45 protein-coding genes and 1 tRNA gene (1 of these 46 running past the window's edge) are annotated in these 57,671 nt (G+C 59.7%); 24 read left to right on the top strand and 22 right to left on the bottom strand.

Translation table 11 applies throughout. The features are described 5' to 3' along the window. Nucleotides 1–387: 387 nt before the first annotated feature. The 12 genes from tyrA to hinT form a co-directional block, all read right to left on the bottom strand. A complete protein-coding gene (gene tyrA, locus G5149_RS18645) occupies nucleotides 388–1,515 on the bottom strand; it encodes a bifunctional chorismate mutase/prephenate dehydrogenase (RefSeq protein WP_005344616.1) in 1,128 nt (375 codons plus the stop codon). Between the two features lie 135 nt (nucleotides 1,516–1,650). Next, nucleotides 1,651–2,724 (bottom strand): 3-deoxy-7-phosphoheptulonate synthase, encoded by a 1,074-nt coding sequence (locus tag G5149_RS18650; RefSeq protein WP_005344622.1) that lies wholly within the window; start codon nucleotides 2,722–2,724, stop codon nucleotides 1,651–1,653. Nucleotides 2,725–3,132: 408 nt separating this feature from the next. Further along, nucleotides 3,133–4,434, bottom strand: coding sequence for a glucose-1-phosphate adenylyltransferase (gene glgC, locus G5149_RS18655; RefSeq protein ID WP_279505259.1), 1,302 nt, complete (start codon nucleotides 4,432–4,434; stop codon nucleotides 3,133–3,135). A gap of 283 nt (nucleotides 4,435–4,717) precedes the next feature. Continuing rightward, on the bottom strand, nucleotides 4,718–5,635 hold the full coding sequence (gene secF, locus G5149_RS18660; RefSeq protein WP_181224344.1) for a protein translocase subunit SecF: 918 nt from the start codon (nucleotides 5,633–5,635) through the stop codon (nucleotides 4,718–4,720). Between the two features lie 151 nt (nucleotides 5,636–5,786). Next, nucleotides 5,787–7,589: a protein translocase subunit SecD gene (gene secD, locus G5149_RS18665; protein WP_421213315.1), complete on the bottom strand. Its 1,803-nt coding sequence runs from the start codon at nucleotides 7,587–7,589 to the stop codon at nucleotides 5,787–5,789. A 159-nt stretch (nucleotides 7,590–7,748) separates the two neighbouring features. Further along, nucleotides 7,749–8,183 (bottom strand): hypothetical protein, encoded by a 435-nt coding sequence (locus G5149_RS18670; protein WP_005344628.1) that lies wholly within the window; start codon nucleotides 8,181–8,183, stop codon nucleotides 7,749–7,751. Nucleotides 8,184–8,278: 95 nt separating this feature from the next. Then, nucleotides 8,279–9,136: a DUF6279 family lipoprotein gene (locus tag G5149_RS18675; protein ID WP_421213317.1), complete on the bottom strand. Its 858-nt coding sequence runs from the start codon at nucleotides 9,134–9,136 to the stop codon at nucleotides 8,279–8,281. A 3-nt stretch (nucleotides 9,137–9,139) separates the two neighbouring features. Next, on the bottom strand, nucleotides 9,140–9,964 hold the full coding sequence (locus tag G5149_RS18680; RefSeq protein ID WP_421213318.1) for a phosphotransferase: 825 nt from the start codon (nucleotides 9,962–9,964) through the stop codon (nucleotides 9,140–9,142). A 10-nt stretch (nucleotides 9,965–9,974) separates the two neighbouring features. Next, complete coding sequence (gene lpoB, locus G5149_RS18685) at nucleotides 9,975–10,571, bottom strand: penicillin-binding protein activator LpoB (protein WP_421213320.1); 597 nt, start codon at nucleotides 10,569–10,571, stop codon at nucleotides 9,975–9,977. Then, a complete protein-coding gene (locus G5149_RS18690) occupies nucleotides 10,571–10,969 on the bottom strand; it encodes a YcfL family protein (protein WP_101324321.1) in 399 nt (132 codons plus the stop codon). Before G5149_RS18690 ends, lpoB begins: the two co-directional genes overlap by 1 nt. 82 nt (nucleotides 10,970–11,051) lie before the next feature. Beyond that, nucleotides 11,052–12,488 (bottom strand): COG3014 family protein, encoded by a 1,437-nt coding sequence (locus G5149_RS18695; protein ID WP_421213322.1) that lies wholly within the window; start codon nucleotides 12,486–12,488, stop codon nucleotides 11,052–11,054. Beyond that, nucleotides 12,488–12,838 (bottom strand): purine nucleoside phosphoramidase, encoded by a 351-nt coding sequence (gene hinT, locus G5149_RS18700; protein WP_005344639.1) that lies wholly within the window; start codon nucleotides 12,836–12,838, stop codon nucleotides 12,488–12,490. Before hinT ends, G5149_RS18695 begins: the two co-directional genes overlap by 1 nt. A 249-nt stretch (nucleotides 12,839–13,087) precedes the next feature. On the opposite strand from hinT, the gene G5149_RS18705 reads away from it, so the two are divergent. Beyond that, nucleotides 13,088–15,100 carry a methyl-accepting chemotaxis protein gene (locus tag G5149_RS18705; RefSeq protein ID WP_421213324.1) on the top strand — a complete coding sequence of 671 codons (2,013 nt, stop codon included), beginning with the start codon at nucleotides 13,088–13,090 and terminating at the stop codon, nucleotides 15,098–15,100. A 71-nt stretch (nucleotides 15,101–15,171) separates the two neighbouring features. Here G5149_RS18705 and G5149_RS18710 read toward each other — a convergent pair whose 3' ends face one another. Continuing rightward, nucleotides 15,172–16,047, bottom strand: coding sequence for a 6-pyruvoyl trahydropterin synthase family protein (locus G5149_RS18710; protein ID WP_180342922.1), 876 nt, complete (start codon nucleotides 16,045–16,047; stop codon nucleotides 15,172–15,174). An 80-nt stretch (nucleotides 16,048–16,127) separates the two neighbouring features. On the opposite strand from G5149_RS18710, the gene G5149_RS18715 reads away from it, so the two are divergent. The 5 genes from G5149_RS18715 (at nucleotide 16,128) to G5149_RS18735 (ending at nucleotide 21,496) form a co-directional block, all read left to right on the top strand. Next, nucleotides 16,128–17,471: a dihydroorotase gene (locus G5149_RS18715; protein WP_421213325.1), complete on the top strand. Its 1,344-nt coding sequence runs from the start codon at nucleotides 16,128–16,130 to the stop codon at nucleotides 17,469–17,471. 112 nt (nucleotides 17,472–17,583) lie between these two features. Next, a tRNA-Pro gene (locus tag G5149_RS18720) sits at nucleotides 17,584–17,660 on the top strand. Nucleotides 17,661–17,876: 216 nt separating this feature from the next. Then, nucleotides 17,877–18,308 carry a CC0125/CC1285 family lipoprotein gene (locus G5149_RS18725; protein ID WP_421213355.1) on the top strand — a complete coding sequence of 144 codons (432 nt, stop codon included), beginning with the start codon at nucleotides 17,877–17,879 and terminating at the stop codon, nucleotides 18,306–18,308. Nucleotides 18,309–18,512: 204 nt separating this feature from the next. Next, a complete protein-coding gene (locus tag G5149_RS18730; protein WP_421202613.1) occupies nucleotides 18,513–19,772 on the top strand; it encodes a dicarboxylate/amino acid:cation symporter in 1,260 nt (419 codons plus the stop codon). 104 nt (nucleotides 19,773–19,876) lie between these two features. Beyond that, nucleotides 19,877–21,496: a methyl-accepting chemotaxis protein gene (locus tag G5149_RS18735; protein ID WP_421213327.1), complete on the top strand. Its 1,620-nt coding sequence runs from the start codon at nucleotides 19,877–19,879 to the stop codon at nucleotides 21,494–21,496. A gap of 67 nt (nucleotides 21,497–21,563) precedes the next feature. On the opposite strand, the gene G5149_RS18740 is transcribed toward G5149_RS18735, so the two are convergent. Further along, nucleotides 21,564–22,166 carry a DUF924 family protein gene (locus tag G5149_RS18740; RefSeq protein ID WP_421213329.1) on the bottom strand — a complete coding sequence of 201 codons (603 nt, stop codon included), beginning with the start codon at nucleotides 22,164–22,166 and terminating at the stop codon, nucleotides 21,564–21,566. A 250-nt stretch (nucleotides 22,167–22,416) separates the two neighbouring features. On the opposite strand from G5149_RS18740, the gene G5149_RS18745 reads away from it, so the two are divergent. From G5149_RS18745 to G5149_RS18755, 3 genes are all read left to right on the top strand, one after another. Then, nucleotides 22,417–22,557 (top strand): hypothetical protein, encoded by a 141-nt coding sequence (locus G5149_RS18745; protein WP_021231002.1) that lies wholly within the window; start codon nucleotides 22,417–22,419, stop codon nucleotides 22,555–22,557. Nucleotide 22,558: 1 nt separating this feature from the next. After that, a complete protein-coding gene (locus tag G5149_RS18750; RefSeq protein WP_421213330.1) occupies nucleotides 22,559–23,479 on the top strand; it encodes a DUF808 domain-containing protein in 921 nt (306 codons plus the stop codon). A 123-nt stretch (nucleotides 23,480–23,602) separates the two neighbouring features. Continuing rightward, on the top strand, nucleotides 23,603–25,399 hold the full coding sequence (locus G5149_RS18755) for a M3 family oligoendopeptidase (protein ID WP_421213332.1): 1,797 nt from the start codon (nucleotides 23,603–23,605) through the stop codon (nucleotides 25,397–25,399). A 63-nt stretch (nucleotides 25,400–25,462) separates the two neighbouring features. On the opposite strand, the gene G5149_RS18760 is transcribed toward G5149_RS18755, so the two are convergent. Continuing rightward, complete coding sequence (locus G5149_RS18760) at nucleotides 25,463–26,869, bottom strand: nucleobase:cation symporter-2 family protein (RefSeq protein ID WP_069527695.1); 1,407 nt, start codon at nucleotides 26,867–26,869, stop codon at nucleotides 25,463–25,465. Nucleotides 26,870–27,374: 505 nt separating this feature from the next. Here G5149_RS18760 and ycfP point away from each other — a divergent pair. Both ycfP and G5149_RS18770 read left to right on the top strand, forming a co-directional pair. Continuing rightward, nucleotides 27,375–27,914 (top strand): alpha/beta hydrolase YcfP, encoded by a 540-nt coding sequence (gene ycfP / locus G5149_RS18765; RefSeq protein WP_005334000.1) that lies wholly within the window; start codon nucleotides 27,375–27,377, stop codon nucleotides 27,912–27,914. A 74-nt stretch (nucleotides 27,915–27,988) separates the two neighbouring features. Continuing rightward, nucleotides 27,989–29,281, top strand: coding sequence for an NAD(P)/FAD-dependent oxidoreductase (locus G5149_RS18770; RefSeq protein WP_421173037.1), 1,293 nt, complete (start codon nucleotides 27,989–27,991; stop codon nucleotides 29,279–29,281). Between the two features lie 84 nt (nucleotides 29,282–29,365). Here G5149_RS18770 and G5149_RS18775 read toward each other — a convergent pair whose 3' ends face one another. From G5149_RS18775 to G5149_RS18785, 3 genes are all read right to left on the bottom strand, one after another. Continuing rightward, nucleotides 29,366–30,007 carry an energy-coupling factor ABC transporter permease gene (locus tag G5149_RS18775; protein WP_257699128.1) on the bottom strand — a complete coding sequence of 214 codons (642 nt, stop codon included), beginning with the start codon at nucleotides 30,005–30,007 and terminating at the stop codon, nucleotides 29,366–29,368. 87 nt (nucleotides 30,008–30,094) lie between these two features. After that, nucleotides 30,095–30,892 carry a pyruvate formate lyase 1-activating protein gene (gene pflA, locus G5149_RS18780; RefSeq protein ID WP_005333994.1) on the bottom strand — a complete coding sequence of 266 codons (798 nt, stop codon included), beginning with the start codon at nucleotides 30,890–30,892 and terminating at the stop codon, nucleotides 30,095–30,097. 65 nt (nucleotides 30,893–30,957) lie between these two features. Continuing rightward, nucleotides 30,958–33,894 (bottom strand): EAL domain-containing protein, encoded by a 2,937-nt coding sequence (locus G5149_RS18785; RefSeq protein WP_421213334.1) that lies wholly within the window; start codon nucleotides 33,892–33,894, stop codon nucleotides 30,958–30,960. Between the two features lie 135 nt (nucleotides 33,895–34,029). Here G5149_RS18785 and G5149_RS18790 point away from each other — a divergent pair, with 135 nt between their 5' ends. From G5149_RS18790 to G5149_RS18810, 5 genes are all read left to right on the top strand, one after another. Continuing rightward, nucleotides 34,030–35,718: an FAD-dependent oxidoreductase gene (locus G5149_RS18790; RefSeq protein ID WP_005344666.1), complete on the top strand. Its 1,689-nt coding sequence runs from the start codon at nucleotides 34,030–34,032 to the stop codon at nucleotides 35,716–35,718. A 216-nt stretch (nucleotides 35,719–35,934) separates the two neighbouring features. Continuing rightward, nucleotides 35,935–36,594, top strand: coding sequence for a DedA family protein (locus tag G5149_RS18795; RefSeq protein WP_203116331.1), 660 nt, complete (start codon nucleotides 35,935–35,937; stop codon nucleotides 36,592–36,594). 165 nt (nucleotides 36,595–36,759) lie between these two features. Further along, a complete protein-coding gene (locus G5149_RS18800) occupies nucleotides 36,760–41,643 on the top strand; it encodes an alpha-2-macroglobulin family protein (RefSeq protein ID WP_421213335.1) in 4,884 nt (1,627 codons plus the stop codon). 1 nt (nucleotide 41,644) lies between these two features. Further along, complete coding sequence (pbpC, locus tag G5149_RS18805; protein WP_421213356.1) at nucleotides 41,645–44,044, top strand: penicillin-binding protein 1C; 2,400 nt, start codon at nucleotides 41,645–41,647, stop codon at nucleotides 44,042–44,044. A 130-nt stretch (nucleotides 44,045–44,174) separates the two neighbouring features. Then, nucleotides 44,175–44,426: a hypothetical protein gene (locus tag G5149_RS18810; RefSeq protein ID WP_421213337.1), complete on the top strand. Its 252-nt coding sequence runs from the start codon at nucleotides 44,175–44,177 to the stop codon at nucleotides 44,424–44,426. A gap of 55 nt (nucleotides 44,427–44,481) precedes the next feature. On the opposite strand, the gene G5149_RS18815 is transcribed toward G5149_RS18810, so the two are convergent. Beyond that, nucleotides 44,482–45,447, bottom strand: coding sequence for a hypothetical protein (locus tag G5149_RS18815; RefSeq protein WP_421213339.1), 966 nt, complete (start codon nucleotides 45,445–45,447; stop codon nucleotides 44,482–44,484). A gap of 178 nt (nucleotides 45,448–45,625) precedes the next feature. On the opposite strand from G5149_RS18815, the gene thiI reads away from it, so the two are divergent. Continuing rightward, complete coding sequence (gene thiI / locus G5149_RS18820; protein WP_421213341.1) at nucleotides 45,626–47,074, top strand: tRNA uracil 4-sulfurtransferase ThiI; 1,449 nt, start codon at nucleotides 45,626–45,628, stop codon at nucleotides 47,072–47,074. A gap of 693 nt (nucleotides 47,075–47,767) precedes the next feature. On the opposite strand, the gene ahpF is transcribed toward thiI, so the two are convergent. From ahpF to G5149_RS18835, 3 genes are all read right to left on the bottom strand, one after another. Next, entirely contained in the window at nucleotides 47,768–49,354 is a 1,587-nt protein-coding gene (gene ahpF / locus G5149_RS18825) for an alkyl hydroperoxide reductase subunit F (protein ID WP_337073025.1), read from the bottom strand. A 122-nt stretch (nucleotides 49,355–49,476) separates the two neighbouring features. After that, nucleotides 49,477–50,043, bottom strand: coding sequence for an alkyl hydroperoxide reductase subunit C (gene ahpC / locus G5149_RS18830; RefSeq protein ID WP_005344674.1), 567 nt, complete (start codon nucleotides 50,041–50,043; stop codon nucleotides 49,477–49,479). 691 nt (nucleotides 50,044–50,734) lie between these two features. Further along, the gene (locus tag G5149_RS18835) at nucleotides 50,735–51,181 is read right to left on the bottom strand and encodes a CBS domain-containing protein (protein ID WP_216979031.1); all 447 of its coding nucleotides are present in this window, start codon (nucleotides 51,179–51,181) and stop codon (nucleotides 50,735–50,737) included. Nucleotides 51,182–51,411: 230 nt separating this feature from the next. On the opposite strand from G5149_RS18835, the gene queA reads away from it, so the two are divergent. The 7 genes from queA to nlpI all read left to right on the top strand — a co-directional run. After that, nucleotides 51,412–52,464: a tRNA preQ1(34) S-adenosylmethionine ribosyltransferase-isomerase QueA gene (queA, locus tag G5149_RS18840; RefSeq protein ID WP_337073026.1), complete on the top strand. Its 1,053-nt coding sequence runs from the start codon at nucleotides 51,412–51,414 to the stop codon at nucleotides 52,462–52,464. Between the two features lie 74 nt (nucleotides 52,465–52,538). Next, nucleotides 52,539–53,675, top strand: coding sequence for a tRNA guanosine(34) transglycosylase Tgt (tgt, locus tag G5149_RS18845; RefSeq protein ID WP_005337329.1), 1,137 nt, complete (start codon nucleotides 52,539–52,541; stop codon nucleotides 53,673–53,675). 51 nt (nucleotides 53,676–53,726) lie between these two features. Beyond that, nucleotides 53,727–54,062 carry a preprotein translocase subunit YajC gene (gene yajC, locus G5149_RS18850; protein ID WP_005337327.1) on the top strand — a complete coding sequence of 112 codons (336 nt, stop codon included), beginning with the start codon at nucleotides 53,727–53,729 and terminating at the stop codon, nucleotides 54,060–54,062. A gap of 18 nt (nucleotides 54,063–54,080) precedes the next feature. Next, complete coding sequence (gene secD, locus G5149_RS18855) at nucleotides 54,081–55,934, top strand: protein translocase subunit SecD (protein WP_005344680.1); 1,854 nt, start codon at nucleotides 54,081–54,083, stop codon at nucleotides 55,932–55,934. Nucleotides 55,935–55,944: 10 nt separating this feature from the next. Then, nucleotides 55,945–56,892 carry a protein translocase subunit SecF gene (gene secF / locus G5149_RS18860; RefSeq protein WP_005344682.1) on the top strand — a complete coding sequence of 316 codons (948 nt, stop codon included), beginning with the start codon at nucleotides 55,945–55,947 and terminating at the stop codon, nucleotides 56,890–56,892. 83 nt (nucleotides 56,893–56,975) lie between these two features. Further along, on the top strand, nucleotides 56,976–57,344 hold the full coding sequence (locus G5149_RS18865; RefSeq protein WP_005344690.1) for a rhodanese-like domain-containing protein: 369 nt from the start codon (nucleotides 56,976–56,978) through the stop codon (nucleotides 57,342–57,344). A gap of 90 nt (nucleotides 57,345–57,434) precedes the next feature. Next, nucleotides 57,435–57,671, top strand: partial view of a lipoprotein NlpI gene (gene nlpI / locus G5149_RS18870; RefSeq protein ID WP_005344691.1) — the beginning only. It continues 699 nt past the right edge of the window; 237 of the gene's 936 nt are visible here — the first part of the coding sequence; its start codon is at nucleotides 57,435–57,437; its stop codon lies beyond the right edge, outside the window.

Here is a 57,671-nt window from a genome sequence, read left to right on the forward strand (position 1 = left end):
CCTGCTTCCTGCTTCCTGCTTCCTGCTTCCTGCTTCCTGCTTCCTGCTTCCTGCTTCCTGCTTCCTGCTTCCTGCTTATCTCTTTGATGGGAGGCACTGTTCTCCTTTGCGTCGTACAGCCTTGCTCGCAGCCGTTTGGTTTGACCGTTAGAATCTGGCAGCCCTTGCAAGGGGCGGTGCTATTTGCGCGGATTGCGTGGATATTGAGGAGGCATACTTGCTGGATGTGAGGCAGCGCCAGATGAGGGCATTGAGGCCAGTCAGCGGTGGGGCTCGACGTAAGGCCGAGCGTGACTGACGTCAGTGTTTAAATATGTAACAAATAAAATGGGAAGATGCCCAGGCATCTTCCCATTCTGGCGATATGAGGTAGCTGCTTTTGCAGGATCAGCCGTGTTGGCGGCGGTCGTTGGCCTGTGCCAGCAGCATGCGGCTTTCACGCAGGAACTGGTCGGCATGCTCGCCGAAGAAACCGGAGACTTGCGAGAAGGCCTCGATGAAACCGTCCCTGTCCCCCCGCTCCAAGAGCCCCAGCGCTTCGCCGAAGTTTTGGTAGTAGCGGCGGATCATCGCCAGATTCTGCGGTGACGACAAAATGATGTCGGCATAGAGGTGGGGATCCTGGGCAAACAGTCGCCCCACCATGGCGAGCTCCAGCCGGTAGATGGGGGAGCTCAAACTCAGCAGGCGATCCAGATTGGCTTGCTCCCGTGAGAGGTGCCAGCCATAGGCAAAGGTGGCGAAGTGGCGCAGCGCCTGAATGAGGGTCATCGCCTCATCGTGGGCCTTGGCTTCCACCTGTTGCAAGCGGGCGCCCCAGATGGTCATCTGATCCAGCAGCCATTGGCTGGCGGCGGGGTCACGACCTTGGCAGCAGACGATCACCTGCTTGGCGAGGCTCGCCACATCTGGCCCGAACATGGGGTGCAGTCCCAGTACCGGGCCTTGGTGCACCGCCAGCATATGTTCGAGCGGCGCCGCCTTCACGCTGGTGACATCCACCAACAGGCAGTGGGGGGGCAGGTTACCGAGGCGATCGATGATCTGGCAGGTGATATCGATGGGCACCGCCACCATCACCAGACCGGCTCCGGCGAGGATCTCGTCAGCGCGGGGCCAGTCGGCTTGTTCCAGCGTCTCGACCCGATAGCCAGAGAGACCGAACATATGACCGAACAGCCGACCAAGCTGGCCCTGACCACCGATGATGACCACCTTGCCAAGATCCGGCTTTATGCATTTGAAGCCGGTATCTTTCTCGCTGGCATACGATTCACGCATCACCCGGCGCAGCACGTCTTCGATGAGATCGCCGGGCACCCCCAACTGCTCGGCCTCGGCACGACGGCGGGCCAGCATGCTCGCTTCCCGATCCGGTGCATAGATGGGTAGGCCGTGGCGGCTCTTTACCTCACCCACTTCTCCCACCAGGGCCAGACGGGCGGCCAGCAGAGCGATCAGCTGCTTGTCCACCTCATCTATCTTGTCCCTGAGTACATTCAACTCTTCAGCCATATCCAGTCCCTGCTGGCGCCGCGAGTGGCGGCGCCCTGAAAATCAAGATGCAATAAGGTATCACGGCGTGAGCGGCTTGATGCCACCAGCGGTGATACCTCGATTGTTCAATAGGTTACGACAAGATACCACGGCTTACCGCGCAGTTCTGCCCTTGAGAGGGTCAGCCAGCTGGTTGTGGCAGCGGGCCAACAGGGTGGCGGTGGTGTCCCAGTCGATGCAGGCATCTGTGATGGAGACCCCGTAGCGCATCTGCTGCTTGGGCTGCTCGCTGGACTGGTTACCCTCAAACAGGTTGGATTCGAGCATCACCCCGATGATGGAGCGGTTGCCCTCCTGGATCTGGTGGATGACGTTGTCGGCCACCTTGGGTTGCAAACGGTGATCCTTGCTGGAGTTGCCGTGGCTGCAATCCACCACAAGGCTCGGCAGCAGGCCCGCTTTCTCCAGCGCCTCTTCCGCCAGTGACACGTTGACCGAGTCGTAGTTGGGATGTTTGCCGCCGCGCAGGATCACGTGGCCATCCGGGTTGCCCTGGGTCTGCAGCAGCGCAACCTGGCCCTGTTGGTTGATCCCCATAAAGGCGTGAGGGGAGGAGGCCGCTTGCAACGCATTGATGGCAGTCCCTAGGTTGCCGTCGGTGCCGTTCTTGAAGCCGACCGGCATGGAGAGGCCGGACGCCATCTCTCTGTGGGTCTGGGATTCGGTGGTGCGGGCGCCGATGGCTGACCAGGAGAAGAGCTCGGCCAGGTATTGCGGGCTGATGGGGTCGAGCGCTTCGGTGGCCAGCGGCAACTCCAGCTCCGCCAGCCAGCAGAGCAGCTCGCGGGCACGGTGCAGCCCCAGCTCCACATCGAAGGTGCCATCCAGATTGGGGTCGTTGATAAAGCCTTTCCAGCCGACCGTGGTGCGCGGCTTCTCAAAGTAGACCCGCATGACAATGTAGAGAGAGTCCTGATAGGCATCATGCAGCGCTTTGAGTCTGGTTGCGTACTCTTTGGCGGCGTCCATGTCGTGGATGGAGCAGGGACCACAGATCACCAGCAAGCGGTGATCGCGACGGTGGATGATGTCGGCGATGGTATTGCGGGCCCCTTGCACGAATGCCAGCGCCTTGTCGGAGATGGGTAACTTCTCCTTCAGCTGGGCAGGCGTGATCATCACTTGTTCGGACTGGATATGGATGTTGTTCAGGGGGTCTCTTTGCATGATTTCATTCTCTCTACTGTATTAAGCCAAAAGCGATTGTACCCATATGTTTACACTGGTACCTGCTCTGTTACGCAACCGCCCTCACCTTACCAAGGAAAAACAAACAATCAAGTGAAACTAGCGGATTTACCGCTAAAAAGTCAGATAAAGGAGCTGCTATATAGCGCGAACAGGAATAATACAGAGAGATTTTCGGAGGGTTAATGGTTGTTTTGTAATTTAATGTTTACGGCTTGAGGCGTGAAGGCTGCGTTGCACAGCTGTTTACCCACACTAAATGGTATCTCTGGGAGACTGCAACGCGATGGCAATGATGGTGTGAGGTGGCTATCTGGTCAGCCATAGAAAGAGGGAGCCATAATGGCTCCCTTTGCGGTAGGAAGGGGGATCCCGTCTGGCTGCGGATCAGCGCTTTTGTTTTCCCTGCAGCTCTTTGTTCAGGCGAGTGAGCATCCCCTGGGTGACCAGCACTATGCCCTGCTCGGAGCGGTGGAAGCGACGTGCATCTTCATCGGCGTTTTCACCGATCACCGTGCCTTCCGGCAGTTTGCACCCCTTGTCGATCACCACCCGGCGCAGTCGGCAACCGGCACCAATCTCCACACCCGGGAAGATTACCGCTTGATCCAGAGTGCAGAAGGAGTCGACCCGCACATTGGTAAAGAGCACCGAACTCAGGATGAAAGAGCCACTGACGATGGTGCCCCCAGCAAACATGGAGTTGATGGTCATGCCGTGCTGGCCGTTTCGGTCTTGCACGAACTTGGCGGGAGGAGTCATGTTCTGACTGGTCCAGATGGGCCAGTCCTGATCGTAGATATCCAGCTCAGGCGTGACGGAAGCGAGATCCATGTTGGCCTCCCAGAAGGAGTCCACAGTGCCCACATCGCGCCAGTAGGGGCGGCGATCCGGACAGCAGCCGACACAGGACATGCTAAACGGGTGAGCGAATGCGGTGCCCTCTTTCACCACGCGGGGGATCACGTCCATGCCGAAATCGTGATGGGACTGCTCGTTGGCAATGTCCTCTTCCAGCAACTGATAGAGATACTCGGCATCGAAGATATAGACGCCCATGGAGGCCAGCGCGGTGTCGGCCTTGCCCGGCATGGCGGGCGGGTTAGCAGGCTTTTCGACGAAGGCATTGATCTTGCGATCATCATCCACCGCCATTACCCCGAAGGCGCTTGCTTCACTGCGTGGCACCTCGATGCAGGCAACGGTCACCTTGGCACCCATATTGACGTGGTCGAGCAGCATGGCGGCGTAATCCATCTTGTAGATGTGATCGCCTGCCAGCACCACCACATATTTGGGGGCGTGATCGCGGATGATATCCAGATTCTGGTAGACCGCATCGGCGGTACCCCGATACCAGTTCACCTCATCCACCCGCTGCTGGGCAGGGAGCAGATCGATAAACTCGTTCATCTGGTAGCGCAGGAAAGACCAGCCCGATTGGAGATGGCGCAACAGGCTGTGGGATTTGTACTGGGTCACGACACCGACCCGACGAATGCCGGAGTTGATGCAGTTGGAGAGCACGAAATCGATGATGCGGAATTTGCCGCCGAAATGAACGGCAGGTTTTGCACGGTTGTCGGTTAACTGTTTGAGGCGACTACCCCGCCCTCCTGCGAGTACCAAAGCCATGGTCTCGTTCAGCAACTGTCTGGATTTTGCTGTATTGGCAGGTTGTAACAACATCTCATATCCCTTTGTAGATAAATCACTACAATGTTGCCTCCTTTGAGCCCTCAAGAAAGTGCTTTCAGTCACACTTTATGGTTTCTGACGTAATAAAATGACCTTTTTGTTATTAAAAATGACGGGTTGATCCGTCATTGCTTTCAATATGGTCAGTTGTCAATTGAGGCGAGCCGAACGACAAAATGGGCGGCGAGAGAGGAGGGATGGAAAAAGCCCCTGCCAATGGTTGGCAGGGGCCCGGTTCGTTGAGACCCGGTAAGCCGGGCCTGATTAACAAGGTTCAGGCCGCGTTGGCCAGTGGCTCCTCGCTCTTCTTCTGGTAGGCCTGAGGGGTGAGCCCAAGCAGCTCCTGCACGGTCGAGGCGACGGTAATGGAGGAGACGGTGCCCACCAGGATCCCGGCAAACAGGGTGAAGGAGAAGCCGTAGAGGGCGTCACCGCCAAACAGCAACAATGCGCCCACGGTAAACAGGGTGGTGCCCGAAGTGATCATGGTGCGACTGAAGGTCGCCTTGATGGCCACATCGGAGCACTCGTGGATGCCCATCTGGGTACGTGAGCTCAGCAGATCCCGCAACCTGTCCGAGATGACGATGCTGTCGTTGAGGGAGTAGCCGATCACCGCCATCAAGCCGGCGATGATGTTCAGATCGAATTCGATCTGAAAGAGTGACAGCAGCCCCAGCGCCACGATGGCGTCATGGACCACCGAGAGCAGGATGCCGATGGCCTGACGCCACTCGAAGCGAAACGCCAGATAGGCCGACATCGCTAGCGAAGCGACCAGCACCGCCAGCATACCCTGCTGGAACAGTTCGGCACCCACCTGAGGGCCGACGATGGTGGTGCGCAGCAACTCGACCGGCATCCCCAGCTGTTGGGTCAGCATGGTTGCGAGATCCGCCGCGGGCCAGGGCAATTCGTGGGGGGGCAGCTTGATCAGCCACTCGCCGGGAATACCGGCCGAGCTCAGCTCAACGGCTCCCGCCAGCGGGGAGACCAGCATGGTATTGAGCTCATGGGCCTCTTTCAGGGTCTGGATATGAAACTCCAGCAGGATCCCGCCGGTAAAATCGAGCCCCAGTGTCAGGCCGTTCACCAGCAAGATGGCCACGCTGGCCACGGTCAGCAGGATGGAAGCCCACAGGCCAATATAACGCCAACGGGTCAGCCCCATGGCAACGATCATTCTCAACATAATTCTCTCCTTGGCCAGCCAGCATCAGGCTGTTGGCCCATCACGACGTGTCGCGACACGCCGGGAAAATAGTGTTCTGCTTTGGCCGCTCCGGCCATATCCATGGCCGATGGCGCAGCCAAAGCCGCTCATCAGAGGGACAACTGTCCCGTTACACCTTCAGCGTGCGCTCGCTGCTGCGTCCCCACAGGGGATTGATGATGGCGCGCGTCCCCCAGATCCCGGTGATCATGCTGGAGAGCAGACCCAGAATGAGGGTGATGGAGAAGCCCTGCAGCGGCCCGGAGCCGATGGAGTAGAGCACCACAGCGCAGATGAGGGTGGTGATGTTGGCATCGAAAATGGTGTGGAAGGCCGAGCGATAGCCAAAATCGATGGCGTTGGCCAGTGAACCTCCTTCCCGCAGACGGTCCCTGATCCGCTCGAAGATCAGCACATGGGTATCCACCGCCATGCCCACCGTCAGCACCAGACCGGCGATCCCCGGCAGGGTCAGCACGGCACCCGGCAGCACTGCCAGCATGCCGACCTGCATCAACAGGTTGGCGACCAGCGCCGTGATGGCAACCCAGCCGAATTTGCGGTACCAGGCCATCATGAACAGCATCATGCCCGCCATGCCGAAGGCCAGCGCGGTGAAGCCTGCCTCTATATTCTGCATCCCCAGCGTCGGGCCAATACTGCGTTCTTCCAGGATCTTGAGAGGGGCGGTGAGGGCGCCGGCACGCAGCAGCATGGCCAGCTCTTGCGCTTCCGGCAGACTGCCAATGCCGGTGATGCGGAACTGGTTGCCAAGGGCGGTCTGGATGGTGGCAACGTTGATCACCTCGCTCTGGGCGCGCAGTTTGCCCTGGGCGTTGGTCTTGTACTCGGTGAAGACGGTCGCCATCGGCTTGCCCACATGCTGGCGGCTGAACTGGTTCATCTTGCTGCCACCCAGGGTGTCAAGCACGATATTGACCTGGGGTTGACCCATCTCGCCCATGTTGGCGCGGGCATCGACGATGTGCTCGCCGGTGAGTACCGGCTTGCGCGCCATGCCGACGGCCTGGCCGTTGCGATCGGCGATATAGAAGTGGCTGTCGGCTTTGGCCTCGTAGAAGGCCAGCGAGGCGGTCGCGCCGATCACCTCTTTCGCCTGCTTGGGGTTATGTACCCCGGGCAGTTCGATACGGATGCCATCCTGACCTTGACGCACCACCGAGGCCTCGACAATGCCGAGCTCGTTGATCCGTTTTTTCAGGATCGACAGGTTCTGGGTCACGGCGTTGTTGACCAGCAGGGTACGCTCCGCCTCGCTCAGCACCAGTTTCAGATCATTACCGGAGCGGGTCAGCTTCCACTGATCCTGACGGGTACCGGCACTCTCCTTGATGATGGCGAGCCAGCTCTCCTGTTCGGCGACCTCCGGCAGGGTGACGGCTACGGCGCCCTGTGCGCTGCGCGTGACGCTAGCGCCGCGCAGATTGGCTTCACGGAAGCGGGTGCGCAGGGTATCCACCAGATTCTTGGTCTGAGTGTCGATGACAAAGTCCACGTCCACCCCGATCAGCAGCTGGGAGCCGCCACGCAGGTCGAGCCCCAGCTTGATGGGGTCGGCGCCGAGGCGGGTGATCCAGGCCGGCGCGTTGGAGTGAAACTCCAGGGTCAGGGCGGCACTGTCGACCCCTTGCAGCTCCAGCAACTGCTTGGCGCGCTGCTGATCGCCCTGACTGGCAAAGACCAGCTCGACCCGCTCGGGTTGCTCAATGACCTTGATCGGGGTCAGGTGTTTGTCGCTCAGCAACATCTGCTGCTGAGCGGTCAGGCGCTGCTGTCCGTGCAGGCCGAGGGAGGGCTGCTCACCAAAAAAGGTGGGCAGGGAGTAAAAGGTAAAGGTCAACAGCATCAACAGCAGCAGTGCGTACTGCCACTTGCTCATGCGGTTGAGAACGGTGCGATTGCTCTTTCTCATGGCAAACAAGCCTCTGTCAGGAGAATGGTGCCCGAGCCGATAGCAACAAGGCTCGGCAAGGCGCAAAAAAATGGGATGCATCAGATGCGGATCAGGCTGCCGCCGGATCCGTCAGGAAGAGGAGATGAGCAAACAGTGGATGTGCCAGCCCCTCCGGGGTCAGGCGCTCAGATAGCTCTGGGTGAAGCGATATTGCAGATGTTGGCGCTGTAGATGGCGCCGATGGATCGCACCGAAGCGATCGCGAAAACTCTGTTTGTGATAGAGCTCGGGTGCCAGCATCAGCCAGCCGAGCAGCAACAGCAGGATGGCTTGGGCAGACCAGCTCTGGATCAGCTCGTAGACCACGCTGTTGGGCTGGTTGTCACTGCGCAGGGATTGTTCGAGACGCAGCAGGTGATTCTGATGGCTGCCGACAAATTTGATGATGCCATCATCGCTGTCGCTAAGCTGATTGAGCGCCTGACTCTGCTGCTGTTCACTCTGGGGAGATGCGGACAGCAGGGGGCCTTCCATTCGAGTGATGGAACAAAGCAGGGTGAGGGCGATAACCAGGGTTACCAGCACCAGTTTGGCTTTGTCGATAAGGCGCAAAAGTTAATTCCCGATAAATAGAAAGGGCAAACTACCACACGCGCCTGGTTTGAACAAGGCGGCCCCGAGCGCATGGCACCATTCGATGCCGCTCGTCAGCTGCCGCTCATCTGCTTGAAGTCGCGGGCATAACCCTTGAGCAGGGAGTAGAGATGGGCGCGCTGGGAGATATCTAGCGACTGGCTCATGGCGCTCAGCCAGTTGACGGTACGCTGGCGTGACTGCTCGGTATAGCCGGTAAAGCGGCCATCCATCAGCCCATCCCCCTCGGCCAGCAGGTCAGTCAGCTCGCGGGTAAAGTCGGGACTCTGGCGCTGCTTCATCAGCCTGTCCAGCTCCAGGGTCCAGGACTCCTGAAACTCGAGCCAGGGGGGCATCAGCTCGTATTGCCATTCGGCCCACTGGGCCACCAGTGGCGCCTGTGCCGGTTTCACCTCGCCAATCCAGAACTCGAGCCGCTTGTTCATCTTGTCGCGAAACTCTGCCAGCATCTGCTCTTTGGGCTCAGTGGCAAAGTCCTTTTGCCGCTCCTGTTGCCGCTTGACCCGATCGGTCATAAAGCGGGCCACCTGATCGTCGGTCAGGGTGCGCGCCAGCCTGACCGCGCGGGGGATAGTGTTTTCCAGCGTGCGGGTCAGGCTCTGCTGCACCGCATCGAGATTGGTCGAGATCTGCTCCGGCGTCATGGGGCTGGCCACCGCCTTGGCCAGTACGTCGAGATCCTTGGCGTAGCGAGGCAGCTCGTGCTGGCGGTGCCAGGCCATCAGCCCCTTCACTTCGCGGCTGAGCAGATCCTTTTGGGAGTAGGAGAGGGCGAAGTAGTCATCCAGTTGCCAGATGATGGCGGTATCGAGCCAATAGTAGATCACCCGGGTGGAGCAGCCGGTCAGCAGCAGGCCGATCAGCAGCAGACCCCAGGTTTTCGGCTTGTGCCAGCGCACCTTGTTTATCATCTGTTACTCCAGTCGTTGCCGGTTGATGGCGATCAGGGTGTCATAGTCGAGTGAGGGTTGTTGCTCTGCCATCAGCAGGGCCCAGAGCAGGCCGATATAGTCGACCCAAGGTAAAAATGCCTCGCTCTGAAAGTCGGGCCACTGGTGGCGCGGCAGGGCCTGCAGATAGTGCGCTTCCAGCTCGTCGCGCCGCTCGGCGGGCCACTCATGGGTGCGCTGGATGCTGGCGAGCTCAAAGCCGGGGTGACCTGCTGCGCCATACTCCCAGTCGATGACCCAGGGTTTGCTTCCCAACAAGTTAGCCGGATTGAGATCATGGTGGCAAGGGCGCCAGCAATCATTTGGCTCACTGCTGGTGAGCAAGCTCCGCTCCAGGGCGGGCAGCCAGGAGGGAATGTGGGCCAGTCGGGCGCGATAGCCCGCGGCGTGGGCTCGCACCGCCATCACCACCGCAGGCAGCGGCAGGCGATGGAGCTTGCGCAGCACCTCAGCCAGCAGACGGGGCTGATCGGCTGCCGGTGGCGCCGCGACCACCCAGTTTGGCTCATCGCACCATTCGAGCAGCATCAGACCGCTGGCGGGATCGCCATAGTGGCAGTGCAGCGCCAACCCTTCGGCCATCGCCCCCTGATAAAGCTGCCACTCGGTAGGACGGTCGATGCCAAGGCGCACTGGGTCGGAGTGGCCCTGACGCAAAAAGTAACTGCGCCCCGAGGGGAGGCGCAGTCGATAGTTGCAGTTGGTCAGGCCTAACCCGAGTGGTTCCAGCTGCCCCTCCCGCCAAGGGGCGGGCAGGCTGGCCAGTAGCGGATCACGGTTGCCTGTCACCAGGAGCCTGTTACCAGCCAAAGGTGGATTTCTTCGCCTGTTTGCGGATCTCTTTCTGGTCAGCCCACAGCAGTTCGCCGTTTTGCAGATCCATCAGGTTCATGGTCATCTGGTAGTAGACATCCTTCACCTTGCCATTGTCCTTGACGATGCTGCTGAGGTTGCCATAGACCATGTAGCGGGCACCAGTCTGCTTGCCCAGACGCACCATGGAGGCAGGATCCACCATGCCGCTGCCCTGCTGGTATTCGAGCTGCTGCTTGACGGCGGCCACCTTGCTCATGTCGACAAAGCGGAACTTGCCGGCCCGCAGCAACTTGGTGCGGATGGTGTCGGTGATGGCTTCGGTATCGATGTGCTCGGAGGTCTTGTTGCGGATAGAGTCCATAAACATCACCGGACGACCGCCTGCGGTGATCTCGCTGGTGGCGGGGGAGGCGAGCATGGAGTCCGCCATCTTGTCGGCGATGGCCTGCAGATCGCTTGAGCCGTAATCGACGGTGACGGTTTCGGTTTCAGTGGGATCGCCATAGCTGACGGTGGTGCTGGAGCAGCCGCCCAAGAGCAATGCAGAGGTCAATATCAGCAGGGCATGATTCATTTTCATCAGTAGGATTCCTCAATCACTTCGCGTACGTAAATCCGGTAGCCCTGCGCCGCCGGGCTGGGCGCCAGGGCCGAGAGGGTGCGGGTCTGATAGCCATGCAGCTTGATGGGGGTCCAGCCGCGGCCATCGCTGGCGACCTCCTGACCGGCCTCATCATACCAATAGAACATATATTGCAGCTTGTTATCGCCGCGCTGGGTGCTGGCGGCAGCCACATTGACCTGCAGCAGGCCGTTTTGCTGGCGGCGGCTCAGCTCGGTCAGGGTGACGTTGACGTTTTGATGCTGCTCCAGCGTGGGGGCACCGCCCGCCGGGCCATAGAGCGCAATGCCGGAGGTATTGGTGGCGCAGCCGCTGAGCAGTAGCGCGAGCCCGAGGGCCAACCCGTATGCTTTCATCTTGCTCTCCTTAATCGGGGTGAGTGGGGCAGCGCGTGAGCCTGCCCGTTAATCGTCTCGTTCATCTGCGTTGGCCGTGTGTTCAAAGGGGCATCACCCGGGTGGTCAGACCAGCTCCGAGGCGCTGTACCCAGACCAGGGTGATGCGTCCCTTGTGGATGGTGAGCGGCAATTGCCGCTGCGCAGCCCCCGCGCTCAGGGTGAGGTTGATGTCACCTGCCGGCACCATCCCCTGCCAGCTCGATGCCTGAGCTGGCAGCGTCAGCCAGCTGCGGGTATCGGCTCGCTCCGAGAGGGTATTGAAGATCCCCACCAGAATATTGCCCACATCGCCCCCCTCTTTGGCGGCGGTGCGGCGCATCTGCTCCTTGGCCACCAGTCGCAGCGCCTGGCGGGTCAGCATACCGGGCAGCCGCTCTTGCAGATCTTTGGCGGCCAGCGCTTCCAGCCTGACCAGCTCGCTGGTCTGCTCGACCCGCTTGCCGACTTCCACTGTCAGCGGGCCGGTGTCGCTGGCCCGATTATCGTAATAGGGGATGGCGACGGTAAAGGTGCGAAAATCGCCGCGGGAGGTGGAGATGGGCAGAGGCAGGAACAGTTCGCGCCGTGCCGGGATCAAACCATCTTCAAACAGCACTACCAATTGGCCCTGATTTTTAGCTGGCAATGGCGCTTTGCGGCCTATCTTTTTCTCTGTCTCGCGGATCTCGTCCGGTGAGCCACGCAGCCGCGCCAGACGCAGCAAGGCATCTTGCAGGCTGCGGTTGTCCGGCGCTATCTGGTAGCCGCGTTGATAGTCGACCCAGGCGTCGTTGAGATCCCCGGCCGCCTCATAGAGCACGGCAGAAAAGTAGAAGGTGTAGGCGTTCTGAAAACCGTTCTTGACCTTGCCGATCAACCGGTCGAGATCCGGTGCGCCGCGCGACATCAGCTGGCGCATCTCGCCTTCTGCTTCGGCCTCTTCGCTCTCATCCTTTGCCTTGCGTACCTCATCGGCTCGCCGTTTCAGGGCCTGCTCCTGCACCTGATTGGCCCGGCGCACCTCTACCAGGGCGCCATCGGCATCACCCCGTTGCAGGTAGTTGAGGGCCAGATAGTGATGCAGCATGGTGCGTTCGTAATCGGGGGTGAGATAGGCAATCGACTGATCGTTGGTGAGCAGACTGCCCACCTGATCCAGACCGTGGCTCAGCCGGTATTCGGCCTGATTGTCTTCCCACTGAAGGCTGCTGTCGGCGGCGGTGAACGCCTGCTTGCTACCCGCATCATGACCCGCCAGCCAGGCAATGCGCCCCTGTTCGAGCCGATCCAGCACAAAGGTGTCATCCCCCAGGGTGGAGTCGCGCACCTCGGGCAACGCCTCGGCGGCATGGCCCAGCAGCAGCTGGTTGCGCAGGGGCACCATCTGATCGGAGTAGGAGACGAACATATCCTGCCAGCGGGAGGCGCAGCCTCCCAGCAACAGCAGGGCGCCGCAGAGCAACAGGGCGCTGCGGCAGGTTGAGGCGTTGCGATTCATTACAGGCTGAGCAGCGGTCCCAGCGGCTGGCCACCGACCAGATGCATGTGAATGTGGTAGACCTCCTGCCCGCCATGGCGGTTGCAGTTCATGATGAGGCGGTAGCCATCTTCGGCGATACCCGCCTCGCTGGCCAGCTTGCGGGCCACGGTGAACATCCGGCCAAGAGCCAGCTCATGCTCGGCTTCCACGTCGTTGACGGTGGGGATCAGGGTATTGGGGATGATCAGAATATGGGTCTTGGCCTTGGGCTGGATATCCCGGAATGCGGTGACCAGATCGTCTTGATAAAGGATGTCGGCAGGGATCTCTTTACGGATGATTTTGCTGAAAATGGTTTCTTGCGCCATGGCTAACTCCCTTATATGAAAAAGAAAATTGAACTTGCATCCCAAGCGGCTCCCGAAAGAAGGCGAGCAGCGCGTCAAGTGTGACACAAGCCGAGATTTGACACAGCTGATGTCCCATTCCCTTCAGTTATTGTTAAGAATACCGATAGCCAGAGGGACGTCATCTGCAGCGCCTGTTCAGGGGTCTGCAGGGTATCAAAAGGACGGGGTACTCAGGCAAGGGACTTTTGCATATACAGCGGGACAATAATGAAACAAACAATGTCGGATCTCTCCATCTTGCAGCGAGTCTACCTTGGCTTCGCGATCCTGGTGGCCGTGATGGTGGCCAGTTCACTACTCACATTTCGTAGTCAGAATACTCTGGGGGGAGCGCTGGAACAGGTGACCCGGCAGTCTATGCCGCTGGTGATTGCCAGCAGCCAGACCCAGATCACCCTGCTCAGTGCCAACAAGTGGCTGGGGGATGTGCTCACCGAGCAGGACCCCAAACAGCTGCCTGCCGAAGTGGCCGAACTGAAACAGGCCAAGGCCGCGGTGGGCAAGAGCCTCGATGCCTTGCGCCAGCAGGTCGCCCACCACCCCGAACTGCAAGGGGAGATGGGCACTCTGAGCCAGCAGGTCGACAGCTACCTGCAACTGACCGATACCCTGCCGGGCGAACACGAGGCGCTGCTCACCCGATTGCACAAGGTCAATCTGGCCAAGGGGCAGTTTCAGGTCAGCTTGCCCCAGTTCAAGAAGAGTCTGGGGGACATGATGATCACCATCGACGACAGCTTCATCAAGATGCTCTCCGAGACCCTGACCACCAAGCTCTCCGCTATCGAACTCTCTACCATGGATGCCCTCAATCAGAGCATTCCGGCCCCCATTGAAGCCGCGCTCAAGCGCAACAGGATGCAGATGGAGGGGTTCAACAGCACCATCAAGGATCTGCAGGGTGAGCTCAAGGATTTCGACAACAACATGGGTCACTACGTCCACGGTTTCGTGCGCGATACGACCGGTAATGAAGGTGTACTCGCCCAGTATCTGACGCTGATGCAACAGCAGGAGCAGATGCGGGAGAAGAGCAAGCAGGCGAGTGCGCTCATCGTGGCAATTCAGGATCGGCTTGAGCGGGTCACCTCTCAGAGCCAGCAACTGATGAACCAGAGCATTCAGCATGCCAAAGCCGCACAGAGCCAGAGCACCCTGACTCAGGGAGCCAGCATCGTAGTCGCCATCCTGATTGCCATGCTGGTGGCTTATACCCTGGGCAAGGCCATTCGCCGTCCGCTCAGGGAGTTGCTGCTGGTGCTGACCGAAGTAACCCAGGGTGACATGACTCAGCGCATCGGTTTTCAGAGCAAGAATGAATTTGGTCAGCTGGGCAGCCAGATCAACCTGCTGATCGCCCAGATGGGGGAGGTACTGGCGCAGCTTTCACAAGCATCGGCCCAGCTTAACGATGCCGCCCACGGCAACCGTCGCACCACCGAATCGGTGCGGGCGGATCTGGAGAAACAGCGGCAGGAGACCGCCTCGGTCGCCGCCGCAATGACCCAGATGGAGGCCTCGGTGCGGGAGGTGGCGCAGGCTGCCAACCAGACACTGGAGCGGGTGCAGGATGTGGAGAAGGCCTCCGAGATGGGACGCAAGGTGATGGCAGGCAATATCACCACCACTCATCAACTGGCGGGCAAACTGCAACAGACCGGCAAGGTGATTGGTGATGTGAGCGCCATGAGCAGCCAGATCGGCAATATCCTCGATGTCATTCGCGGCATCGCCGAGCAGACCAATCTGCTGGCCCTCAACGCCGCCATCGAAGCGGCGCGGGCCGGCGAGCAGGGGCGCGGATTTGCGGTGGTGGCGGATGAGGTGCGCAGTCTGGCGGGCCGCACCGCCCAGTCCACCAGCGAAATCCAGACCATGATCGAGAACCTGCAGCAGGGGGTAGCCAAGGCGGTGACAGTAATGCAGGAGTGTTCTCGCGAGATGGACAGCTGCGTCGAGCAGAGCTCTCACGCCAACAACGCCATGGAGGAGGTGCAGGGGATTGTGGTGCTGATCAGCGACATGTCGAGCCAGATCGCCTCTGCTGCCGAGCAGCAGCAGGCCACCAGCGCCGACATCGCCACCAATCTCAACCGCATCTCCGATATCTCGGATCTCAACTATCAGGGGATTGAGCGGGTAGCCGAGACCAGCCAGCAGCTGGACTCCCTCGCCGAGCAGCAGGAGAGCCTGGTCAAGCGCTTCCGCCTCAGCGCCTGATGGTCGAGAGTTGAAACAACAAGGCCCCGCAGATGCGGGGCCTTCTCTTTATTGCTGCAGCGACAAGGGGATCAGGCGTAGGCAATCGCACCCTTGCCGACCCCTTCATAGGCGACAATCTTGACGAACTTGTCGCCCACTATATTCTTCACTTCGCGAGCAATGTAGCAGGCCAGCAGCTCGACCGTGGTGTCGGTGTCGATCATCTCCACCTCGGCGGTGGGGATGGCCAGCTGGAACAGCCCTTGCGGCGCCATATATTTGAAGCCGCAGTGATGCTCGCCAAGCTGGGCATTGGCGCGAGGGCTCAAAGCGAGCTCGGTCAGCGCCACCTTGTCCTCCTCGGTGCCGAGGTAGATATCGCCCCAGCGCTCGGCCCAGTTGAGCTCAAGCTCCTGGTCGCGCTCGCCATCGATGTGGATCTCGATGGGAGAGCGGTGGCCGTGGGCGATGCGCTGGCAGTTGCCATCGTGCTTTTTCAGGCCGTGGCTGTAGTGGTAGAAGGCACCGGTGATCGCCTCCTGACGCAGGGTCAGCGACAGATCCTTGATGTTGCCCGGCAGCCGTTTGGCCAGCACCGCCAGCAGGTAGCGGGTCACCGACTCTTTATCAACTTGCGGGGCAGGGATAAAGGCAAAGCCCTGGGATGGGCAGCGCAGATGGATGGAGCGACCCGGGCGCAGCAGATCCACTGTGCTTTCGTCACCATCCAGTGTCTCGACGTGGATCAGCGGGCACTCGGTCGGCACCAGCAGCTTGTGGTCCACCTCTTCATCGATGATCGACTTGATCAGCTTCTTTACCCGGCCAAAGTCCAGCAGCATGCTCATTTCGTTGAGCTCACCGCTCATTTCGATATCTACCAGCCAGCTCTCGCCCACCATGCCGCGGCGTTCGCAGAGGTAGCTGGAGTCGATCACGGTCAAATCTCTTACAAATAACTTCATCAGTCAGGCCTTGCTACAGAGAAAGGGCAGTTTTGCGCTATTATGACCCGCGATTATCGGCAAAGGAACTGGAACCCCCCATGAACAAACTGCTTATCAAGAATGCCACCCTGGTCAACGAAGGCCGCATCTATGCCTCCGATGTGTTGATCGAGGGGGAACGGATTGCCCGCATTGCCCCGGATATCGAGGCGCCCGATGCGCTGGTTATCGATGCCGCAGGTCGTCATCTCATCCCCGGAATGATCGATGATCAGGTCCACTTCCGGGAGCCGGGATTGACCCACAAGGGGACTATCGCCAGCGAATCCCGCGCCGCCGTCGCCGGTGGCACCACCAGTTTCATGGAAATGCCCAACGTCAATCCCCAGACCACCACCCTCGAAGCCCTCGAAGCGAAATACCAGATCGCCGCCAACTCCTCCGTCGCCAACTACAGCTTCTATCTTGGCGCCACCAACGACAACCTTGAAGAGATCAAGCGTCTCGACCCCAAGCAGTCCTGCGGGGTCAAGGTGTTTATGGGCTCCTCGACCGGCAACATGCTGGTGGACAATCAGGAGACCCTGGCGGCCATCTTCCGCGAAAGTCCGGTGATGATCGTCACCCACTGCGAAGACACCCCGACCATCGCCAAGGCGGAAGAGGCGGCGCGGGCCAAGTGGGGCGAGAATGTGCCGATGGGGGAGCACGGCCGCATTCGCAGTGACGAAGCGTGCTACAAATCCTCCTGCATGGCGGTGGCGCTGGCGAAAAAATACGGTGCCAAGCTGCATGTGCTGCATCTGACCTCGGCCAAGGAGCTGTCGCTGTTTACCGCCAGCCACGACCTGAGCGAGCTGAAGGACAAGAACATCACCGCCGAGGTGTGCGTTCACCACCTCTTCTTCAATGATGCCGATTACGAGACCCAGGGCAGCCTGATCAAGTGCAACCCTGCGGTGAAGAGTGCTGCCGACCAGCAGGCACTGCTGGATGCGGTACGCAACGACGTGCTCGACATCATCGCCACCGACCACGCGCCCCACACCTGGGAAGAGAAGCAGAACAGCTACTTCAAGGCGCCGTCCGGTGTGCCGCTGGTGCAGCACTCTTTGCAGGCGCTGCTGGAGCTCTACCACAATGGCGTGTTTACCCTGGAGACCATCGTCAAGAAGACCTCCCACGCGGTAGCCGAGCGCTTCCAGGTGCAGGATCGCGGTTATATCCGCGAGGGGTATTTCGCCGATCTGGTGCTGCTGGATCTGGGCAAGCCCTATGTGGTCAACGATGACAACATCCTCTACCACTGTGGCTGGTCGCCCTTCAACGGCTACCGCTTCCACAGCACGGTGGAGATGACGCTGGTGAACGGCCAGATCGCCTGGCAAAACGGGCAGGTGACTGACCAGATCCTGGGCAAGCGGCTGACCTTTAACCGCTGATTGTTCGCAAAGCAGGCGAACGCACCGTGGCCGAGGAATTGACGGCGTTTCCCTGTTGACAGGGCAGGGTCATCTCCATAAACTCTGCCCCCGTCAGCCGAGCTGACTCCGTCGGTGTGTAGCGCAGCCAGGTAGCGCATCTGCATGGGGTGTAGAGGGTCGGAGGTTCGAATCCTCTCACACCGACCAAATTCCCCGGTAAAGGCCTTGTCAAACGACAAGGCCTTTTCTTTTGCCTGCGATTCGCCGCACAGGCGTGAAGCCAGTGGTGATGCGTGCCGGTCGCTGTTGGCGCGAGCGGATTGTGCAGCCACCGCGCTTTATGGTGTAGTAACAACACTGTTGCTCATTTGCCTGGCGAGGCCTCTCGTGTCTGCATCCGTATCTAAACCCTGTTGTCTGCTGATGCTCACCCTGCTGCTGGTGGGCTGCGCCACCCCTTACGAGAGTGAAAAGTCATTCTGGAATGGCCAGACCGGTTTCTCCCAGACCCGCCTTGGCCCGGACAAGTGGCAACTGGAGTTTGTCGGCAACGATCTGGTGGACAGGGAGACTGCCCGCAAATATGTGCTCAAGCGGGCAGGGGAGCTGGCACTGGCAGAGGGTTACTCCTGGCTCAAGGTCGATGAGCTGACCATTAACCGCGATGCCGTCAGGGTGACCCCATCACGGCCGATCTTCGGCTTTGACGAGGATGAGCCGGAGCTCTTTATGGCCCAGATGCAGGTGCAGCACACCATCTCGGCGCTGCTTACTTTTCGCCTGTTGCCACGGGCACTCGATGAGCGAACTCTGAATGCGAAAGATCTCGCCAAAATCAAAATAAGCAGCGATTAATATTGGTGGTTTGCAAGATCTATATCACATACACCTAATGGCAGGATAAAATTCTGGATAAAGCCTCTAGATTTACCCCCTGCTTTTAGGCATTCTCCCAGCATACCAGCCGCCAGGAATCAACGGCTCGGATCACAAAAACGGACTGTAGTGGCTCCCATGCCACCGTTTACGGCTTGCACCAATCAAAACCGGGACTCCCCCATGAAAATGAATAAACTGACGGTCGCCATCCTCATCTCCATGATGTTTGGCATCCTCACCGGCCAGGGCTATCGCATGTTTGCCGCAGATCAGGCTGCGGATTTTGCCAATAACATCACGATCCTGACCGATATCTTCCTGCGACTGATCAAGATGATCATCGCTCCCCTGGTCTTCACCACCCTGGTGGTCGGTATCGCCAAGATGGGCGACACCCGCACCGTGGGGCGTATCGGTGCCAAGACCCTCGGCTGGTTTATGCTGGCCTCCCTGATGTCCCTGAGCCTGGGTCTGGTGATGGTGACCCTGATGCAGCCGGGTGTGGGGCTTTCGCTCTCCCTGCCCAATGATACCGCCAGCTCGGGCATTGCTGCAGGTGCCATTACCCTGAAAGATTTCGTGACCCACGCCATCCCCAAAAGCGTGGTAGAGGCGATGGCCACCAACGAGATCCTGCAGATTGTGGTGTTCTCCCTCTTCTTCGGTCTGGCTGCCGCTGCGCTCGGCGATCTGGCCAAGCCGGTAGTAGTGCTGATGGCCAGCGCCGCCGAGATCATGCTGAAAGTGACCGGCTACGTGATGAACTTTGCGCCGTTCGCGGTATTTGGCGCCATCGCCGCCATGGTAGCCAAAGAGGGGTTGGGTATTCTGGTTACCTACGGCAGCTTTATGGCCCAGTTCTATATCGCGCTGGCCTGCCTCTGGCTGCTGCTGATCGCCATGGGCAGCGTTTTCCTGCGTGGTCGCGTCATCAAACTGTTGGCGATGATCCGCGAACCCATCCTGCTCGCTTTCTCGACCGCCAGCTCCGAAGCCGCCTATCCGAAGACCCTGGATCGTCTGGAGAAGTTCGGTTGTGACAAGCGCATCGCCAGCTTCGTGCTGCCGATGGGGTACTCCTTCAACCTCGATGGCTCCATGATGTACTGCACCTTCGCGGTGATGTTCATCGCCCAGGCGTATGGCATCGAGCTCTCCATGGCCCAGCAGATCACCATGCTGTTGCTGCTGATGGTCACCTCCAAGGGGATGGCCGGGGTACCGCGTGCCTCTCTGGTGGTGATTGCCGCGACCCTGAACCAGTTCCATATTCCGGAAGCTGGCATCCTGCTGCTGCTGGGGATCGACCATTTCCTCGATATGGGCCGCTCTGCCACCAACGTGCTGGGCAACGCCATCGCCGCCAGCGTGGTTGCCAAGACCGAAGACAGCTTGGGTGACACCGTCGCGCTGGGCGAGAGTGAGCCAGCCAAAGCCTGATCACAACGCCATGAAAAATAAACAACAACGGCCCGCTAAAGCGGGCCGTTGTTGTTTATGGCTCGTCTACACTGCTAGATAGTTTCCATCTGGAGTGTACGGTTATGAATATTGCTCGTCGACTGCAACTGATCGCGCTGCTGGTGATTCTGACGCTCATTTTTCTCAGTTGGTTCAGTATCAATCGCCTTGGGGCAGGCAACCGTGATTTGAGCTATGTGACGGACAATACGGTGCCGAGTATTTCCCTTATCAAGGAAGTCCAGGCCGATTTCTATGAGCTGCATTCGCATGTGCAGACTCATATCCTCAACACTGACAATAGCAAGATGCAGCAGATCGAAACGAATATTGCAGATATGCGTAAACAGATCAGCTCACTGTTGGATAAATACAAAAGCGATATGCTATCCAATGATGAAGATCGGCGCCTGACTGACGATGATCAACGCATTATTGCGCAATACTATCAGGCGATAGACAAGGTTCTGCTGCTTTCCAGCCAAAACAAGAATGATGAGGCAAGAGACGAGCTAGCAACGGAAGCCTCCAGACTGTTTGAAGAATTTGCCAAGGCAATCGAGCTTCACGTCAACTTCAATATGGATTTGGGACTGGCGCTCAAGAAGCAGGGCCAGGAGAACTACGACAACAGCCTGCAAACCCTGTTGCTTATCGCCGGTGGTGCCACCGTACTGACGATGGGGCTGTTTGTCTGGTTGTTCAATCAGGTGGCCAATCCCCTTCGCACCGCCATGGATACCCTGACCCGGATCCAGCGCGACCTCAACTTTACCCTCAGAGCGGATGTGAAACAGCAGGATGAGATTGGTCTGACCCTCAATGCGGTCAACCGGTTGCTCGATACGCTGCAACAGACATTTACCGAATTTTCCGTCGGCAGCTTGCAGATCAAGAGCACTGCCGAATCCCTCTCTCAAGCGGCGCAGCACCTCGCCAGCTCGGCCAGTCAGGCCAATGATGCTACCAGTCTGATCGCCGCCGGTGTGGAAGAGATGACTGTCAGCATCACAGATATCTCCCAGCGTACCCAGGAGACGAGCCGTATCACCAATGAGTCAGGGCAGCTGGCTAGCGAAGGAAGCAGAACCATAGATCGTACCGTTCATGCCATCAACGAGATCGCCGACTCCATTCGGCAGGCCTCGGCCGAGGTCATTGCGCTGGGTGAGGGCATTTCGCGCATTGGCGGTGTGGTCAACGTGATCCGTGATGTGGCGGGGCAGACCAACTTGCTGGCCTTGAACGCGGCCATTGAGGCGGCGAGGGCCGGGGAGTCCGGCCGTGGCTTTGCGGTGGTGGCAGATGAAGTGCGCAAACTGGCTGAGCGCACAGCCCAATCCACTCAGGAGATATCTGCCACTGTAGAGGCGATCCAGCAGGAGTCGAACAATACGGTCTCCCGCATGCATCTGGTGGAGGAGAAGGTGAGCCAGGGGGTCAACATGGCTACCGAGAGTGGCGCCATTATTGCCGAAATCCGCAGTGCGTCGCACCGGGTGATGGAGCAGGTGGGCGAGATCACCAATGCCATCCGCGAGCAGAGTTCGGCCGCCGAGTCGATCGCTCATCAGGTAGAGCAGATTGCTCAGGTCGTGCAGCAAACCAGCAGCACAGCGGAGGAGACCTCAGCCGCAGCCGAGGAGCTCAATGTCACCACCGAGAGCATCCACCAGCAGATATCCCGCTATCGCATTCAGTAACGCCGAGAGTTGTTATCCATACGCTATCCCCGCCAGCCAGCTGGCGGGGATTTTTTATATGGCCTGCTTAGAAGCCTGAGCCCGGTTGCTGCAAAAATGTCGCCTCTTCCGGTGTGCTGGTGCGACCCAGAATGTCGTTGCGGTGGGGGAAGCGGCCAAAGCGTTCGATGATCACCTGATGGCGGCGGGCAAAGTCGGCAAATCCGGCAAAGGTCGCCTGCGCCGGTGTGCCAGCTTGCTCGGCAGCCAGTGCCTCGAACAGCGCCACACTTCTGGCCTGTTGTTCGCGGGATTCGGCATGCTCCAGCGGCAGATAGAAGAAGACCCGCTCCAGTGGTGAGAGGGATTTGTCCGCCCCGATGGACAGCCCTTTCAGGCAGAGATCCCGTGCCAGCGGATCCCGGGCAAAGGCTGCAGGCGTGCCGCGATGGATATTGCGGGGCAACTGGTCGAGCAGCAGGATCAGCGCCAGCCGACCGCTGGGGAGATCGGCCCAGTGGGCGAGACTGCCCTTGGCTGCGGCCTCTGCCAGCTCGCCAAAGCGGCTGGCCAGCAGGGCATCCGTTTCGCTGCTTTTTCCCCACCAGAGCGGGGCTTGCCGTGTGGCCCGCAGGACGTCATCGGCTTCGTTGCCAAACCAGAGAGCGAGCAGAGATTGCCAGGGTTGCATGGGAACTCCTTGAGGTGATTCAGAGGGAACCAGGAACAAATGGCTCAGGGGTGCTGCCGAAACGGCGGCTTCTCGTTACACTGTGCCATCTTTTGCCCGAAAGACGTAACCCCCGATGGTGAGCGCCGGATTCTTGGCGCGGCCGATGATGGCCTGCGATCGCCATGAGGTGGTCCTGTTGACCCTGGTGGTTATCGGGACGTACACCTCTCTCCCGGGGTTGTTCTCACTGATATAAGGAAGCTTTGATATGGCCGGAACCAGTTTGTTGGCCCTGCTCGATGATATCGCCAGCGTGCTTGATGACGTGGCGCTGATGACCAAGGTCGTGGTGAACAAGCGCGAGACATTTTTCGGGAAGACGTTTCTCACTGATATAAGGGATCTTTGATATGGCTGGAACCAGTTTGTTGGCCCTGCTCGACGATATCGCCAGCGTGCTTGATGACGTGGCGCTGATGACCAAGATGGCGGCGAAGAAGACCGCCGGGGTATTGGGGGATGATCTGGCCCTCAACGCGGAGCAGGTTTCCGGAGTGCGTGCCGAGCGGGAGCTGCCGGTGGTGTGGGCGGTGGCCAAAGGCTCATTTCGCAACAAGCTGATTCTGGTGCCCGCCGCCATCGCCATCAGTGCCCTGGTGCCCTGGCTTATCACGCCACTCTTGATGCTGGGAGGCGCCTACCTCTGCTTTGAGGGGGCCGAGAAGCTGGCCCACAAGTTCCTGCCTCATGAAGTGAGCGAAGGTGAGGCACACACAGCTCCTATTCCCGATGATCTGGTCGCCTTCGAGCAGCAGAAGGTAAAAGGGGCGATCCGCACCGATTTTATTCTCTCTGCCGAGATCATCGTCATCGCTCTTGGCACGGTACAGGGAGCAAGCCTCGCGCTGCAGCTCTCGGTAGTGGCGGGCATCGCCCTGCTGATGACCATCGGGGTCTACGGGTTGGTGGGGCTGATCGTCAAGCTCGATGACATCGGTCTGCATCTGCTGCAAAAGCCCGATGGCAGCGCCCTGCGCCGCGCGGTGGGGCAGGGACTGCTGGTGACGGCTCCTCGTCTGATGCACCTGCTGGCACTGGTCGGCACCATCGCCATGTTTATGGTGGGCGGTGGCATTCTGGTGCATGGCTGGCCTTTTGCCCATCACCTGATTGAAGGTACAGCCGCTGTTGTCGCCACCCTGCCCACAGTGGGGGCCGTACTGGCGGCGGTGATGCCGACGCTGCTCAACGCCGTGGCCGGTGTGGTGGCGGGTCTGCTGCTGGTTGCCGTGATGACGCTGGTGAGCCGTCTTGCCCCGGCCAAGGGATAAGCGAGCTTGCGGGCCATTGTCTCTTTTTTCCTCTCTTCATTTTTTGGCCTTCGGGTTGCCCGGTCTCTGACTTGCTGCCCGCAGGTCTGCTGCGCCTCCCGATAAAGGTCTTTGCGAGAAGTTATGTATCAACAACAGTGGAATAACGACCATATCTACCCGGGCCTCGACAGCCCCGAGCTGGAAGCGGACATGCGCGCCGCCCGCCACGCGCTGGAAGAGCTGGCCAGCTATATGGCAGGCCTGGACGGGGTGCGCGACTATGACGCTGCGCTGCAGGATTTCTTGCGGGAAGTGCGGCTGCGCGCCCGCGATATTCGCCATATCGGCTGGAACGTCGCCATTCTGGCCGCGTGCCGCGGCAGTCAGGATGCGCGGGATCCGCAGGCCAAACAGCTGGCGTCCCGTGCCCGCGCCCTTAACGCCGATCTGTTCAAGACCCTGGCGCCGGTGGAAGATCTGATGCTGGCGCTGCCGGAAGTTGAATTTGCCGCGCTGATGAGTGATCCGCTGCTCGGCGAGGAGGCGTACCGCTTGGGCCATGAGCGTCGTTTGCAGGATCAGCGCTTGCCGGTGGCGGCGGAGCAGCTGGTGATTGGTCTGGGCACCGATGGTCTGCACGCCTGGGGCAACCTCTATAACGATCTGGTGGGCAAGATCCGCTTGACCATTGATGGCCGCGAGATGGGGCTGGCCGAGGCGAGCAATCTGCTCTCCAGCCCGATACGTGCGCTGCGTTTAGAAGCCTTTGATGCCATCAGTGCTGGCTGGGAGGGAGAGCAGGAGACGGTGGCCGCCATCCTCAATGCCCTCAACGGCTGGCGGCTGGAGCTGGCCCGCCAGCGTGGCAACACCCGGTTGCTCGATGCGCTGGATCTCTCCTGCCACCAGAGCCATATCGAGCGTGCCACCCTCGATGCCCTGATGAGCGAAACCTGGCGAGCCCGTGGGTTGGGCCAGCGCGCCCTAGAGCTGATGGCCGAGCGCCTTGGTCTCGACGATCTGGGGCCGGAGGATCTCTTTGCGCCGCCGCCAGCTGCCAGCAGCCGCGACATTCCTTTTGATGAGGCGATCGAGTTGATTGCCGATGCCTTTAGCCGTTTCGATCCCGAGATGGGGGCGTTTGCCCGCATGATGGCCGAGAAGGGGTGGATTGATGCGGCGCCCACGCCAAATCGCCGCACCGGCGCCTACTGCACCAAGTTTGCAGAACCGGTCGAACCGCGGGTCTTCGTCACCTATGCCGGCACCATGGATAACGTCATCACTCTGGCCCATGAGCTGGGCCACGCCTGGCACAACTGGGTCATTCGCGATCTGCCGATGAGCCAGCGCAGCTATCCCATGACGCTGGCCGAAACGGCCTCCATCTTTGCCGAGACTCTGGTGCGCAGCGCCCTGTTCGAGCAGGCAGAAAGTCCCGAAGAGCAGTTGGCGATCGCCTGGGCCGAAGCCGACGGTGCGGCCACCTTCCTGGTCAATATCCCGGCTCGCTTCGATTTCGAGCAGGCCTTGGTGGCCGAGCGGGCGCAGGGTTATGTATCCGCAGAGCGACTCAAAGCGTTGACCGACGAGGCGTGGGGACGCTGGTATGAGGGGAGCCTGACCCGCTATCACCCCATGTTCTGGGCGGCCAAGGCGCACTTCTCCATCGCCGGGCTGGGCTTTTACAACTATCCCTATCTGTTCGGTTATCTGTTCAGCCTCGGGGTCTATCAGCAGTTGATGAGCCGCAAGGCGGCGGGGGAAGAGGGCATTGCCGAAGCCTATCGCGCCTTGTTGCGCGATACCGGCCGGATGAGCGCCGAAGATCTGGTAGCCAAGCATTTGGGGCAGGATATCCGTGAGGCCGCCTTCTGGCAGGGGAGTCTGGCACAGGTAGCGCATGCGGTTGAGCGCTTCGCGCAGTTGCCTGCCTGATTGGGTCTGCGGTGATATGAACAACAGGCCTCCGGACAGTCTCGCTGTCCGGAGGCCTGTTTGTTATGCCTGCTTTTGTTGCGGTTTGATGGGGCCAACGAACAGGGGGCGGGTCTGGTGAGTCAGATCCGGCTGATAGCCGTTGAAGAAGAGGTTGAGCAGCACCGAACTGATGGTGGCCAGCAGGATACCGCTATGAAAAAGCGGTTGTAGCTGCGCCGGAAGCTGCTGGAAAAAATTCCCGGAGACCGTCGGGATCATGCCAATTCCGAGACTGATGGCGACGATATAGAGGTTGTGGCGGTTGCTGTTGTAATCGGTGCGCGCCAGGATGCGGATCCCGGTTGCCAGCACCATACCGAACATGACGATACCGGCGCCCCCCAGTACGAAGGGCGGGATGGAGGCGACTAGCACCGACATCTTGGGGATGAGGCCAAAGGCGAGCAGTATCCCCCCCGACATCACACAGACCCAGCGACTAGATACTCCGGTCACGCTCACCAGACCGATATTCTGGGAGAAGGAGGTGTGGGGGAAGCTGTTGAATATCCCACCAATAATGGTGCCGATGCCATCCACCCGCAGCCCGCGCACGATATCACCGCGCCTGGCCGGATGGCCGACGATGTCGCCAAGGGCCAGAAACATCCCCATCGATTCGATAAAGGTGATGAGCATGATCACCGTCAGGGTGGCGATGGAGATGGGATCGAAGGTGGGCCAGCCGAAGGCGAAGGGCACTATGGGGGCAAACCAGGCTGCCTCGCCGAGGCCATCGAGGCTCACTTCGCCCATGGCGATGGCCACCACGAAACCGAAGATGATCCCGAGCAGCACCGAGATATTGCTGAAAAAGCCCTTGGTGAAGCGGGTCACCAACAGGATAAAGACGAGCACCAGGAAGCTGGTGCCGATATAGCGCAGGCTGCCATATTCCGGATTACCCTTGCCCCCCGCCATCCAGTCGATCCCCACCTGCATAATGCTGATCCCGATGGAGGTGATAACCACTCCGGTCACTACGGTGGGGAAGAGCGGCATCAACCTACCTATCAGCGGCACCAGCAGGGTCGAGATGATACCGGCTGCAATGGTGGCGCCGAAGATGCCCGTCAGCCCCAGATCCGGGTTGGCTCCGATGGCCAGCATCGGCATCACGGCGGCAAAGGTGACCGACATGATGACCGGCAGCCGGATCCCGGCAAAGCGGCCAATCCCGACACATTGCAGCAGGGTGACGATGCCGCAGCAGAAGAGATCCGAACTGATAAGGTAGGAGATTTGATCCTTGGGCAGCCCCAGACTGCCGCCAATCACCAGCGGCACCGCCACGGCGCCGGCGTACATCACCAGCACATGTTGCAGGCCGAGGGTAAAGAGTTGGCCCATGGGGAGCATGCGCTCCACTTCATCCACCGGGCGCTTGCGCGCACCCGGTCGGGGGGAGGGGGGATTGGTCTCGTTCATGAACAGATCACTCCTTGAAGCCCGCGCAACTGCTGCAGGCAAGATAGTGAAAGCCGCAGCTTTCCCGGTCATTGATCTCGTGTATTGACAGAGGTGCCAGATCCCTCGGCAGTAGTGAGAGGGATCCGGTGCAGCACGGGTCAGTGCACAAAACATGCACAACGCCACTCACGAGAGAAAACGTTTGGCGATAACGCCTTGTTTTTGCGAAATGAGTCACATACCGGCCAGATAAGTGTCCGGCTGCTGGCAGGGGAAGGAGGTGAGGGCATCTCAGATTGGTAAGGGGTTTATCATTATTGGTCTGGCGATCTCACTTTGATAGCCAGGCACCAGAGCGTTGCTCGCAATGCTCCCCCCTGCATGTGACGGCGCTCGCGGGCTGCTGGGCGCAATCGGGGGCGGGGGCGTGATCCAAAGCAAGAAAGTTGGATGTTTTGGTGGCGCGCATGGCCGCCGCTGGGGTAGTTTCGATAAAACCGACACAGATCCTGAGGTCTTATCCATGATCATCTATCTGCATGGCTTTGATGCCACCAGCCCAGGCAATCACGAGAAAGTGCTGCAGTTGCAGTTTATTGATGATGATGTGCGTTTCGTGCACTACAGCACGGTTCACCCCCGTCATGATATGAGCCATCTGCTCAAGGAAGTGAAAAAACAGCTCGATATGAGTACCGATCCCAAACCGCTGATCTGCGGCGTGGGTCTTGGTGGCTACTGGAGCGAGCGGATCGGCTTTCTGTGCGGCATTCGCCAGGTGATCTTCAACCCCAACCTCCATCCTGAAGAGAACATGCAGGGCAAGATCGACCGGCCGGAAGAATATGACGATATTGGCACCAAGTGTGTAACTGAATTTCGTAAGAAAAATTCAGGAAACTGCCTGTGTATCCTTTCCGTTCAGGATGAAGTGCGCGATAATCGGGACACTGAACGTGAATTGAAGAACTATTACGACATCGTGTGGGATGAGCGCGAGACTCATAAGTTCAAAAATATCTCGCATCATCTGCAGCGGATGAAGGCCTTCAAAGAAGCCTGATCCATCACGTCGACCGATTTCGTTTTAGGGAGCCAATGGCTCCCTTTCGTTTTGAGGAACCGAGGAAAATCATCATGATGAATATTGTCGTTGTAGGCGGCGGCGCCGGTGGCCTGGAGCTGGCCACCAGTCTGGGTCGCAAGCTTGGCAAGAAGAACAAGGCCAAGATCACTCTGGTCGATCGCAACCGCACCCACCTGTGGAAACCCCTGCTGCACGAAGTGGCCACCGGCTCCATGGACGCGGGCATCGATGCCCTGAGCTACCAGTCTCACGCCAAGAACCACGGTTTCGACTTCCAGCTCGGCACCCTGACCGACATCAAGCGTGACGATAAACGCATCGTGCTGGCCCCGATCCACGACGACAATGGCGACATCGTGGTCAACGAGCGCGAACTGCCCTACGACTATCTGGTGATGGCCATCGGTTCTGTCTCCAACGACTTCAACACCAAGGGCATCAAGGATCACTGTATTTTCCTCGATAGCCCCTCCCAGGCGCACCGTTTCCACAACAGCATGATGAACCGCTTCCTGCAGTTCGCCACCGAATATAAGCCGGGCGACAAGGTTAAGATTGCCATCGTCGGCGGCGGCGCAACCGGCGTCGAGCTCTCTGCCGAGCTCTACAATGCGGTCGAGCAGCTCTACGCCTACGGCTTCAAGAACCTCACCACCGACAGCCTGAAGGTGACCCTGGTGGAAGCGGGCCCGCGCATTCTGCCGGCTCTGCCGGAGCGCATCAGCGGCGCCGCCCATCAGGAGCTGGTCAAGCTGGGTGTGGACGTGCGTACCGCCACCATGATCACCGAAGCGACCAGCGACGGTCTGCACACCAAGGATGGCGAGCTGATTGAAGCGGATCTGATGGTGTGGGCGGCCGGTATCAAGGCACCTGACTTTATGAAGGATATCGCTGGTCTTGAGACGAACCGCATCAACCAGCTGGTGGTGAAAGAGACCCTGCAGACTACCCGTGACGAGAGCATCTTCGTTATCGGTGACTGCGCTGCCTGCCCGCAGCCGGATGGCAAGTTTGTGCCGCCGCGCGCCCAGTCTGCCCACCAGATGGCCAGCCAGGCGTTCAAGAACATTCTGGCCAAGATGAACGGCGGCGAGATGAAGCCCTACCTCTACCACGACCACGGTTCGCTGGTCTCCCTCAGCCGCTTCTCCACCGTGGGCAGCCTGATGGGCAACCTGATGCGTGGATCCATGATGGTCGAGGGCTACATTGCCCGTCTGGTCTACATCTCCCTCTACCGGATGCACCAGATCGCCCTGCACGGCTATGTCAAGACCGGCCTCATCATGCTGGTAGGTCGCATCAACCGTGTGCTGCGTCCGACCCTGAAGCTGCACTAAGCCAAGGTTTGACAGAATTCGGAATACCAAAAGGAGAGGCGATGGCCTCTCCTTTTTTATGGGCGCAGATCAGGAAAGAGAGCGTTACTTGCCCAGATAGGTACGGTCGAAGAAGGTATTGACCCAGTGAGGGCGGTAGATGGCCAGCACCGTCATCGCCATGCCGTTGAGCAGGGCTTCGGGGAACAACAGCAGTGGCCAGATGGAGAGGTAATCCGCCGTGATGGTGTGCCAGGGGTAGCTGTCACTCAGCCCCATCAGCAACGCACTGGCGGCCACCTTGACCGAGATGGTGATGGCGCCGCCGAGAAAGGCGGCCACGAAGATATAGACAAAGAGATGGCGCGGCAGCCAGGCCCAGCTGGCCAGAAACAGCAGCCAGCTGGTGGCTACCGGCAGGGCGATGCCAACCAGTGCCTGCCAGCCAAAATCGGCCAGATTGGTGACACCGAAGTAACCGAGCACCAGCAGGGTCAGGCAGGGGGCGAGCAACGCCAGTCGCCAGCCCAGCAGCAGGGTGAGGGAGGTGAGCCCGAGAAAATGGACCTCCAGCCCCTCATGCAGACCGGCCCTTAGATACCAGAGCGGCACCAGCGCGATGGCACTCCCCAGCAGCAGGTGCTGATAGAGGGGGTTGTCATAGAGGGTTTGCCACAGGGAGCGGCGCAGGCTGAAGGCCAGCAGTACCAGCCAGATCAGGAGGGCGGCGAGTTGTCCTTCACTCATCTTGTCGTCCATTTATGCAGTAGAGTCCGGGCGGTCTTCCCGACCGCCCATAGCAGAGCAGGCTGACGAGTCAGCCTGCTTTTACCATCAATATTTGACGTTGTTGTGGTACTTGCCGAGGATGCCCTTGACCCGTTCCATGGTCTCCTTGCTGGGGGGCTTGATCCCGCTCAGCTCGTACGGATCGCCCAGCACGTCCCACTTGTGTTTGCCCAGCTCATGGTAGGGGAGCAGCTCCACCTTCTCCACGCTCTCGCCCAGCTCGGCGATGAACTGGCCCAGCCCTTCGGCGCTCTCGTCGTCGTCGCTCCAGGTCGGCACCACCACGTAGCGGATCCACATGGTCTTGCCTTTGGCCGCCAGATAGCGGGCAAACTCCAGGGTATATCTGTTGCTGACGTGGGTCAGCGGAATGTGTTTCTCGTCATTGATCTGTTTGATATCGAGCAGCACCAGATCGGTCTGGTCGAGCAGCTTGTCCACCTGTTCGTCGAGATGACGGACGAAGCCGTTGGTGTCGAGACAGGTGTGGATCCCTTTCTCTTTGCAGGCGGTAAAGAGTTCGGTAATGAAGGCCGGTTGCAGCATGGCTTCACCGCCGGACGCTGTCACGCCACCGCCGGAGGCATTCATGAAGTGGCGATAGCTGGTGATGTCACTCATCAACTCCGGTACGGTCACTTCGCGGCCACCTTCGGTATCCCAGGTATCGCGATTGTGGCAGTACTTGCAGCGCATCAGGCAGCCTTGCATGAATACGATAAAGCGTATTCCCGGGCCATCGACAGTGCCGCAGGTTTCGACCGAATGGATCCGGCCAACGGTGCCGTGAGCTCCGGCTGGCTGGCTGATTTCAACGGCAGGGATCCGATTAATGACAGACATAAACAACTCCAACGATTCGAGCAGGCCGTTATTTTATTACATAAACCCCTATTGATCCTACACCTTTAGTCCGCCGCCCGGCTGCCAAGCAGCTGCTCCAGCCCCTTGACGGTGAGCGGCCGACTGGTGAGATACCCTTGATAATGCTGGCATCCCAGTGCTTTGAGGATGGCCAGCTGCGCCTCCTCTTCCACCCCTTCGGCAGTGACGGTAAAGCGGAATACCTGGGCCAGATCGAGGATAGCCTTGACGATAGCCCTGTCCTGTTCGCTGTGCACCAGGGTCTGAATGAAGCTTCTGTCCAGCTTCACCTCATCGGCGGGCAGATCCCGCAGATAGGCCAGCGACGAGTAGCCGGTGCCGAAGTCGTCGATGGAGATGAGGATGCCCAGCTCCTTGAGCTGGCGCATTCTGGCAATACTCTCCTGCCGATTCTCCAAGACTACCGATTCGGTTACCTCCAGCAGCAGGCGGGAAGGGGGCACACCGGTGTCGCGCAGAATGTACTCCACTTGTTGTACGAAGCCCTGGGTGTGGAACTGGCGGGCACTGACGTTGACCGACAGATGGGGGATCTGCAGGCCACGGTTGAGCCAGAAGCTGTACTGGGCGCAGGCGGTCTTCATCACCCAGTAGCCGATCTCGAGGATCAGGCTGGTCTCTTCGGCGATGGGAATAAACTCCCCGGGTGGCACCATGGTGCCGTCGCTGCGCTGCCAGCGCAGCAGCGCCTCGATACCCGACAGTGAACCATTGTCGACCCGGTATTGTGGTTGATAATGCAGCTGCAGCTCGTGATGACGCAGGGCATCGCGCAGCTCATTGGTAAGGGTCAGGCGGTTCTTCTCCTGCTGGGCCATTGCCTCGGTAAAGAAGACGTAGTGGCCCTGACCGGCCCGCTTGGCCATGTGGGTGGCGGTGTCGGCCTGTTGCATCAGGGTGAGGTGATCCATTCCGTTACCGGAAAAGAGACTGATCCCCACCGAAGCGCTGCAGTGCAGCTTGTGATCGCCGATGTCGAACGGGGTGCGAAACAGCCCCATCAGCTCGCGGGCGAAGTGCTCTGCCAGTATTTTGGCTGTGACTTCCCCTTGTCCGAGCTGGGTAAAGAGCAGGGCAAATTCATCCCCAGAGATGCGCGCTTGTACCAGATTGTCCTGGGGCAGATCCCTGAAACGCTGTACCACGGCCTGCAGCAGTAGATCGCCGCAGGCGTGGCCGAGAGAGTCGTTGATCGACTTGAAGTTGTCCAGATCCACCAGCAGCAGGGCGCCCCATTGGCTGTTTGGCTCGCTCAGGGTCTGCTGCAGAATATGGTTGAGACTGCGTCGGTTGTGCAGGCCACAGAGATCGTCGTAATAGGCGAGCTGCTCGATGTGTCTGGCTGCTTCCTTCTCCCGGGTGATGTCGTAGAAGCTGCAGATAAAGTGGCTCAGTTCTCCCTGCTCATCCTTGACACCGTTCACCATCAAGCGCACCGGAAAGAGGTGCCCATCCTTGTGCAGACAGCGCTCTTCCCCGAGCCAGAACGCCTGCTCGTTGACGGCGCGACTGACATCCTCCTTGAGGTGATCACCGAAGTAGGTGGGGCGCAGCTTGCGAATGGAGTGGCCGAGCACCTCTACCTCGCCAAAGCCGGTGATCCGGCTGAAGGAGTGGTTGACCTTGAGGATGATGCCGTTGTGATCCATCACGATCAGTCCATCGTGGGTATTGAAGGCCACTTCCGCCAGCCGCAGGGCGTCGTCGGCGGCGAGGCGTTGCAGCTCGATGGCGGCCCGCTCGTGCTGGCTGCTCAACAGAGCCAGCAGGAGCTCGGGCTTTTTCAGCGGAGCGTCGAGCAGCAGGGTGATCTGCCCCATGACGGTACCGTGCTGGTCATGAAGCGGGATACCGATATAAATGTCGGCCTTGAGGGCCAGCAGCCGGGTTGCCTTGGGGTAACGCAGTGCCAGGTTTTCGACATAGATGGCCTGACCGTGCTGGAACAGCTCCAAAGCGGGACCTTGCTCTAGCTGGATGGGTTTGAGGGTGGAGAAGAGCTCCCCGTTAAATACGCAGCGGGGAATGATCCAGAGCTCCTGACCGCGGGGCTGGAACTCGCCGAGCCAGCCGGCGCGGGCACCACTAAGGCTCATGGCCCAGCGGATCAGCGTCTTGCAGTAACTCATACCGGTCAGTTGGCTTAGCTCGGCAGGCAAACTTGCTTCCCCCTCCTGCTCTTCGCACTGTGGTTGCCAGTGACCGAGCAGTTGGGCGCTGTTGCGCACCAGTTGCAACATCTCCTCGCTAAGGGGGGTGGGATCGAGATACTCCAGACTCAGCACCCCGAACAGCTTGTCCTGCTCCAGCAGGGCACCATCGAGGCGTGAGCGCACACCGGCACTGGTCAGATAGAGGTGATTGCTCAGCATTGGCTGGTGGGCCGCCTCCGAGAAACTCAACGCTTTGCGGGTGCGCAGGGCGCGGATATAGCGGCTGTCGCCGCGGATCGGATAAATGCTCTCTATGCCCAGGGTAAATACGGGGGTGAGCTGCTCGCTGCCGAGATCACCGTTGGCCTGATAGTGCCAGAGAATGAGCCGATCGGCCCCGAGACACTCTTTGAGGGTCTCAAGCAGGAGCGCATACTGTTGCTGGCTTGCCATCTGGCTGAGGCGCGGCAGTTGCAATGCCAGATCGGCGATGGGCTCCTGGCGAAGGTTCTGCAGACAGATGAGCCAGAAGCCATCCTGCTCGTGAGCGAGGGCGATATGCCACAACTGGCTGGCAAAGCGCACTGTGATCTTGCCGCCATGGCCGTTGGCCAGCAGTTGTTCGATGGGCAGGCGCAGGGCATCGGGTAGCTGGGCAGGCCAGGGGGCACGCGGTTCGTCGAGCCAGTAGAGCGGGGTTTGCATCACGTCGGTCAGGGCGACCAGCCGTTGACTGCGCAGATCCAGACGGAAAAAGAGCGGCGTCTGGAGGGCAGGAGGAAGATGACTGAGTGCGGTAGACGACATGAACAAACAACATCCTGTTAAGCAACCGTCGGGGTTGCAAGAATACTGCAAAATGGTGTGAAACAAAATTTCATTGAATTCTAAATTAGAAAAGTCTAATTTATTGCCCATTATCATGTATGAGGAGTCTTGCAGATGAAACGGATCCTGATTATCGGTGGTGTCGCGGGGGGCGCATCGGCGGCGGCTCGCGCTCGTCGTTTGAGTGAAGAGGCAGAGATCGTGATGTTCGAGCGGGGCGAGTTTGTCAGCTTCGCCAACTGCGGTCTGCCCTATCACATCGGGGGCGATATCCCCGACCGGGATGCCTTGCTGCTGCAGACTCCCCAGAGTTTCAAGCGCCGTTTCAACGTCGATGTGCGGGTCTTCCACGATGTGATTGAGATCGACAAGGCGGGCAAGACCTTGCTGGTGCGCAACCTGCAAACCGGTGAAGAGCAGCGCGAGCATTACGATGTGCTGCTGCTGAGCCCGGGCGCCGCGCCGATCCGTCCTCCCTTCCCCGGTATCGACAGCCCCCATGTTTATACCCTGCGCAACATCCCGGACATGGATCGCATTCTGGCGGCCCTGCACCACGATCAGCCGCGCCACGTCACTGTGGTGGGCGGCGGTTTTATCGGGCTGGAGATGATGGAGGCGCTGCACCAGCGCAAGCTGGATGTCACCCTGCTGGAGCTGGCCGATCAGGTGATGGCTCCGGTGGACAAGGAGATGGCCAACATGCTCCATGCCCGCATCCGGGAAGAGGGGATCGACCTGCGCCTGCGCACCGGCCTCACCGCCATCGAGAGTCTGGATCTGCCTGCCGAGAAGACCTCCGCCGTGCCGACCGCCAAAAGCGGTGGCCTGCGCCTGACCCTCAATGACGGTTCCCATCTTGATACCGGTCTCTTGATCCTCGCCATCGGCGTCAAGCCGGAAACTCTGCTCGCCGCCAAAGCGGGGCTGGAGCTGGGCCCACGGGGCGGCATCAAGGTGGATGCCGGGATGCGTACCTCGGATCCCTTTATCTACGCGGTGGGGGATGCGGTGGAAGAGATCGACTTCGTCACCGGCGAATCTGTGCTGATCCCGCTGGCGGGCCCGGCCAACCGGCAGGGGCGCATCGCCGCCGACAATATGCTGGGCCGAAGCGAAACCTACAAGAAGACGCAAGGGACCGCCATCTGCAAGCTGTTCGATCTGGCGGTGGCCAGCACGGGGCTGAACGAGAAGCGACTGGTGCAACTGGGATTGCCGTTCGAGAAGGTTTATGTCCACCCGGGCAGCCACGCCGGTTACTACCCCGGCGCCCATCCGGTCAGCCTCAAGCTGCTGTTTGCCCCGGATGGCAAGATTTACGGCGCCCAGGCCATCGGCAAGGATGGCATCGACAAGCGCATCGACGTGTTGGCGGTGGCACAGCGCGCCGGTCTCACCGTGTTTGATCTGCAGGATCTGGAGCTCACCTATGCGCCGCCGTTCGGGTCGGCCAAGGATGTGATCAACATGGCGGGCTTTGTGGCAAGCAACCACCTGAAGGGGGACACCCTGCTCTGCCACGTGGCCGAGGTGCAGGCTCGTAACCCCCATCAGCTGGTGGTGGATGTGCGCAATGGCCCGGAGCTCGACAAGCTGGGCCGCATTCCGGGGGCACTGCATATCCCCCTCGACGAGTTGCGTGGTCGCCTCCATGAGTTGCCCAAGGAGAAAGAGCTGCTGATCAGCTGTCAGGTCGGGCTGCGTGGTCACGTTGCTTGCCGCCTGCTGAGCCAGCACGGCTTCAAGGTGAAGAACCTCTCCGGCGGCTTTAAAACCTGGCAGATGGCCACCGCCGAGTAACCGTTTTATTTCTGTGCCTGTTTGCCCCTCTCCCTTGTGCGTGCAAGATGAGGGGCTTTTTGTTTCTGCTTTTCGCCCTTCTTGCATTCCCCCTCGTTGCTGCATTATTTCGACACACTTTATTTCCTGTGCCGGACAAAATTAACGTTTTGTTCAGGGGATGGGTGCTATAACCCCTGCCTCGTTCATGATGAACCGTGTAGTAGGGAGAGTGACATGCTGGATATGCTGATGGCCATTTGGCATCAGGATTTTGACGCCCTGGTTCAGATGCAGGCGGTACCCCTGCTGATCAGTTGCCTGATGCTGGTACTGCTGCTGGAGTCCGCATTCGTCTTTCTGCCCCTGCCGGGGGACAGCCTGGTACTGCTGGCCGGTGGGTTGGTGGGCATGGGGGTGTTTGGCCCCGAAGTGACCCTCTGTTTTCTGCCGCTGGCGGCGGGACTGGGATCTGTGCTGGCGTACTGGCAGGGACGGGCCCTGCAGCGCACCCGCTTTATGGATCATATCGAGCGGATGTTGCCTCCCGACAGCTTGCCCAAGGCGACCCGGCTACTGAAAAAGTACGGTTTTCTGGCGATGTTCTCCTCCCGTTTTATCCCGTTCGTGCGGGTGCTGACCCCCATGCTGATGGGGATTGGCCGCCTGAGCGTGCTGCGGATGTGCGTGGCCAGCTTTGCCAGTGCCTTTATGTGGGCGCTCTGCCTCAGTTTGGTGGGCAAGCTGGCGATGAATACCCCCTTCTTTCTCCACCACAGCGAACTGTTGACCCGGGCCCTGCTGATTACCTCGCTGGTGCTGTTTCTGGCGGCCGTCATGGCCATCCTGTTTCGCTGGTTCAAAGGTGGAGCAAAAAACGAGACCAGCCACGACTAGATGACAACCCTTGCCGCACTGGATCGGTGGGCAAGGGGGTTCTCGTGCTGCAGGGGCGCGGAATTGTGCCCATTCGGGTAATGAGCTTTGTGTCGGGTGAGCAGGATGCCTTATCCTGTTTCCAGCCACGCTGCGTTTGCAGCGCTCTAACTCGGGATGGAACCTATGCGCCTCTTCGACTCTCCCTCTGCTTCTCACCGCTCTACCGCTGAAACCGGCGCTCTGCGCCGCCGCTGGTCAACCCTGCTGCTTTGCGGGGTGGTCGGTTTGCTGTCTGGCTGCGGCCCTGACAAGCCCACCAGCCAAATATCGACCACAGAATCCACAGCCCAGCAGGAGGCCGGGGCGCCAACTTCTGTAGTGCAGGCCAATGCCCGCCAATATCGCGATGCGCCGGCGCTGGCGCTGGTCTTCTCCGGCCCCTTGGCGCCCAAGGCCAATTGGCAGAGCTGGCTCGGGGTCAGTGAGGGGGGCAAGCAGGTGCAGGGGGAGTGGATCCTGGCCGAGGATGGCCGGACCCTCTATTTTCCGAACGTTCAGCCCGACAAGAGCTATGAGGTGAGTCTCAAGGCGGGGCTGGGCCCATCCTCCCAGAGCTGGACTCTCAAGACCCGGCCGCTGGAGGCGGGGGCCTCCTTTACCGCCAGCGGTATGGTATTGCCGCTGCGCGACGAGCTGCGCCTGCCCATCAGCGCGGTCAATGTGGACGAGGTCAATATCGACTTCTTTCGGGTCGATGCCGAATACCTGCCCCGTTTCCTGGCCGAGTATCGCCCCGGTGCCGGCATGGGCAACTGGGAGCTTGAGCAGATCACCAAGCGGGCCAAGCGGGTATTCAGCGGCCGCTATGCGTTGGAGCTCGATGCCAACCGGCGCGAGACCCGCCTTATCAATGTGAAGGAGCCGCAGCTGGCGGAGGCTGGCGTCTACTTTGCGGTGATGTCACCTCTTGGCAACTACGACTGGCGCAAGGAGACCACCTATTTTGCAGTGAGCGACATGGGGCTCAGTGCCCGTCGTTACCGCGATCAGCTGGAGGTGTTCGTCAGCTCCCTGGCCAGCGCCGACCCGCTCAAGGATGTGCAGCTCTCCCTGCTGGACGAGAAGGGCAACCGGCTGCAGGTGCAAACCACGGATCCGCAGGGCCATCGTCGCTTCGATCAGGTGCAGGGGGCTCGCCTGCTGCTGGCCGAACAGGGCAACCATCTGGCGGTGCTGCGCCTCGACGGGGCGGCCCTCGATCTCTCCACCTTCGATCTCGGCACCCAGCCCTGGCAGGCCCAGCAGTTGTATCTGTTCAGCGGGCGCGACCTCTATCGCCCCGGCGAGCGACTCGACAGCGAGATCCTGCTCAAGGGGCAGGATGGCCAGCTGCTGCCGGGCATGGCGGTGGAGCTGGAGGTGAAACAGCCGGACGGCCAGCTGCTCGAACAAAAGCGGCTGCTACCGGATAGCCTTGGCGCCGCCCACTACGGTCTGCGTTTGCCGGATGATGCGCCGCTCGGGCGCTGGACCATCAACCTCAAGACCGCCGCCGGCAGTCGCTTCGAGTGGCCCTTTCTGGTGGAGGAGTTCTTGCCGGAGCGGCTGAAACTGCAGCTTGGCAAGGGGCCGGATGGGGAAGTCACGAGTCTGGACGCCGCCCTCAGCCTGCCACTGCAGGGGGACTATCTCTACGGCGCGCCGGCGAGCGCCACCAAGGCGAAGGCGGAGGTGAAAATCAGCCGCGCCACCATGCCTTTTACCCAGTGGCAGGAGTTCACCCTGGGTGACGTGCTGCTTGCCGAGCAGGCCAAGGATCTCGAGCCTCTCAATCTCACCCTCAATGCGCAGGGGCAGGGGACTTTTTCGTTAGCTGATGAGCTCGATGGGGTACGCGGTCTCGGGCCGCTGGAGGTGGCCTATCGGGTCTCCCTTTCCGAGCCCGGTGGCCGCGCCGTCAATCGCAGCCGCACCCAGTATGGCTGGCCTGCAGGCAGCCAGTGGCCGGCACTCAAGGCCGATTTTGTGGCGGATCGGGTAGAGGGGGGCAAGCCGCTCCCCTTCCAGATCCTCAACCTCGATGAGCAAGGCCAGCCGGTGGCGGGGGCGGTGAAAGTGCGCCTCATCAACGAGTACCGCGACTACTACTGGCACTACGCCGATGGCGAGGGGTGGAAGTACGAGTTCAACAGCCAGCCCTATCTGGAGCAGGAGCAGACCCTGCAGCTGGATGGCAAGGGGCCGACCCCGCTCACGCTGCAACTGGCGGCGGGCTGGTATCGATTGGAGGTGGAGAACAGTCAGGGCCATCAATCGAGCCTGCGGGTGGAGATCGGCAGTTACGCCTGGGGCGGCGGTGGCGAGCAGGCGCGCCCTGACAAGATTGCCATCACTCTCGACAAACGCGCCTATCAGGCGGGCGACAAGGCCAAAGTGACTCTGGTAGCCCCGCGCCCCGGTAAGGGCTTGCTGCTGGTGGAAGATGGCGACGGCCTGCGCTGGTGGCAGCGTATCGAGCTCAAGGGGGCCGGTGGTGATGCCAAGGATGCCCGCGGCGAGTTCGAGATCCCGGTCAGTCCCGAGTGGCAGCGTCATGACCTGCATATCTCGGCCCAGATCGCCGCGCCAGACAGCGCCTCCAAACCGTCCGGCAAGCAACAGGGGCAGAGCCTGCGCTCGGTCGGACTGGTGCCGCTCACGCTGGACCGGGAAGCGCGCCGTTTGCCGCTTACCCTGAGCGCGCCTGATAAAGCGGTGCCGCTTACCCGGCTGGAAGTGACCGCCACCTCCACCCCCAACAGTCAGGGGCGCGTGGTGCTGGCGGCGGTGGATCGGGGCGTGCTCAATATCAGCGACTACCAGCCTCTCGACCCGTTCGAGATCTTCTTTGGTCGCAAGCGCTTCGCCCAAGATTTGTTCGACAACTACGGCCAGGTGATCCCGCCGCAAGATGGCAAGCTGGCCCGCCTCAACTACGGGGGCGATCGGGCGCCGCTGAAAAAGGGTGGCGCGCTGGAGAGCCGGGTCGAGATCGCCGCACTGTGGAGCGGCGAGGTGAGCTTTGATGAGAGTGGCAAAGCGGTGATCCCGCTCGATTTGCCCAACTTCAACGGCGAGTTGGCGCTGATGGCGCTGGCCTGGAACGAACAGCAAGTCGGGGAGGCCGAGCGCGCCGTCAAGGTAGTGGCGCCCTTGGTGGCCGAGATTGGCTGGCCGCGCTTTGGCGCCAGAGGGGATGAGACCCGGGCGCTGGTGCAGCTACGCAACATGAGCGGCGAGGATCAGACCCTCTCCCTTGCCTGGACCCTCAATGGCGGGCTCAAGGCAAATGGCGAGTTGCCCGGCACCCTTGCCCTTAAAAATGGCGAGGAGCAGTGGCTGACCCTGCCGCTCACCGTGACCGGGGCGAGCGGTGTGGCGAGCCTGCAGTTGGCGGCCAGCGGCAAGGATTTTGCCATCAGCCGCGACTGGTATCTGCCGCTGCGCTCCCCCTGGCCTGCCGAGACTCGCCAGCGCTATCAGATGCTGTCCCCCGGCCAGCAGATGAGCTTTGCGCCAGCTGAGCTGGCCGGGCTGGAGCGCGCCAATCTGCAGGGGCTGCTCAGCCTCTCCGGTACTCCCCCCTGGGATCCGGCAGCCCAGTGGCAGGCGCTGGCCGACTACCCCTACGCCTGTCTGGAGCAGACTCTGTCCCGTGCCTGGCCTTACTTGCTGACCACGGCGGATGAGCGGGCCGCCTGGCGCAAACCCGCAGAGGGCAAGAAAGCGGCGAGTGAAGCGGATGTGCAGCGCGCCCTGCTGCAACGGCTGCAGAGGTTGCAACTGCCCAGTGGCGGTTTTGGCCTGTGGGATGGTCGCTCCGATGAGGAGCAGTGGCTCACCGCTTATGCCGCCGACTACCTGCTGGCGCGCAAGGAGGCGGGTGACGCAGTGCCGGAGGCGATGCTCAATCAGGCGCTGAACCGGCTGCAGAGCTATCTCACCGACAGTCAGTATGGTGAGCGCTGGAGCAGTGCCCCCGAGCACAGCCGTCTTGCCTATCAGGCTTACAGCGCCTATGTGCTGGCCCGGGTTGGCAAGGCACCGCTCGCTACCCTGCGCCTTATCTGGGAGCAGCAGGCTGATCACGCCCGCTCCGGTTTGCCGCTTTTGCACCTCTCGCTGGCCCTCTCGGCCATGGGGGATGAGCAGAACGCCGCCAAGGCCCTCAGCCAAGCATTGGCGACCGAGCGTGGTGATGACTATCTGGGTGATTACGGCTCGCCACTGCGCGATGCAGCCCTTGAGCTCTCCTTGCTGCGCCAGCACAAGCTGGCTGCGGAGCGCTGGCCTGATCTCAGCGCCAAGGTAGCCGATACCCTGGCCCATCGTCAGTGGCTCAGCACTCAGGAGCGGCTCGCTCTGTTGCGACTGGCCCGTTTCGATCCGGCCGTCGACTGGCAGGCCAAGGTAACTTCCTCTCTTGGCAGTGAATCCCTGAGCGGTTCGGCTCCGCTACAGCAGGGTGCCCCCGAGGCACTGGCGGCGAGCACCGTCACCAACGAGGGCAAGGGATCCCTCTATGTGCAGCGCACTCTGGTCGGCTACCCCGAACAGGCGCCAGCACGGATTAGCAAGGGGATGAGTGTGACCCGCAGCTGGTTCAACAGCGACGGTCAGCGTTTTGACCCGGCCAAAGTGAAGGTGGGCGATCTGGTGGTGGTGCGACTCAACGTCAGCAGCGAATCCGCGGTGCCCGATGCCCTGCTGGTGGAGATGGTGCCCGCAGGCTTCGAGCTGGAGAACCCGGCCCTTGGCAACAGCATCAAGCTCGAAGAGCTCCCCATTGAGGGGAAACCGGCGTGGCAGAGCGAGTGGAACGACTATCTCAAGCATCAGGAGTTTCGCGATGACCGCTACACGGCAGCGCTGGATCTGAGCGAGGGGAGCAACCAGCAACTGGTCTACCTGATGCGGGCGGTGACGCCGGGTCGCTATCAGGTGCCGCCGACCCAGGTGGAGGATATGTACCGTCCCGAGCTGCGGGCTGTGGGTGAGGATATCCATGAGGTGATCATCTCTGAGTAACATTCCCTCCCTTGAGCGGGTTCGCCCGCTCACTTTCTGGCAGCGTGGCTGGCTGAAATTAGGTCGCACTGGCCACGCTGGCTGGTGCTGGCTTGGTCGCCTGCCACGCTGGCTGCGTTGCTCGGTGCTGGGCGTTGTAGCACTGCTCCTGTCATTGCTGGCACTGGATCGACTCTTCCCGCCGCCACCGCTCGACCCTGCCTACGCACGGGTGGTGCTCGACATGAAGGGGCTACCGCTGCGCGCCTTTGCCGATACCAGCGGCGTATGGCGTTACCCCGTGACCCTGGAGCAGGTCTCCCCCCGCTATATCGAGGCTCTGCTCGGCTACGAGGATCGCTACTTCTGGCGTCATCCCGGGGTCAATCCGGTGGCCATGGTGCGCGGGGTCTGGCAGTGGCTGCGTTACGGGCGAGCCGTGTCAGGCGGCTCGACTCTCACCATGCAGGTGGCCCGCCTTATCGAGCCCTACCACAGGAGCGTGCCCGGCAAGCTTCGTCAGATGGCGCGCGCGCTGCAACTGGAGTGGCACTACGACAAGCGCACCTTGCTCACCGTCTACCTCAACCGGGCGCCGTTTGGCGGCAACCTGGAGGGGGTGCAGGCGGCAAGTTTTGCCTATCTCGGCAAGAGCGCGGCCAAGCTGACCTATGCCGAGGCGGCGCTGTTGGCGGTGCTGCCGCAGGCTCCCAGCCGCAACCGGCCGGACCGGCATCCCGAGCGGGCCCGCACCGCCCGTGACAAGGTGATGCAGCGACTGGTAGCGCAGGGTGTCTGGCCCGAACAGGCGTGGTTGGAGGGACGTATCGAGCCGGTGCTGGCCCGTGGTCACTTCACGCCGATGGAGGCGCCGCTGTTTGCCCGTCTCGCCGCCGACAATCAGGCCGGGGCGCTGGTGCACACCACCATAGACGGCGATCTGCAGCGCTGGCTGGAGGGGCGGGTGGCGAGCTATATCCGTCGCTTCCCCGAGCAGACCTCCGCGGCCCTGCTGCTGGTAGATAACAAAACCATGGCGGTGCGCGCCTATGTGGGCAGCGCCGAGTATGGCAATTTGCGCCGCCACGGTTATCTGGACATGGTGCAGGCGATCCGCTCCCCCGGCTCCACCCTCAAGCCCTTCATCTACGGTCTGGCGATGGACGAGGGGCTGGTGCACTCGGCCTCCTTGCTCTCCGATGCGCCAAGGCTGGGCTCGGAGTATCGCCCCGCCAACTTTTCCGGTGCCTTTCAGGGGCCGGTGACCCTTGCGCAGGCGCTGCAGCAATCCCTCAACGTGCCGGCGGTGCAGGTGCTGGAGGCGCTTGGGCCGGACAAGCTGGTCAGCCGCCTCGACAACGCCGGAGTGCGGCTGGCTCTCTCCGACAAACCCAATCCTGCCATCGCGCTGGGGGCGGCGGGCATTCGGCTCGAACAGCTGGTGGCACTCTACAGCTCGCTGACCCGGCAGGGGCAGGTGGCGATGCCGGTCTGGCTGGCGGGGCAGCAGGCGGTGTCACGCCCCTTGCTGAGTCCGGGAGCGGCCTGGATCATCTGGCAAATATTGAGCGCGCAGGGACGGGCTGATCAGCCCTTTGCCAGCGAGGCAACCGGCCGGGTCAATCGACTGGCCTGGAAGACCGGCACCAGCTATGGCTATCGCGACAGCTGGGCCATGGGGGTCTCCGGTCGCTGGACTATCGGCGTCTGGCTGGGACGCCCCGATGGTACCCCCATGCCCGGTTTTTACGGGCAGAGCGCGGCGGTGCCGCTTCTGCTTTCGGTCTACTCGCGGCTGGCTGACAACAGCCCCTTGCCGGCACAACCCAACACGGTGAGCGAAGCCGAGATCTGCTGGCCGCTGGGGCGCAAGACGAGCGCCACCCTGCCAGAGGCCTGTTTGCAGCGTCAGAGCGCCTGGTTGCTGGAAGGGCGCGATCCTCCCACCTTGCCGGATCCCATGGACTGGCCCTCGCCGCTGCGTCAAGTTGCATTGACCGCCGCGGGCAAGCCGACTCTGACCCGTTGCCCCGATGCGGCGCAATCCGGTTTTCGGGCGCTCTGGCCATTGTCGCTGGAGCCGTGGCGGTCCCCCGGCGAGCGACGGCAGGCGCTGCTGGCCAGCGGTTGTGCAGGGGAAGGGCAGAGTGCCGAGCTGCAGGCTCCCATTCGCATCGTGGCGCTGGGGGAGGGCAACCTTATCCGCAGCCAGCGCTATCGGTTGCAGCCCAAGGTGCTCGGCGGTGTCGGCAAGCCGGCCTGGTTTCTCAACGGCCAGCGGCTGCGCTGGGACGGGGATCAGGTGCTGAGTGTGGCGGGTCGTTATCAGCTGGTGGTGGTGGACGAGGCGGGCAACAGCGATCGCATCGAGTTTCGCATGGTGCATCCCGATGGTGATGAGGCGGGTAGCGTTATCCGTTGACTTCACTGTGAGTATTTTGCCTGCGATCATTAAGCGGTATGTAATTAACCATTTGAAATGCATGAATTGTTGAGCGTTACGGCAGGTGTGGGCATAATTCAGGGTTCGTTCAAATCCTGAGGAGTATGAAATGTCCCTTCGCATTCTGTTGTCCCTGCTGGTACTGGTGGGCTCAGGTTGTGCAACGATGCAGGAGCGCGGCGAATTTGGCCGCTCGCAGCAGCCACAATATGGCGCTCCCTTTGGCTCGGCCAACGATGTCTGGTATCGCTGTGTCGAGAAGAAGTTTGCCTGTACCCCTGCTAATATCCGCCGTGACAGGGCGATGGAAGCGCGCCGTGACGCACAAGAGCGGGCAAATCACCGGGGTGATGATTGGTAGGCTGCAGAAAACGAGAGGGGTTGGCAGATGCCAACCCCTTTTTCATTCCGCCGGTTCAGCCCGGTTGGCGCAGATGACCGAGCCGGGTGAAGAAGTGCTGGCTCTTGCGCTGGTGAAAGTGGCTCTTCTTGATGGGATGGAAGATGAGGTCGCTTTCGGGATGGCTCGCCTTTAACTGATGGAGCATCGCCACGGCGGGCAGGCTGGTGCTGACCAGGGTGGTGAGTGGCATGCTGATGGTCTCGGGGCCGAGCAGTTGATTGAGCCCTTGCCGGGCCTGCTCGAAGCGGGTCAGGGCCGCCGGGTCGGCATAGCCGCTCCCCAGCATGGTGAGCAGGTTGTCGAGGGCCAGATGAAATTCGGCCAACTGCTGGCGAAAGCCGCTGCGCCCGCGCAGGGTGATAAGCTCGGCGAAGGAGATCTCGCCGAGGTGAGTGGGTACTTGCAACGGGATCTCGAGGTGGAAGCAATCCTGGCCGCCGCGATTGTGGTAGCGGGATTCGAGCAGATGGAGCAGGCGGTCCAGATAGTCGTGATCGGTAATGAGCGCCCCGTCATTGGCGAGTGCCCACTCACGGGCGAGACGCATGGAGAGCAGATTGGCAAAGCGCCGTGCCATTCTGATCCCCCCCTGATCCCGACTGGCAAAACCATGGTTGAGGCAAAAGCCGTGCAGCCGCTCCAGCCCCGCCTGATCCGGACAGAAGCAGTCGTGGTTGGCCCCCTGACGCCAGCGGGTGACCAGCTCCTTGTTGCCAAACACCTTGTGACGGACAAAATCGGGTGCAAGCAAACCGCTTAACTGGCTTTCGAGTTGCGGAGTGATGGCGGCAAAGAAGGCGGCATCGGGTCGCTCGGCCAAGAGATCTGTCTCCTGCTCGAGGGTTTGCTGCAGAGTGGTGAGACCGCTCTTTTCGCTGACGGTGAAGACAAAGGCGAGCCGCTCCAGATAGAGCAGGGCAAACTTGAGCCACAGTTCATCCCGCACTTCCATGCCGGGGTAGTAGATATAGGTCTTCATCGTATCGGTCTGTCGCCAGAAGTGGTGCCGGGGTGCAGGGTCGGGAATATACGCAAGATTGGCGCTGCACGGCAAACACTGCGTGGGGGAATGTGAGCAAACGCTCATCCAGTAGGCGCTGGCCACAAAGTTCTGATATAATTCGCGCCCTTAAATCAAGGTCACCCGAGTCATTACCATGAAGTTCATTATCAAGCTGTTCCCGGAAATCACCATCAAGAGCAAGTCGGTTCGCCAGCGCTTTATCAAGATCCTGCAGGGCAATATCCGCAACGTCCTGCGCCGCTTTGACGACGATGCCCGCGTACGGATGGATTGGGACAAACTGATCGTGAGCTCCCGCAATGACCAGTTCCGCGAGCAGGCTATCGAAGCCTTGGCTTGCATCCCTGGCATTCAGGCCTTCCTCGAGGTGCAGGCCAGCAAGTTCACCGATCTGCACGACATCTTCGAGCAGGTGAAAGCCGTGTGGGGCGACCAGCTCAAGGGCAAAACCTTCTGCGTGCGCGCCAAGCGCCACGGCAAGCACGAGTTCTCCTCTCTCGAGATTGAGCGCTACGTGGGCGGTGGTTTGAACCAGCACTGCGAAAGCAATGGTGTGCGCCTCAAGAACCCGGATGTGAAGATCAACCTCGAGATCGACGGCGAAGAGCTCTTCATCGTCAGCGCCATTCATCAGGGCCTGAGCGGCATGCCCATCGCCACTCAGGAAGATGTGCTTAGCCTCATCTCCGGCGGTTTTGACTCCGGTGTGGCGTCGTTCCAGTTCATCAAGCGCGGCTGCCGGGTGCACTACTGCTTCTTCAATCTGGGCGGCGCCGCTCACGAGATCGGCGTCAAGCAGGTGGCCTATCACCTGTGGAACCGCTTCGGTTCATCCCATCGGGTGCGTTTCACCGCGGTCGACTTCGAGCCAGTGGTCGCCGAGATCCTCGAGAAGATCGATAACGGTCAGATGGGGGTGGTGCTCAAGCGGATGATGATGCGTGCCGCCGCCAAAGTGGCTGACGAGTTCCAGATCCCGGCGCTGGTGACCGGCGAGTGTGTGGGTCAGGTATCCAGCCAGACCCTCACCAACCTGAACGTCATCGATCGGGTGACCGACAAGGTGATCCTGCGCCCGCTCATCACCTGGGACAAGCCGGACATCATCAGCGAAGCCCGCCGCATCGGCACGCTGGAGTTCGCCGAGACTATGCCGGAGTACTGTGGCGTCATCTCCAAAAAGCCGACCGTGAAGGCCGATCTGGCGCGCATTGAAGAGGAAGAGGGCAACTTCGACTTCGCCATTTTGGACAAGGTGGTGGCGGAGGCCCGTTACCTCGATATCCGTCGTATCGGTGAAGAGACCGCCGCCGAGGTGCAGGAAGTGGAGACTACCACCGAGAGCGGTGACAACGAGGTGATCCTCGATATCCGCTCCATGGACGAGCACGACGAGAAGCCGTTGCTGGTGGAAGGGCGTGAGGTCATGCATATTCCCTTCTTCAAGCTGGCTACCGCCTTTGGCGATCTGTCCAAGGAGAAGACCTATCTGCTCTACTGCGATCGCGGCGTGATGAGCAAGTTGCAGGCGCTCTATCTGAAAGAGAAGGGCTTTGATAACGTCAAAGTTTACCGTCCGTAATTTGGCACTCAATCGCCTATAAAAAGGCTATGCACCCATTACGTTACATGTTGCATGGGGTGCCCAAGCACCTCATGCAAACACACATTGATATTCACCTCCTTCCCGTAATGTTCCAGTATTCTGCGCCAACCCATAACTAAACAGCTAGCCTCCGACGACGATAGATAAGGGCATGACGTTTCTGATGGCTTCGGCATTCATCTGCTCTTACTGAAAACCTGCATAGTCCTGCTCCACCATATAGTGCGATGTAAACCGGCCCGGTCCCCGGATTCGCTCTCTGTCTCCTGGCTGTCTTGTCGTGCCAGGTAAGCCCCGTAGCCTTTTGAGCAACTCAAGGAAGAAGGTCTCATCGACTTCAGCAATGCCCTCTTCCCGTGTGGCTTGATACTTGGCCATCGTACGCAGAGAGTGGGGACGTCAGCGCAAAGCGGTATGTTTGCTGACGTCGTAGCAACACAGACCTGTCTTGCGGACGGCCAATCTCTGGCTTACATATCGTCTTCCCAGCACTGCGCTTTACGCAATCTGGTAAGGGGGAGCTGTATAGAGCTGGTGTGTAGACAGTACTGGTTTTATTCAAACTTAATTTTTCGACATGCCATTGGGACAGTGTTTGTCCTGAGCACTTGGCGCGGAGACGCATGAAAAAGCCGACTCATTGAGTCGGCTTTACGGTGCAGAGAATGGTCAGGCTGTGACGGTGTCTGCTTTCGCGACTTCCGCTTCCGGTGCGGGGTTGCGGATGAGGTAATCGAACGCCCCCAGCGCGGCAGTGGCGCCGGCACCCATGGAGATGATGATCTGCTTGAACGGTACCGTGGTGGCATCCCCAGCGGCGTAGACGCCGGGCAGGGAGGTCGCACCCTTGGTATCGATCTCGATCTCGCCAAAGCGGGTCAGGGCAATCTCGCTCCCTTTCAGGAACTCGGTGTTCGGCACCAGACCGATCTGGACGAAGATGCCAGCCACCGCCAGGTGTTTGATCTCGCCGGTAGTGCGATCTTCGTAATCCATACCGACCACCTTGCTGCCATCACCGATCACTTCGGTAGTGCGGGCACTCATGATGATGTCGATATTGCCCATAGAGCGAGCCTTCTTCTGCAGCACTTCATCGGCGCGCAGGGTGTCAGCGAATTCCACCACGGTCACATGCTCGACGATGCCAGCCAGGTCGATTGCTGCCTCGATGCCGGAGTTACCGCCACCGATCACTGCAACCCGCTTGCCTTTGAAGAAGGGGCCATCGCAGTGCGGGCAGTAGGCCACGCCCTTGGTGCGGTACTCGAGTTCGCCCGGCACGTTCAGGTCGCGCCAGCGGGCACCGGTCGCCAGGATCACGGCGCGGCTCTTCAGGGTGGCGCCAGAGGCGAGATCCACGTTTACGTAGCCATCCTTGCTGATGGCGGCAGCGCGCTGCTCGGTGATCACTTCCACGCCGTACTGCTTGACGTGCTGCTCCAGGCTCGCGGCCAGCTTGGGGCCTTCGGTGTAGGGCACGGAGATAAAGTTCTCAATGCCGACGGTGTCCATCACCTGACCACCAAAACGCTCGGCGACGATGGCGGTGCGAATGCCTTTACGGGCGGCATAGATGGCTGCTGAGGCGCCAGCCGGGCCACCTCCGACAACCAGAACGTCGTAGGGATCTTTCTCATTCAGCTCGGCGGCTTTGCGCTCTGCAGCACCGGTGTCGAGTTTGGCGACGATCTCTTCCAGCGAGATGCGGCCCTGGCTGAACGGTTGACCGTTCAGGTAAACATTCGGCACCGCCATGATTTGACGCTCATTGACCTCTTCCTGGAACAGGGCTCCGTCGATCATGGTGTGAGTGATGCCGGGGTTCAGGGTGGCCATCAGGTTCAGCGCCTGCACCACGTCCGGGCAGTTGTGGCAAGAGAGGGAGATATAGGTCTCGAAGTGGAACTCGCCCTTGAGATTGCGGATCTGCTCCTGCACGGCTGCATCGGCCTTGGAGGGGTGACCGCCGCTTTGCAGCAGGGCAAGCACCAGCGAGGTGAATTCATGACCCATGGGGATGCCGGCAAAGTGAACGCGCGGGGCTTGGCCCTGCGGCGCGATACTCATTGAAGGCGTGCGGGTGGCATTGCCAGAGGTCTGGGTGATCTTGGGGGACATTTCGGCGATCTCGCTGGCCAGCGCCAGCAGCTCTGCAGATTTGTCGCTGTCGTTGCCGGACACGCTGATCTCGATGGGATTGACGATGTACTGCAGATAGGTGTTCAGCTGTTGTTTGAGGTTGGTATCCAACATCTTCGAATTCCTTCTTGGTGATTGCGGGTCGGCATCTTCACAGGTCAAAAGCGCGCGATGGCGTTTCTGAGGGCCGGAAAGCAGACCGGCCCTTATGCGGGCCGGTCTTGGAAGCGGAAGGCTTAGATCTTGCCTACCAGATCCAGGGACGGGGCCAGGGTAGCTTCACCTTCTTTCCACTTGGCCGGGCACACTTCACCCGGGTGGGAGGCGACATACTGAGCTGCTTTGACTTTGCGCAGCAGCTCCAGGGCGTCACGGCCGATGCCGCCAGCGTTGATCTCGACGATCTGGATGATGCCCTGCGGATCAATCACGAAGGTACCGCGGTCGGCCAGGCCGGCTTCTTCGATCATCACGCCAAAGTTGCGGGTAATGGTGCCGGTCGGGTCGCCAATCATCGGATACTGGATCTTCTTGATGGTGTCAGACGTGTCGTGCCAAGCCTTATGGGTGAAGTGGGTATCGGTAGAGACAGCGTAGATCTCGACGCCCAGCTTCTGGAATTCAGCGTAGTTGTCAGCCAGATCGCCCAGCTCGGTCGGGCAGACGAAGGTGAAGTCAGCCGGGTAGAAGAAGACCACGGACCACTTGCCTTTCAGGTCTGCGTCAGAGACCTGCACGAATTTGCCATTGTGGTAGGCGGTAGCATTAAACGGCTTGATTTCAGTGTTGATGTAGGTAGACATGTAATTGCTCCTTGGTGATGTACATATGCCTGTCTGGTGTTGAAGAGTCTTGCCAGACGAGGCGCTTAACTTTCGATGGATTCATCATAGGGGCTTCCGCTAATCGATAAAAGCCGCATTTTTGAATCGCTTAAATCTACTTATTAGATAGCTCACTATGGCTGTACCTAACATGAATATCTCTGGCCTACTGAGATAACTCCTTGTCATGGTTCAATATCTGTGCGCTACATCGCCTTTTCAAGGCATGAGAAGAGGTGTGCAGAGGCATGGCGACGCGATGAGATAAACGGTGGAGCAAACAGGTGGCGCAGGAGGTTGAGGGAACTGGTTGCAGCGATGGAGATGTGCTGACAAGGGGGAGAGCAGAAAACGCGGATAAAAAAATCCCGGCGCTATCGCAACGACAGGGCCGGGTCATCAAACAAGGAATGGCTATATAAACAAATGCTTTACAGCAAAGACTAACTACGGGGTGTGCAAACTTGCAGACATATGAGAGGAAGATAATGGGTGCACAATCCCTTTTCTCCCCCTCGGCAACTATTGCATGAGAGGGATAATAGTGTGACGCAGATCACAAGGCAAGTATTTGGTGTAATTTTTCAGTCAAAATGAAAGTGTTTCATCATTTTAGCTTATTTTGACGGCTGAAAACGCTTTTATTGTAATTTAATTACGGGTTGCTCCATCAAAAATCGGTCGGGGGATCCTGCTCTTCCATCAATTCCAACAGGTTGATGGCCACGGCAATAAAGTCCGACTCGGTGACGATGCCGATGAGCTTGCGTCCTTTGAGTACCGGCAGGCAGCCATACCGGTGCCGCTGCAGGTAGAGGGCAGCCTCCTTGATGCCGGCATGGGGATCCACGCTCGCGACCTGACGGGTCATGATCTCGTCAAGGTGGACACTATCAGTGAATTCAGCCTCCCGCTCCGGACTTATCAGCAGCAGCTTGGATTCCCGGGTGGCCAGGATATCGGTGAGGGTCACCAGCCCAAGCAAATGGTGCTGCTCGTCAACGATGGGAATATGGCGGATCCGCTCTTGTTGCATCAGATCCATCGCCTGTTTGACACTGTTCTCCGGTCCCAGAGTGAAGGGATGTTCTGTCATGATCTCGGATAGGGTCATCATGGTAGGCCTCCTGATTACATTGGTTTTTCTTCACCGCCTCTCTCCACCCTAGCCCAGCCATGGGTGGCAAAACATGATCAGGGTCAATACAAAACATTAAAGAGTCATTAACCGGTTGGTGGTCACAAAATTGCCCGCTACCCCTTGTCTCTCTTGGGTTTTTGGTCTTTTGGGTTGCCTTGGAAGATGGGGATAACTAGACTAGCCGCCGATTCCCCCCGAGGTGAAAGATGCAAGTATCCGATTTTCATTTTGATCTGCCAGACGAGCTGATTGCCCGCTATCCGATGGCGGAGCGTACCGCCAGCCGCCTGTTGCAGCTCGATGGTCAAACTGGCGCTCTGCGCCACGGTCAATTTGTCGATGTGCTGGATCAGCTCAATCCGGGCGATCTGCTGGTATTCAACAACACCCGCGTCATTCCGGCGCGCATGTTTGGCCAGAAGGCCAGCGGTGGCAAGCTGGAGGTACTGGTCGAGCGCATTCTGGACGAGCACAGCGTGCTGGCTCATGTCCGGGCATCCAAGGCACCCAAGCCGGGCACCCGGATGATCATGGATGGGGGCGTGGAGGCAGAGATGCGCGCCCGTCACGACGCCTTGTTCGAGATCCACTTCCTCGACCCGCGTCCGGTACTGGAGATTTTGGAAGCCATCGGCCACATGCCGCTGCCCCCCTACATCGACCGTCCCGACGAGGATGCCGACAAGGAGCGCTACCAGACTGTTTACAATCAAAAGCCGGGCGCCGTTGCCGCGCCGACCGCCGGTCTGCACTTTGATGAGCCGCTGCTTGCGAAAATTCGGGCCAAAGGGGTTGAAACGGCCTTCGTCACCCTGCATGTAGGGGCGGGGACCTTCCAGCCGGTGCGGGTTGAGAAGATTGAAGATCACCACATGCACTCCGAGTATGCGGAAGTGCCGCAAGAGGTGGTGGATGCCATCGCGGCCACCCGTGCCCGTGGTGGTCGGGTGATTGCGGTGGGGACCACATCGGTGCGTTCGCTGGAGAGCGCGGCCAAGGTTACCTTGGCGCAGGGCAAACCGCTGGCGCCCTTCTTTAGTGACACCGATATCTTCATCTTCCCTGGCTACCAGTTCCAGATTGTCGATGCCATGGTCACCAACTTCCATCTGCCGGAGTCGACCTTGATCATGCTGGTCAGTGCCTTTGCCGGTTATGACAACGTGATGGCGGCCTATCAGGCAGCTGTGGCCGGGCAGTACCGTTTCTTCAGCTACGGGGACGCCATGTTCGTCACCCGTCGCCAGGTTGAAGCATAAGCTTCAGCGTATTTACCGGGCCCTGAGCGGCCCTCCTATTGTCAGACTGTTTCTCTGACTGAATCGAGGTAGCAATGAAATTTGAACTGAAAACCACCGACGGCCGTGCCCGTCGCGGTCAACTGGTCTTCGAACGTGGCGTGGTACAAACGCCGGCCTTTATGCCGGTCGGTACCTACGGCACCGTCAAGGGGATGACCCCTGAAGAAGTGCGTGAAACCGGTGCCCAGATCCTGCTGGGCAACACCTTCCACCTCTGGCTGCGCCCGGGTCAGGAAGTGATGCGTGCCCACGGTGATCTGCACGATTTCATGAACTGGCAGGGGCCGATCCTGACTGACTCCGGTGGTTTCCAGGTATTCAGCCTGGGCCATATTCGCAAGATCACCGAAGCGGGCGTCCACTTCCGTCACCCCATCAATGGCGAGAAGATCTTCCTCGACCCCGAGAAGTCCATGGAGATCCAGTACGATCTGGGCTCCGACATCGTGATGATCTTCGATGAGTGCACGCCCTATCCGGCTACTTACGAAGAGGCGCGCAAGTCGATGGAGATGTCCCTGCGCTGGGGTAAGCGTTCTCGTGACAAGTTTGATGCGCTCGGCAACAAGAATGCCCTGTTCGGCATTATTCAGGGGTCAGTTTATGAAGATCTACGGGATGTCTCTCTCAAGGGGCTGCTGGAGATCGGTTTCGACGGTTATGCGGTCGGCGGTCTGGCGGTGGGTGAGCCCAAAGAGGATATGCACCGCATCCTCGAGCACGTTTGCCCGAAAATTCCGGCCGACAAGCCACGCTACCTGATGGGGGTCGGCAAACCGGAAGATCTGGTGGAGGGGGTTCGCCGCGGTATCGACATGTTCGACTGCGTCATGCCGACCCGCAACGCCCGCAACGGTCATCTGTTTACCACTGATGGCGTAGTGAAGATCCGCAACGCTCAGCACCGCAACGACACCAGCACCCTGGATGCCGAGTGCGATTGCTACACCTGCAAGAACTACAGCCGCAGCTACCTGCACCATCTGGACAAGTGCAACGAGATCCTCGGTGCCCGTCTGAATACGATCCATAACCTGCGTTATTACCAGCGTGTGATGCAGGGTTTGCGGGACGCGATCGAGCAGGGTAAATTAGACGACTTTGTAACTGAGTTTTACCGTCGGCAAGGGAAGCCTGTGCCTCCGTTAGCTGAAAATGACGTTAAATAACAACAACATATAATTTTGTTTTTCAAATCTACATCAATAAGAGGTTGTTAAATGAGCATTATCTCCAAGGCGTATGCAGAAGGCGCAGCACCGGGTGCACAGGGTGGTGGTATGGAAATGATCATCATGCTGGCCGTATTTGGCCTGATCTTCTACTTCATGATCTATCGTCCCCAGGCCAAGCGCGCCAAAGATCATCGCAATCTGATGAGCTCCTTGTCCAAGGGTGATGAAGTGCTCACTTCCGGTGGTCTGGTTGGCAAGATTGCCAAAGTGGCTGCTGACAGCGATTACCTGGTGATCGCTCTGAACGACCAGACTCAAGTCACCATCAAAAAGGACTTCGTCTCTGCCGTTCTGCCCAAGGGTTCTATCCAGTCCCTTTAATCTCCCAAGGAGCACAGCGTGTTGAATCGCTATCCGCTGTGGAAATACCTGATGGTGGTCTTCGTGATCGCCATCGGTTTTCTATATGCAGCCCCCAATCTTTACGGCGAAGACCCGGCCCTGCAGGTTTCTGCCAGCCGTGGTGCCGAAGTCAAGCTAGATACCCTTGACCTGGTGACACAGACGCTCGACGAGGCGAAAATCCCGGTCAAACATGCTGCGTTCGAGCACGGTCTGATCCTGATCCGTTTCAAGAACACCGAAGACCAGCTCAAGGCGCGCGATATTGTTGCCAACAAGCTGGGTGACAACTTCATTACCGCACTCAACCTGGCACCTTCCACTCCCGCCTGGCTCGAAGCCATCGGTGCGGCCCCTCTGAAGCTGGGTCTTGACCTGCGCGGTGGTGTGCACTTCCTGATGGAAGTGGACATGGCCGAAGCACTGACCAAGCAGCAAGAGCAGATGGTGCAGGATTTCCGTGCCGAGCTGCGCACCCAGAAGATCCGTTACTCCGGCGTGCGCCGGGTCGGTGATCAGGTGCAGGTGATCTTCCGTGACGAAGCCGATCAGGAACGCGCCGTTTCTCATCTGCGTCGTCAGAACCCTGATTTGACTTTCACTACCGAGCAGAAAGGGGATGAGTTCATCCTGCTGGCTGGTCTGAGCGAAGCCAAGATCAAGGAAGTGAAGAAGTACGCCCTGGAGCAGAACATCACCATCATCCGTAACCGGGTCAACGAACTGGGTGTGGCCGAGCCGTTGGTACAACAGCAAGGCGCCGAGCGCATTGTCGTTGAACTGCCCGGTATTCAGGACACTGCCCGCGCCAAGGAAATCCTGGGGGCGACCGCTACCCTGGAGTTCCACATGGTGGATGAGGCTGCTGATATTCAGGCTGCCGCGGAAGGGCGAGTACCTCCCAGCTCCAAGGTCTATACCGATCGCAATGGTCGTCCTGTGGTACTGCACAAGCGGGTGATCCTGACCGGTGACCACATCGTGGGTGCCCAGTCCGGTTTCGACGAGTACAGCCGTCCCCAGGTCAACATCAAGCTGGATGGCCAGGGTGGCAACAAGATGGCCAACTTTACCAAGGACAACGTGGGTAAAGGGATGGCGACTGTCTTCATCGAGTACAAGCCGGTTGGTCAGCCTGGTCCGGATGGCAAGCGCAAGTTCCGCAAGCAGGAGGAGGTGATCAACGTCGCCACCATCCAGTCGCGTCTTGGCAGCCAGTTCCGTATCACAGGTATCGACAACGCCAACGAAGCCCACAACCTGGCGCTGCTGCTGCGTGCCGGTGCCCTGATCGCCCCGATCCAGATCGTGGAAGAACGCACCATTGGCCCGAGCCTGGGTCAACAGAACATCGACAGCGGTATGGAAGCCATCGGCTGGGCCATGCTGGTGATCGTGCTGTTCATGGGGATCTACTACCGCGCGTTCGGCTGGGTCGCCAACCTGGCGCTCTGTATGAACCTGGTGTTGATTGTCGGCATCATGTCGATGATCCCGGGTGCCACCATGACCCTGCCGGGGATCGCCGGTATCGTCTTGACGCTGGGGATGGCGGTGGATGCCAACGTGCTGATCTACGAGCGTATTCGTGAAGAGATCCGCAACGGTCGCGGTGTTCAGCAAGCCATCCATCTGGGCTTTGATCGGGCATTCTCCACCATCGCCGACTCCAACGTGACCTCGCTGATCACTTGCGTGATCCTGTTCGGTATCGGTACTGGCGCCATCAAGGGCTTTGCCCTGACGCTGGGCATTGGTCTGACCGCCTCCATGTTTACTGCCATCACAGTTTCCCGTGCCATTATCAACCTGGCTTGGGGTGGACGGCGTATCGACAAGCTGCCCATCTGAGGATAGAGAGATGTTTCAGATTCTACATTTTGAAAAACCGATCCCGTTTATGCGCTATGCCAAGCCGGGTGTGGTTTTCTCTTCCGTGCTGATGGTGGTAGCCCTGTTCTTCCTGTTTGATCGGGGGCTGAACTGGGGTCTGGACTTTACCGGTGGAACCACCATCGAGGTGGGATTCCAGCAGTCGGTGAGCCTGGACAAGATCCACGACGTTCTGGAAGAGCAGAAGATTGAAGGGGCCACCCTGCAACACTTTGGCTCCAGCCGTGACGTGCTGTTCCGTCTGACCCCGAAAGAGGGGGTCAAGGTCGAGCAGCAGGGTAACGAGGTGCTTGCGGCGGCCAAGCTGCTCGATGAGGGCGCAGTGCTCAAACGCGTCGAATTCGTCGGCCCTTCAGTCGGTGACGAGCTGGCCACTGACGGGGCGCTGGCGATGCTGGCCTCCATCATCTGTATCCTGATCTACGTGGCGGTGCGCTTTGAATGGCGTCTGGCCATGGGCGGCATTCTCTCGCTGGTGCATGACGTGGTGATCACCCTGGGTGTCTTTGCCTACTTCCAGTACGAGTTCGACTTGACCGTACTGGCGGCGCTGATGACCCTGGTGGGTTACTCCCTGAACGATACCATCGTAGTGTTCGACCGCTTGCGGGAGAACTTCCGCAAGGTGCGTAAAGGGGATACCGACTACATCCTGGATCTCTCCATGACCGAGACCCTGAGCCGTACTATCATCACCTCCGGCCTCACCTTCGTGGTGGTGCTGGCGCTGCTGCTCAAGGGCGGCGCGCTGATCCACGGTTTTGCCGTGGCCATGGTGATCGGTGTGGCTTTCGGTACCTACTCCTCCATCTATGTGGCGAGTGCGTTTGCCATGTTCCTCGGCGTCAAGCGCGAGCACATGCTGCCCACCCAGGTAGAGAAAGAGGGCGCGGATCAGCAGGAGATCCTGCCGTAACAAAAAGAGCGCCTAATGGCGCTCTTTTCTTATCTCTGCGTGTCGTTTGCTGACGCAGATGATGTCAACAAAAGGAGCTTGCCATGCAACACAATCCCCGTTTTTTGGCGCTGGTTGACGGGATCCGCTCCCGCATCACCGAAACCGATGTTCACCAGATCAAGCGCTGGCAGGATGAAGGGCGCACGTTTCACCTGATCGACGTGCGGGAAGAGAGCGAGTGGGCCAAAGGCCATCTGCCCGGAGCCCAATATCTGGGTCGTGGAGTGATTGAGCGGGATATCGAGACCCTGTTCCCGGATCCCGAGACCACACTCTATCTCTATTGTGGTGGCGGTTTTCGCTCCGTACTGGCGGCCGACAATTTGCAACAGATGGGTTATCGCAACGTAATCAGTGTTGACGGCGGTTTTCGCGGCTGGCTGGAGGCCGGATACCCTGTCGAATCCTGATTTATTTGATGGAGAGGGGCTCAGCTACATGACAAAGTGGCGGCTGACCTTTACCATATGCGGGGTCAAGCGTAAGCGTCGGAGTGTTCATTGAACGTCAGGAAAGGGATTGGATACCTCCTTGGTATCCTGTTGTTGCTCCCCATGTGGGGTTGCAGCAGTAGCAGTCATGTCAACACCCCTAAGGTTCCCAAGGCGCAGCCTGCTTCACTGGTATTGGCGACCCCCCTGCAGGTCTCCTACCAAAGCGAGTTGGCGCTCGCCCGACTCGGGCAGATGCTGAGTGAAATGGAGTTGACCACGGAGCAACGGGCCGAGTTGTTCTAT

It is taken from the genome of Aeromonas sp. 600479 (genome assembly GCF_049175515.1).
Lineage (GTDB): Bacteria > Pseudomonadota > Gammaproteobacteria > Enterobacterales > Aeromonadaceae > Aeromonas > Aeromonas veronii_A.

Excerpts from the sequence above, each read along its gene's own strand:
- G5149_RS18740 (WP_421213329.1), bottom strand. The coding sequence starts at position 22,166 with ATGCAACCCTGGCAATCTCTGCTCGCTCTCTGGTTTGGCAACGAAGCC.
- ahpF (WP_337073025.1), bottom strand. The coding sequence starts at position 49,354 with ATGTTGGATACCAACCTCAAACAACAGCTGAACACCTATCTGCAGTAC.
- queA (WP_337073026.1), top strand. The coding sequence starts at position 51,412 with ATGCAAGTATCCGATTTTCATTTTGATCTGCCAGACGAGCTGATTGCC.
- G5149_RS18835 (WP_216979031.1), bottom strand. The coding sequence starts at position 51,181 with ATGATGACCCTATCCGAGATCATGACAGAACATCCCTTCACTCTGGGA.
- G5149_RS18730 (WP_421202613.1), top strand. The coding sequence starts at position 18,513 with ATGAAAATGAATAAACTGACGGTCGCCATCCTCATCTCCATGATGTTT.
- G5149_RS18725 (WP_421213355.1), top strand. The coding sequence starts at position 17,877 with ATGCTCACCCTGCTGCTGGTGGGCTGCGCCACCCCTTACGAGAGTGAA.
- G5149_RS18770 (WP_421173037.1), top strand. The coding sequence starts at position 27,989 with ATGATGAATATTGTCGTTGTAGGCGGCGGCGCCGGTGGCCTGGAGCTG.
- G5149_RS18810 (WP_421213337.1), top strand. The coding sequence starts at position 44,175 with ATGTCCCTTCGCATTCTGTTGTCCCTGCTGGTACTGGTGGGCTCAGGT.
- tyrA (WP_005344616.1), bottom strand. The coding sequence starts at position 1,515 with ATGGCTGAAGAGTTGAATGTACTCAGGGACAAGATAGATGAGGTGGAC.
- G5149_RS18735 (WP_421213327.1), top strand. The coding sequence starts at position 19,877 with ATGAATATTGCTCGTCGACTGCAACTGATCGCGCTGCTGGTGATTCTG.
- G5149_RS18815 (WP_421213339.1), bottom strand. The coding sequence starts at position 45,447 with ATGAAGACCTATATCTACTACCCCGGCATGGAAGTGCGGGATGAACTG.
- G5149_RS18800 (WP_421213335.1), top strand. The coding sequence starts at position 36,760 with ATGCGCCTCTTCGACTCTCCCTCTGCTTCTCACCGCTCTACCGCTGAA.
- G5149_RS18760 (WP_069527695.1), bottom strand. The coding sequence starts at position 26,869 with ATGAACGAGACCAATCCCCCCTCCCCCCGACCGGGTGCGCGCAAGCGC.
- ycfP (WP_005334000.1), top strand. The coding sequence starts at position 27,375 with ATGATCATCTATCTGCATGGCTTTGATGCCACCAGCCCAGGCAATCAC.
- G5149_RS18785 (WP_421213334.1), bottom strand. The coding sequence starts at position 33,894 with ATGTCGTCTACCGCACTCAGTCATCTTCCTCCTGCCCTCCAGACGCCG.
- G5149_RS18755 (WP_421213332.1), top strand. The coding sequence starts at position 23,603 with ATGTATCAACAACAGTGGAATAACGACCATATCTACCCGGGCCTCGAC.
- G5149_RS18650 (WP_005344622.1), bottom strand. The coding sequence starts at position 2,724 with ATGCAAAGAGACCCCCTGAACAACATCCATATCCAGTCCGAACAAGTG.
- G5149_RS18775 (WP_257699128.1), bottom strand. The coding sequence starts at position 30,007 with ATGAGTGAAGGACAACTCGCCGCCCTCCTGATCTGGCTGGTACTGCTG.
- ahpC (WP_005344674.1), bottom strand. The coding sequence starts at position 50,043 with ATGTCTACCTACATCAACACTGAAATCAAGCCGTTTAATGCTACCGCC.
- lpoB (WP_421213320.1), bottom strand. The coding sequence starts at position 10,571 with ATGAAAATGAATCATGCCCTGCTGATATTGACCTCTGCATTGCTCTTG.
- G5149_RS18690 (WP_101324321.1), bottom strand. The coding sequence starts at position 10,969 with ATGAAAGCATACGGGTTGGCCCTCGGGCTCGCGCTACTGCTCAGCGGC.
- G5149_RS18795 (WP_203116331.1), top strand. The coding sequence starts at position 35,935 with ATGCTGGATATGCTGATGGCCATTTGGCATCAGGATTTTGACGCCCTG.
- secF (WP_181224344.1), bottom strand. The coding sequence starts at position 5,635 with ATGTTGAGAATGATCGTTGCCATGGGGCTGACCCGTTGGCGTTATATT.
- G5149_RS18710 (WP_180342922.1), bottom strand. The coding sequence starts at position 16,047 with ATGAAGTTATTTGTAAGAGATTTGACCGTGATCGACTCCAGCTACCTC.
- thiI (WP_421213341.1), top strand. The coding sequence starts at position 45,626 with ATGAAGTTCATTATCAAGCTGTTCCCGGAAATCACCATCAAGAGCAAG.
- G5149_RS18745 (WP_021231002.1), top strand. The coding sequence starts at position 22,417 with ATGGCCGGAACCAGTTTGTTGGCCCTGCTCGATGATATCGCCAGCGTG.
- G5149_RS18790 (WP_005344666.1), top strand. The coding sequence starts at position 34,030 with ATGAAACGGATCCTGATTATCGGTGGTGTCGCGGGGGGCGCATCGGCG.
- G5149_RS18865 (WP_005344690.1), top strand. The coding sequence starts at position 56,976 with ATGCAACACAATCCCCGTTTTTTGGCGCTGGTTGACGGGATCCGCTCC.
- secD (WP_421213315.1), bottom strand. The coding sequence starts at position 7,589 with ATGAGAAAGAGCAATCGCACCGTTCTCAACCGCATGAGCAAGTGGCAG.
- G5149_RS18705 (WP_421213324.1), top strand. The coding sequence starts at position 13,088 with ATGAAACAAACAATGTCGGATCTCTCCATCTTGCAGCGAGTCTACCTT.
- G5149_RS18675 (WP_421213317.1), bottom strand. The coding sequence starts at position 9,136 with ATGATAAACAAGGTGCGCTGGCACAAGCCGAAAACCTGGGGTCTGCTG.
- G5149_RS18695 (WP_421213322.1), bottom strand. The coding sequence starts at position 12,488 with ATGAATCGCAACGCCTCAACCTGCCGCAGCGCCCTGTTGCTCTGCGGC.
- glgC (WP_279505259.1), bottom strand. The coding sequence starts at position 4,434 with ATGTTGTTACAACCTGCCAATACAGCAAAATCCAGACAGTTGCTGAAC.
- G5149_RS18715 (WP_421213325.1), top strand. The coding sequence starts at position 16,128 with ATGAACAAACTGCTTATCAAGAATGCCACCCTGGTCAACGAAGGCCGC.
- G5149_RS18750 (WP_421213330.1), top strand. The coding sequence starts at position 22,559 with ATGGCTGGAACCAGTTTGTTGGCCCTGCTCGACGATATCGCCAGCGTG.
- secF (WP_005344682.1), top strand. The coding sequence starts at position 55,945 with ATGTTTCAGATTCTACATTTTGAAAAACCGATCCCGTTTATGCGCTAT.
- yajC (WP_005337327.1), top strand. The coding sequence starts at position 53,727 with ATGAGCATTATCTCCAAGGCGTATGCAGAAGGCGCAGCACCGGGTGCA.
- pflA (WP_005333994.1), bottom strand. The coding sequence starts at position 30,892 with ATGTCTGTCATTAATCGGATCCCTGCCGTTGAAATCAGCCAGCCAGCC.
- tgt (WP_005337329.1), top strand. The coding sequence starts at position 52,539 with ATGAAATTTGAACTGAAAACCACCGACGGCCGTGCCCGTCGCGGTCAA.
- hinT (WP_005344639.1), bottom strand. The coding sequence starts at position 12,838 with ATGGCGCAAGAAACCATTTTCAGCAAAATCATCCGTAAAGAGATCCCT.